The sequence below is a fragment of the Variovorax frigidus genome, from assembly GCF_051216515.1.
GTDB lineage: Bacteria > Pseudomonadota > Gammaproteobacteria > Burkholderiales > Burkholderiaceae_C > Variovorax.
Genome location: NZ_JBPJZF010000001.1, coordinates 281,056 through 334,552, shown reverse-complemented (window position 1 = coordinate 334,552; position 53,497 = coordinate 281,056). Strand labels below are relative to the sequence as shown.

59 protein-coding genes and 2 tRNA genes (2 of these 61 running past the window's edge) are annotated in these 53,497 nt (G+C 64.8%); 35 read left to right on the top strand and 26 right to left on the bottom strand.

Going from position 1 to position 53,497, the window contains the following annotated elements:
• Positions 1–1,679: the 5' portion of a lipid A export permease/ATP-binding protein MsbA gene (msbA, locus tag ACSFBC_RS01580; RefSeq protein ID WP_435508550.1), read on the bottom strand. The gene continues 106 nt to the left of window position 1, outside the view; the window shows 1,679 of its 1,785 coding nt (coding positions 1–1,679); the start codon lies at positions 1,677–1,679; the stop codon falls past the left edge of the window.
• On the bottom strand, positions 1,657–1,926 hold the full coding sequence (locus ACSFBC_RS01575; RefSeq protein WP_435509272.1) for a hypothetical protein: 270 nt from the start codon (positions 1,924–1,926) through the stop codon (positions 1,657–1,659). The genes msbA and ACSFBC_RS01575 overlap by 23 nt, the downstream gene beginning before the upstream one ends.
• On the opposite strand from ACSFBC_RS01575, the gene tolB reads away from it, so the two are divergent.
• The 6 genes from tolB (at position 1,925) to ACSFBC_RS01545 (ending at position 6,594) form a co-directional block, all read left to right on the top strand.
• Positions 1,925–3,166 carry a Tol-Pal system beta propeller repeat protein TolB gene (gene tolB / locus ACSFBC_RS01570; protein ID WP_435508549.1) on the top strand — a complete coding sequence of 414 codons (1,242 nt, stop codon included), beginning with the start codon at positions 1,925–1,927 and terminating at the stop codon, positions 3,164–3,166. The genes ACSFBC_RS01575 and tolB overlap by 2 nt on opposite strands.
• Positions 3,167–3,185: 19 nt before the next feature.
• Positions 3,186–3,710 carry a peptidoglycan-associated lipoprotein Pal gene (pal, locus tag ACSFBC_RS01565; RefSeq protein ID WP_435508548.1) on the top strand — a complete coding sequence of 175 codons (525 nt, stop codon included), beginning with the start codon at positions 3,186–3,188 and terminating at the stop codon, positions 3,708–3,710.
• A complete protein-coding gene (gene ybgF, locus ACSFBC_RS01560; protein ID WP_435508547.1) occupies positions 3,710–4,465 on the top strand; it encodes a tol-pal system protein YbgF in 756 nt (251 codons plus the stop codon). The genes pal and ybgF overlap by 1 nt, the downstream gene beginning before the upstream one ends.
• 14 nt (positions 4,466–4,479) lie before the next feature.
• Positions 4,480–5,295 carry a tRNA threonylcarbamoyladenosine dehydratase gene (locus tag ACSFBC_RS01555; protein ID WP_435508546.1) on the top strand — a complete coding sequence of 272 codons (816 nt, stop codon included), beginning with the start codon at positions 4,480–4,482 and terminating at the stop codon, positions 5,293–5,295.
• Between the two features lie 58 nt (positions 5,296–5,353).
• Positions 5,354–5,429 (top strand) — tRNA-Lys (locus ACSFBC_RS01550).
• A gap of 160 nt (positions 5,430–5,589) precedes the next feature.
• Entirely contained in the window at positions 5,590–6,594 is a 1,005-nt protein-coding gene (locus ACSFBC_RS01545) for a tyrosine-type recombinase/integrase (protein ID WP_435508545.1), read from the top strand.
• A gap of 3 nt (positions 6,595–6,597) precedes the next feature.
• Here the strand turns inward: ACSFBC_RS01545 and ACSFBC_RS01540 are convergent, their stop codons facing one another.
• Positions 6,598–6,792, bottom strand: a complete 195-nt coding sequence (locus ACSFBC_RS01540; RefSeq protein ID WP_435508544.1) for a hypothetical protein — start codon at positions 6,790–6,792, stop codon at positions 6,598–6,600.
• 2 nt (positions 6,793–6,794) lie between these two features.
• A complete protein-coding gene (locus ACSFBC_RS01535; RefSeq protein ID WP_435508543.1) occupies positions 6,795–7,193 on the bottom strand; it encodes a hypothetical protein in 399 nt (132 codons plus the stop codon).
• A gap of 107 nt (positions 7,194–7,300) precedes the next feature.
• Between ACSFBC_RS01535 and ACSFBC_RS01530 the strand changes: the two genes are divergently transcribed.
• From ACSFBC_RS01530 to ACSFBC_RS01520, 3 genes are read left to right on the top strand one after another with little or no spacing between them, the layout of a single operon-like run.
• Positions 7,301–8,518: a hypothetical protein gene (locus ACSFBC_RS01530; protein WP_435508542.1), complete on the top strand. Its 1,218-nt coding sequence runs from the start codon at positions 7,301–7,303 to the stop codon at positions 8,516–8,518.
• 36 nt (positions 8,519–8,554) lie between these two features.
• Positions 8,555–9,691 carry a hypothetical protein gene (locus tag ACSFBC_RS01525; RefSeq protein WP_435508541.1) on the top strand — a complete coding sequence of 379 codons (1,137 nt, stop codon included), beginning with the start codon at positions 8,555–8,557 and terminating at the stop codon, positions 9,689–9,691.
• 36 nt (positions 9,692–9,727) lie between these two features.
• Positions 9,728–10,225, top strand: a complete 498-nt coding sequence (locus ACSFBC_RS01520) for a hypothetical protein (RefSeq protein ID WP_435508540.1) — start codon at positions 9,728–9,730, stop codon at positions 10,223–10,225.
• 7 nt (positions 10,226–10,232) lie between these two features.
• On the opposite strand, the gene ACSFBC_RS01515 is transcribed toward ACSFBC_RS01520, so the two are convergent.
• From ACSFBC_RS01515 to ACSFBC_RS01505, 3 genes are read right to left on the bottom strand one after another with little or no spacing between them, the layout of a single operon-like run.
• On the bottom strand, positions 10,233–10,715 hold the full coding sequence (locus ACSFBC_RS01515) for a hypothetical protein (RefSeq protein ID WP_435508539.1): 483 nt from the start codon (positions 10,713–10,715) through the stop codon (positions 10,233–10,235).
• Entirely contained in the window at positions 10,712–11,125 is a 414-nt protein-coding gene (locus tag ACSFBC_RS01510; RefSeq protein ID WP_435508538.1) for a hypothetical protein, read from the bottom strand. The genes ACSFBC_RS01515 and ACSFBC_RS01510 overlap by 4 nt, the downstream gene beginning before the upstream one ends.
• Before the next feature lie 7 nt (positions 11,126–11,132).
• On the bottom strand, positions 11,133–11,534 hold the full coding sequence (locus ACSFBC_RS01505) for a hypothetical protein (protein ID WP_435508537.1): 402 nt from the start codon (positions 11,532–11,534) through the stop codon (positions 11,133–11,135).
• 45 nt (positions 11,535–11,579) lie between these two features.
• On the opposite strand from ACSFBC_RS01505, the gene ACSFBC_RS01500 reads away from it, so the two are divergent.
• Both ACSFBC_RS01500 and ACSFBC_RS01495 read left to right on the top strand, forming a co-directional pair.
• A complete protein-coding gene (locus tag ACSFBC_RS01500) occupies positions 11,580–12,023 on the top strand; it encodes a GNAT family N-acetyltransferase (RefSeq protein WP_435508536.1) in 444 nt (147 codons plus the stop codon).
• Between the two features lie 518 nt (positions 12,024–12,541).
• Positions 12,542–13,033, top strand: a complete 492-nt coding sequence (locus ACSFBC_RS01495) for a hypothetical protein (protein WP_435508535.1) — start codon at positions 12,542–12,544, stop codon at positions 13,031–13,033.
• A 1-nt stretch (position 13,034) separates the two neighbouring features.
• Here ACSFBC_RS01495 and ACSFBC_RS01490 read toward each other — a convergent pair whose 3' ends face one another.
• Positions 13,035–13,334, bottom strand: coding sequence for a hypothetical protein (locus ACSFBC_RS01490; protein ID WP_435508534.1), 300 nt, complete (start codon positions 13,332–13,334; stop codon positions 13,035–13,037).
• A 562-nt stretch (positions 13,335–13,896) separates the two neighbouring features.
• Between ACSFBC_RS01490 and ACSFBC_RS01485 the strand changes: the two genes are divergently transcribed.
• From ACSFBC_RS01485 to ACSFBC_RS01470, 4 genes are all read left to right on the top strand, one after another.
• A complete protein-coding gene (locus ACSFBC_RS01485; RefSeq protein ID WP_435508533.1) occupies positions 13,897–14,094 on the top strand; it encodes a hypothetical protein in 198 nt (65 codons plus the stop codon).
• A 71-nt stretch (positions 14,095–14,165) separates the two neighbouring features.
• Entirely contained in the window at positions 14,166–14,612 is a 447-nt protein-coding gene (locus ACSFBC_RS01480) for a hypothetical protein (RefSeq protein ID WP_435508532.1), read from the top strand.
• Positions 14,613–14,967: 355 nt separating this feature from the next.
• A complete protein-coding gene (locus ACSFBC_RS01475; protein ID WP_435508531.1) occupies positions 14,968–15,135 on the top strand; it encodes a hypothetical protein in 168 nt (55 codons plus the stop codon).
• Positions 15,135–15,329 (top strand): hypothetical protein, encoded by a 195-nt coding sequence (locus ACSFBC_RS01470; protein WP_435508530.1) that lies wholly within the window; start codon positions 15,135–15,137, stop codon positions 15,327–15,329. The genes ACSFBC_RS01475 and ACSFBC_RS01470 overlap by 1 nt, the downstream gene beginning before the upstream one ends.
• On the opposite strand, the gene ACSFBC_RS01465 is transcribed toward ACSFBC_RS01470, so the two are convergent.
• Entirely contained in the window at positions 15,326–15,499 is a 174-nt protein-coding gene (locus tag ACSFBC_RS01465) for a hypothetical protein (protein WP_435508529.1), read from the bottom strand. The genes ACSFBC_RS01470 and ACSFBC_RS01465 overlap by 4 nt on opposite strands.
• Positions 15,500–15,652: 153 nt before the next feature.
• Between ACSFBC_RS01465 and ACSFBC_RS01460 the strand changes: the two genes are divergently transcribed.
• Complete coding sequence (locus ACSFBC_RS01460; RefSeq protein WP_435508528.1) at positions 15,653–16,123, top strand: DUF1810 domain-containing protein; 471 nt, start codon at positions 15,653–15,655, stop codon at positions 16,121–16,123.
• Positions 16,124–16,145: 22 nt separating this feature from the next.
• On the opposite strand, the gene ACSFBC_RS01455 is transcribed toward ACSFBC_RS01460, so the two are convergent.
• The 4 genes from ACSFBC_RS01455 to ACSFBC_RS01440 form a co-directional block, all read right to left on the bottom strand.
• Complete coding sequence (locus ACSFBC_RS01455; RefSeq protein WP_435508527.1) at positions 16,146–16,427, bottom strand: hypothetical protein; 282 nt, start codon at positions 16,425–16,427, stop codon at positions 16,146–16,148.
• A 129-nt stretch (positions 16,428–16,556) separates the two neighbouring features.
• Positions 16,557–16,646, bottom strand: a tRNA-Ser gene (locus tag ACSFBC_RS01450).
• A 36-nt stretch (positions 16,647–16,682) separates the two neighbouring features.
• A complete protein-coding gene (locus tag ACSFBC_RS01445; RefSeq protein WP_183026839.1) occupies positions 16,683–17,612 on the bottom strand; it encodes an SPFH domain-containing protein in 930 nt (309 codons plus the stop codon).
• A 29-nt stretch (positions 17,613–17,641) separates the two neighbouring features.
• A complete protein-coding gene (locus ACSFBC_RS01440; protein WP_435508526.1) occupies positions 17,642–18,067 on the bottom strand; it encodes an NfeD family protein in 426 nt (141 codons plus the stop codon).
• Positions 18,068–18,175: 108 nt separating this feature from the next.
• Here ACSFBC_RS01440 and ACSFBC_RS01435 point away from each other — a divergent pair, with 108 nt between their 5' ends.
• Positions 18,176–20,473, top strand: coding sequence for an Orn/Lys/Arg family decarboxylase (locus ACSFBC_RS01435; RefSeq protein ID WP_435508525.1), 2,298 nt, complete (start codon positions 18,176–18,178; stop codon positions 20,471–20,473).
• A 9-nt stretch (positions 20,474–20,482) separates the two neighbouring features.
• Here ACSFBC_RS01435 and ACSFBC_RS01430 read toward each other — a convergent pair whose 3' ends face one another.
• Together ACSFBC_RS01430 and fabI are read right to left on the bottom strand one after the other, a co-directional pair.
• The gene (locus ACSFBC_RS01430) at positions 20,483–21,334 is read right to left on the bottom strand and encodes a DNA ligase (protein WP_435508524.1); all 852 of its coding nucleotides are present in this window, start codon (positions 21,332–21,334) and stop codon (positions 20,483–20,485) included.
• Positions 21,335–21,360: 26 nt separating this feature from the next.
• On the bottom strand, positions 21,361–22,143 hold the full coding sequence (gene fabI, locus ACSFBC_RS01425; protein ID WP_183026843.1) for an enoyl-ACP reductase FabI: 783 nt from the start codon (positions 22,141–22,143) through the stop codon (positions 21,361–21,363).
• A gap of 37 nt (positions 22,144–22,180) precedes the next feature.
• Between fabI and ACSFBC_RS01420 the strand changes: the two genes are divergently transcribed.
• The 12 genes from ACSFBC_RS01420 (at position 22,181) to ACSFBC_RS01365 (ending at position 38,461) form a co-directional block, all read left to right on the top strand.
• On the top strand, positions 22,181–24,016 hold the full coding sequence (locus ACSFBC_RS01420) for an extracellular solute-binding protein (RefSeq protein WP_435508523.1): 1,836 nt from the start codon (positions 22,181–22,183) through the stop codon (positions 24,014–24,016).
• Between the two features lie 22 nt (positions 24,017–24,038).
• Positions 24,039–25,052: a microcin C ABC transporter permease YejB gene (locus tag ACSFBC_RS01415; RefSeq protein ID WP_435508522.1), complete on the top strand. Its 1,014-nt coding sequence runs from the start codon at positions 24,039–24,041 to the stop codon at positions 25,050–25,052.
• A 16-nt stretch (positions 25,053–25,068) separates the two neighbouring features.
• Positions 25,069–26,124, top strand: a complete 1,056-nt coding sequence (locus ACSFBC_RS01410; RefSeq protein WP_435509245.1) for an ABC transporter permease — start codon at positions 25,069–25,071, stop codon at positions 26,122–26,124.
• Positions 26,121–27,728: an ABC transporter ATP-binding protein gene (locus ACSFBC_RS01405; protein WP_435508521.1), complete on the top strand. Its 1,608-nt coding sequence runs from the start codon at positions 26,121–26,123 to the stop codon at positions 27,726–27,728. The genes ACSFBC_RS01410 and ACSFBC_RS01405 overlap by 4 nt, the downstream gene beginning before the upstream one ends.
• A 20-nt stretch (positions 27,729–27,748) precedes the next feature.
• The gene (locus tag ACSFBC_RS01400) at positions 27,749–28,954 is read left to right on the top strand and encodes a YbfB/YjiJ family MFS transporter (RefSeq protein WP_435508520.1); all 1,206 of its coding nucleotides are present in this window, start codon (positions 27,749–27,751) and stop codon (positions 28,952–28,954) included.
• 196 nt (positions 28,955–29,150) lie between these two features.
• The gene (rimP, locus tag ACSFBC_RS01395) at positions 29,151–29,798 is read left to right on the top strand and encodes a ribosome maturation factor RimP (protein WP_435509244.1); all 648 of its coding nucleotides are present in this window, start codon (positions 29,151–29,153) and stop codon (positions 29,796–29,798) included.
• Between the two features lie 18 nt (positions 29,799–29,816).
• A complete protein-coding gene (gene nusA, locus ACSFBC_RS01390; protein ID WP_435508519.1) occupies positions 29,817–31,301 on the top strand; it encodes a transcription termination factor NusA in 1,485 nt (494 codons plus the stop codon).
• Between the two features lie 24 nt (positions 31,302–31,325).
• Positions 31,326–34,232, top strand: coding sequence for a translation initiation factor IF-2 (infB, locus tag ACSFBC_RS01385; RefSeq protein ID WP_435508518.1), 2,907 nt, complete (start codon positions 31,326–31,328; stop codon positions 34,230–34,232).
• A gap of 151 nt (positions 34,233–34,383) precedes the next feature.
• The gene (gene rbfA / locus ACSFBC_RS01380) at positions 34,384–34,755 is read left to right on the top strand and encodes a 30S ribosome-binding factor RbfA (RefSeq protein WP_435508517.1); all 372 of its coding nucleotides are present in this window, start codon (positions 34,384–34,386) and stop codon (positions 34,753–34,755) included.
• A 2-nt stretch (positions 34,756–34,757) separates the two neighbouring features.
• Positions 34,758–35,714 (top strand): tRNA pseudouridine(55) synthase TruB, encoded by a 957-nt coding sequence (gene truB / locus ACSFBC_RS01375; protein WP_435508516.1) that lies wholly within the window; start codon positions 34,758–34,760, stop codon positions 35,712–35,714.
• Positions 35,711–37,537, top strand: coding sequence for a translational GTPase TypA (typA, locus tag ACSFBC_RS01370; protein WP_435508515.1), 1,827 nt, complete (start codon positions 35,711–35,713; stop codon positions 37,535–37,537). The genes truB and typA overlap by 4 nt, the downstream gene beginning before the upstream one ends.
• A 27-nt stretch (positions 37,538–37,564) precedes the next feature.
• On the top strand, positions 37,565–38,461 hold the full coding sequence (locus ACSFBC_RS01365) for a DMT family transporter (protein ID WP_435508514.1): 897 nt from the start codon (positions 37,565–37,567) through the stop codon (positions 38,459–38,461).
• A 46-nt stretch (positions 38,462–38,507) separates the two neighbouring features.
• Here ACSFBC_RS01365 and ACSFBC_RS01360 read toward each other — a convergent pair whose 3' ends face one another.
• The 3 genes from ACSFBC_RS01360 to smpB are packed head-to-tail and all read right to left on the bottom strand — an operon-like array spanning position 38,508 to position 39,609.
• The gene (locus ACSFBC_RS01360) at positions 38,508–38,894 is read right to left on the bottom strand and encodes a COG4315 family predicted lipoprotein (RefSeq protein WP_435508513.1); all 387 of its coding nucleotides are present in this window, start codon (positions 38,892–38,894) and stop codon (positions 38,508–38,510) included.
• A gap of 53 nt (positions 38,895–38,947) precedes the next feature.
• On the bottom strand, positions 38,948–39,103 hold the full coding sequence (locus ACSFBC_RS01355; protein WP_435508512.1) for a hypothetical protein: 156 nt from the start codon (positions 39,101–39,103) through the stop codon (positions 38,948–38,950).
• A gap of 29 nt (positions 39,104–39,132) precedes the next feature.
• Positions 39,133–39,609 carry an SsrA-binding protein SmpB gene (gene smpB / locus ACSFBC_RS01350; protein ID WP_219217489.1) on the bottom strand — a complete coding sequence of 159 codons (477 nt, stop codon included), beginning with the start codon at positions 39,607–39,609 and terminating at the stop codon, positions 39,133–39,135.
• Between the two features lie 61 nt (positions 39,610–39,670).
• On the opposite strand from smpB, the gene ACSFBC_RS01345 reads away from it, so the two are divergent.
• The gene (locus ACSFBC_RS01345; RefSeq protein ID WP_435508511.1) at positions 39,671–40,117 is read left to right on the top strand and encodes a type II toxin-antitoxin system RatA family toxin; all 447 of its coding nucleotides are present in this window, start codon (positions 39,671–39,673) and stop codon (positions 40,115–40,117) included.
• 2 nt (positions 40,118–40,119) lie between these two features.
• Complete coding sequence (locus ACSFBC_RS01340; protein WP_435508510.1) at positions 40,120–40,437, top strand: RnfH family protein; 318 nt, start codon at positions 40,120–40,122, stop codon at positions 40,435–40,437.
• A 54-nt stretch (positions 40,438–40,491) separates the two neighbouring features.
• Here the strand turns inward: ACSFBC_RS01340 and ACSFBC_RS01335 are convergent, their stop codons facing one another.
• The 4 genes from ACSFBC_RS01335 to ACSFBC_RS01320 all read right to left on the bottom strand — a co-directional run bounded on the left by ACSFBC_RS01335 (position 40,492) and on the right by ACSFBC_RS01320 (position 42,637).
• On the bottom strand, positions 40,492–41,007 hold the full coding sequence (locus ACSFBC_RS01335; protein WP_435508509.1) for a DUF4124 domain-containing protein: 516 nt from the start codon (positions 41,005–41,007) through the stop codon (positions 40,492–40,494).
• A gap of 88 nt (positions 41,008–41,095) precedes the next feature.
• Positions 41,096–41,359, bottom strand: coding sequence for a hypothetical protein (locus tag ACSFBC_RS01330; RefSeq protein ID WP_435508508.1), 264 nt, complete (start codon positions 41,357–41,359; stop codon positions 41,096–41,098).
• Positions 41,360–41,471: 112 nt separating this feature from the next.
• Positions 41,472–41,963, bottom strand: a complete 492-nt coding sequence (locus ACSFBC_RS01325) for a cupin domain-containing protein (RefSeq protein WP_435508507.1) — start codon at positions 41,961–41,963, stop codon at positions 41,472–41,474.
• Positions 41,964–42,022: 59 nt separating this feature from the next.
• The gene (locus ACSFBC_RS01320) at positions 42,023–42,637 is read right to left on the bottom strand and encodes a cysteine hydrolase family protein (protein ID WP_435508506.1); all 615 of its coding nucleotides are present in this window, start codon (positions 42,635–42,637) and stop codon (positions 42,023–42,025) included.
• A gap of 214 nt (positions 42,638–42,851) precedes the next feature.
• On the opposite strand from ACSFBC_RS01320, the gene guaB reads away from it, so the two are divergent.
• The 4 genes from guaB (at position 42,852) to guaA (ending at position 46,762) form a co-directional block, all read left to right on the top strand.
• On the top strand, positions 42,852–44,321 hold the full coding sequence (gene guaB / locus ACSFBC_RS01315; protein ID WP_435508505.1) for an IMP dehydrogenase: 1,470 nt from the start codon (positions 42,852–42,854) through the stop codon (positions 44,319–44,321).
• Positions 44,322–44,455: 134 nt separating this feature from the next.
• Positions 44,456–44,704 (top strand): type II toxin-antitoxin system Phd/YefM family antitoxin, encoded by a 249-nt coding sequence (locus ACSFBC_RS01310; protein WP_435508504.1) that lies wholly within the window; start codon positions 44,456–44,458, stop codon positions 44,702–44,704.
• An 11-nt stretch (positions 44,705–44,715) separates the two neighbouring features.
• The gene (locus ACSFBC_RS01305) at positions 44,716–45,135 is read left to right on the top strand and encodes a type II toxin-antitoxin system VapC family toxin (RefSeq protein ID WP_435509243.1); all 420 of its coding nucleotides are present in this window, start codon (positions 44,716–44,718) and stop codon (positions 45,133–45,135) included.
• Between the two features lie 10 nt (positions 45,136–45,145).
• Positions 45,146–46,762, top strand: coding sequence for a glutamine-hydrolyzing GMP synthase (gene guaA, locus ACSFBC_RS01300; RefSeq protein ID WP_435508503.1), 1,617 nt, complete (start codon positions 45,146–45,148; stop codon positions 46,760–46,762).
• A 46-nt stretch (positions 46,763–46,808) separates the two neighbouring features.
• Here guaA and ACSFBC_RS01295 read toward each other — a convergent pair whose 3' ends face one another.
• The 4 genes in view from ACSFBC_RS01295 to ACSFBC_RS01280 are tightly spaced (at most 11 nt apart) and all read right to left on the bottom strand, a layout consistent with a single transcriptional unit that may run on beyond the window.
• Positions 46,809–47,486, bottom strand: coding sequence for a hypothetical protein (locus ACSFBC_RS01295; RefSeq protein ID WP_435508502.1), 678 nt, complete (start codon positions 47,484–47,486; stop codon positions 46,809–46,811).
• Between the two features lie 11 nt (positions 47,487–47,497).
• A complete protein-coding gene (locus ACSFBC_RS01290) occupies positions 47,498–48,814 on the bottom strand; it encodes a TIGR02679 family protein (RefSeq protein ID WP_435508501.1) in 1,317 nt (438 codons plus the stop codon).
• A complete protein-coding gene (locus ACSFBC_RS01285) occupies positions 48,811–52,935 on the bottom strand; it encodes a TIGR02680 family protein (RefSeq protein ID WP_435508500.1) in 4,125 nt (1,374 codons plus the stop codon). The genes ACSFBC_RS01290 and ACSFBC_RS01285 overlap by 4 nt, the downstream gene beginning before the upstream one ends.
• Positions 52,932–53,497, bottom strand: partial view of a TIGR02678 family protein gene (locus ACSFBC_RS01280; protein WP_435508499.1) — the 3' end only. It continues 700 nt past the right edge of the window; the window shows 566 of its 1,266 coding nt (coding positions 701–1,266); its start codon lies off the right edge, out of view — the gene reads right to left on this strand; it ends in the stop codon at positions 52,932–52,934. The genes ACSFBC_RS01285 and ACSFBC_RS01280 overlap by 4 nt, the downstream gene beginning before the upstream one ends.

Genomic DNA, 53,497 nt, shown 5'->3' with positions numbered 1-53,497 from the left:
GCGATGCGGCCGTGTTCCATCACGACGATGCGGTCGGCGTGCTGGATGGTCGAGAGGCGATGCGCGACGATCAGCGTGGTGCGGCCCTGCATGAGGCGCTGCAAGGCCTCCTGCACCAGGCGCTCGGAGCCGGTGTCGAGCGCGGAGGTGGCTTCGTCCAGCAGCAGGATGGGCGCGTCCTTGTAGAGCGCGCGGGCGATGGCCAGGCGCTGGCGCTGGCCGCCCGAGAGCTGCGTCGCGTTGTGGCCCAGTACGGTGTCGATGCCGTTGGGCAGGCCGGCGACGTGTTCGCTCAAGTTGGCCGCAGCCACGCAATGGGCCACGCGTTCACGGTCGACTTCGGCGCCCAGTGCCACGTTCGCGGCCAGCGTGTCGTTGAACATCACCACGTCCTGGCTCACCATCGCGAACTGCGTGCGCAGGCTGCCCAGCTGCCAGGCGCCGAGCTCCTGGCCATCCAGCAGCACCTGCCCGCTGGTGGGCAGCACGAAGCGCGGCAGCAGGTTGACCAGCGTGGTCTTGCCCGAGCCCGAGGGGCCGACGAAGGCCACGATCTCGCCGGGCGCGATCGACAGGTCGATGCCGTCGAGCGCGGCCGCGTCGTCCTCGCCGCGGTAGCGCACCTGCACCTTGCGCAGCTCGATCCGGCCTTCGGCGCGCGGCATGGCGAAGCTGCCGCCGGTTTCGGAGGCCACCTCGTCGATCAGGGTCACGCCGCGCTCCAGCGCCGCCAGGCCGCGCGTGATCGGATTGGCCATGTCGGCGAGCCGGCGGATCGGCGCGATCAGCATCAGCATGGCCGTGATGTAGGCCACGAAGCCGCCCACGGTCAGGGCCTGCTCGTTGCTCTGCCACAGCGCGATCATCACCACCACCGACAGCGCCACCGACGCCAGCAGCTGGGTCAGCGGCGTCATCGCGGCCGAGGCGATGGTCGATTTCACGGCCAGACGGTTGAGCGTGCGGCTCAGGTGCTCGAAGCGCGTGGTCTGGTCGGTCTGGGCGCCATGCAGCCGCACCATGCGGTGCGCCAGCACGTTTTCTTCCACCACGTAGGCCAGGTCGTCGGTGGCGGTCTGGCCCAGGCGCGTGAGGTGGTAGAGCCGTTTCGACAGCACCTTCATGATCCACGCCACGCCGGGCACCAGCACGCCCACGATCAGCGTCAGCTTCCAGTTGAGGTAGACCAGGTAGAAGAGCAGGGCGATCAGGGTGAAGCCGTCCCGCGTGAGGCCCAGCAGTGCCTGCACCAGCAGCATCGAGCCGGTCTGGACTTCGTAGACCACGGTATTCGACAGCGCGCTCGCCGACTGCCGCGAGAACAGTGCGAGCTCGGCCGTGAGCAATCGCTCGAACAGCACGCGGCGCAGGCGCTGCATGCCGTCGTTGGCGATGCGCGCCAGCGCGTATTGCGAGACGAACTGGGCCAGGCCGCGCACCGCGAACAGCAGGATGATCGCGGCCGGCACCGTCCACAGCGCCAGCTGGCCGCGGCTGAAGCCCCGGTCGAGCAGGGGCTTGAGAAGGGCGGGCATCAGGGGTTCGGTGAGGGCGGCCAGGATGGCGGCACCGATGGCCAGCGACCACCAGCGGCGCGAGCCCCCGAACCAGCTCATCAATCGGGCGAGGCGTCGCGTCAAAGGAGGACGGACGGTGTCACCGGTAGGGGAAGGCTGCATGGCGGCGGATTCTACGGGCGCGGTCCATGGCAACTTTTTTGTAGGAGCAAGCAGATGGCTTCGCGCGATTCCCGAGGAATGGCCGCGCAATGTGTACCATCGCGGTTTGCCGACGCCCGGTAGAAACCCTCGGTGAAACTTTGTTGCCGAAAACCTCTCCGAACTGCATGAAAAAGCTGTTGCCCGTTCCTGCCTTGCCTCTTTCTTCTTCTTCATTCAATGCCCGTCGCGCCCTGGTTGCGGCCATGGCGGCTTCCCCCCTGATCCCTGCATTGGCCCAGTTCCGGGTCGAGGTGTCGGGTGTGGGCCTGACGCAATTGCCGATCGCGCTGGTGCCCTTCAAGGGCCAGGACGCCTCGCCGCAGAAGATTTCCGCCATCGTGCAGGCCGACCTGGAACGCAGCGGCCAGTTCCGTGGCGTCGATGCCTCTGGCCAGGCGCTCGACGAAGCCTCGCGCCCCGACCTGACGCTCTGGCGCCAGCGCACCGCCGATTCGCTGGTGGTGGGCAGCGTGAGCAAGCTGGCCGACGGCCGCTTCGACGTGCGCTTCCGCCTCTGGGACGTGGTGCGCGGCCAGGACCTGGGCGGCCAGAGCTACACGGTGCCGCAGGGCGACCTGCGCCTCGCATCGCACCGCATCGCCGACTTCGTCTACGAAAAACTCACCGGCGAAAAGGGCATCTTCTCGACCCGCATCGCCTACGTGACCAAGAGCGGCAGCCGCTACAACTTGTGGGTGGCCGATGCCGACGGCGAGAACTCCCAGGCCGCACTGGCCAGCCCGGAACCCATCATCTCGCCCGTCTGGTCGTCCAACGGCACGCAGTTGGCGTACGTTTCCTTCGAGTCGCGCAAGCCGGTGGTCTATGTGCACAACGTCTCGACCGGCCAACGCCGCCTGCTGGCCAATTTCCGCGGCTCCAACAGCGCACCGGCGTGGGCGCCCGACGGCAACTCGCTGGCCGTCACGCTCAGCCGCGACGGCGGTTCGCAGCTCTACACGATCCCTGCCAGCGGCGGCGAACCGCGCCGGCTCACGCAGAGCAACAGCATCGACACCGAACCGGTGTTCTCGGCCGACGGCAGCACGATCTACTTCGTGAGCGACCGAGGCGGTGCGCCGCAGATCTACAAGATGGGCGCCAGCGGAGGCACGCCGACGCGCGTCACCTTCAGCGGCACTTACAACATTTCACCTTCTGTCAGCGGGGATGGCCGGTGGTTGGCCTACATTTCCCGCGTAGGCGGCGCCTTCAAACTCCACGTGATGGAGTTGGCGACCGGCAATGTGACCGCCATCACCGATACCTCGGCCGACGAAAACCCGAGCTTTGCCCCCAACAGCAAACTTCTCGTCTATGCAACGCAGCTGCAAGGCCGCGAAGCATTGATGACGACCACGCTGGACGGGAAGATCAAGGCGCGGCTCGCAGGACAGGCCGGCGACATCCGGGAACCGGACTGGGGTCCGTTCCAAAAGCAATGATTAACTTGAGGAGTTCGAAATGTTGAAACGTACGCTTTATTCGCTGGCCATCGTGGCCTTGATCGCTGGTTGCTCGTCGGGCACGAAGCTGAACGACACCCCCGTGGTGGACAGCACGGGTGGCGCAGGCCAGGGCTCGGGCAGCAGCGGCGCCGCCAGCGGTGTCGCGCCCGTCACCATCGATCCCAACGCGCAAAACGCGGCCGGCCCGGTGGGTGTCGCACGCATTGTGTTCTTCGACTACGACAGCTACACGGTCAAGCCCGCGTACCAGGCGCTGATCGACGGCCATGCGCGCTTCCTGAAGGCCAACGCCCAGCGCCGCATCTCGATCGAAGGTCACACCGACGAACGCGGCGGCCGCGAGTACAACCTGGCTCTGGGTCAGAAGCGCTCGGAAGCCGTGCGTCGCGCGCTCAACCTGCTGGGTGTCAACGACAACCAGGTCGAGGCCGTGAGCTTCGGCAAGGAAAAGCCTGCTGCGCAAGGTGGCGGTGAGTCGGTGTGGGCGCAAAACCGCCGCGCCGAGATCACTTACCGTTGATGATGCGCAGTCGTCTTGGCTTGCGCAGCGCCGCGTTGGCGGCTGCGCTGGTCTGCATGTCCCTTGGCGCCAACGCCGCGTTGTTCGAAGATGACGAGGCGCGCCGCGCCATCCTCGATCTGCGTCAGCGCGTGGAAGCCATGCGCACGCAGACCGATCAGCGGCTCACCGAGGACAATGCACAACTGCGTCGCAGCCTGCTCGACCTGCAGAACCAGATCGAGACCCTGCGCGGCGACATGCAGCGCATGACCGGGCAGAACGAGCAGCTGGCGCGCACCGTGTCCGAGCTCCAGCAGCGCCAGACCGACATCGACGACCGCATCAAGAAGAGCGAACCGTCGAAGGTTGCGATGGACGGCCGCGAGTTCACGGCCGATCCGCGCGAGAAGGCGGACTTCGACGCCGCACTGGGTGTGTTCCGCGGCGGCCAGTTCGCGCAAGCGCAGACGGCCTTCGCCGAGTTCGTGAAGCGCTATCCGCAGAGCGGCTACAACCCGTCGGCCCTGTTCTGGCTGGGCAACGCCCAGTATGCGACCCGCAACTACACCGAAGCGATCGCCAATTTCCGTTCGATGCTGTCGCTGGCGCCCGATCACGCGAAAGCCCCCGAGGCCGTGCTGTCGATCGCCAATTGCCAGATCGAGCTGAAGGACACGCGCGCTGCACGGCGCACGCTGGAAGACCTGGCCAAGGCCTATCCCCAGTCCGAAGCCGCTCAGGCAGGCCGCGAGCGGCTGTCGCGCCTCAAGTAGGACAGGCATCGCGCATGGAGGACACAGGGCCTGTGCTCGCCCCGGTCGATGAGGTCGATGCGGCACGCCGCTTCGGCGGGCTCGAGCGCCTCTATGGCGTGCAGGGCGCGCGCCGCATCCGCGAGGCGCATGTCCTGGTGGCCGGCATCGGCGGCGTGGGGTCCTGGACCGTCGAGGCTCTGGCCCGCAGCGGTGTCGGCCGGCTGACGCTGGTCGATCTGGACCACATCGCCGAATCCAACATCAATCGCCAGATCCATGCACTGGCATCGACCGTGGGCCAGGCGAAAGTGACGGCAATGCGCGAACGCATCGCGCAGATCAATCCGGCCTGCGAGGTGTTGGCGATCGATGACTTCGTCGAACCCGACAACTGGCTCGCGCTGGTGGCTGCCGCCGAGCAGGCCAGCGGGCCCTTGAGCGCCGTCATCGACGCCTGCGACCAGGTGCGCGCCAAGGTGGCGATGGCCGCCTGGGCGCGCGTCACGCGCACGCCTTTCGTCTCGGTGGGTGCAGCCGGCGGCAAGCGGCATGCGCACCGTGTCGAGATCGAAGACCTGTCGCTGACCACGCACGATCCCTTGCTGGCCCAGTTGCGCAATCGCCTCCGCAAGGAGCACGGCGCGCCGCGGGAAGGCAAGAAGATCGGCGTGGCCTGCGTCTTCAGTCGCGAGAGCGTGGCACCGCCCGATGCCTCCTGCGCGATCGCCGATGGCGACGGTTCGCTCAACTGCCATGGCTACGGCTCGGTGGTCAGCGTGACCGCGACTTTCGGCCAATGTGCAGCCGGTTGGGTGATGGACAAAATAGCCTCGAAGCTCGCGCTATAATCGCAGGCTTTGCTGGATACGACGCCAGCAAAATACCAAGGTCGGTGCGAATCGATCCGGGACGTTAGCTCAGTTGGTAGAGCAGCGGACTTTTAATCCGTTTGTCGTGGGTTCGACCCCCGCACGTCCCACCATATCGAAACCCGCACCAGTGCGTGGTTTCACGCTACTAAAACAGTAGCAAACACCGTCTCCCGACGGTTTCAATCGGGCCCAATCGGGCTCGCCGCTGCCCCAAAAAGGTAGCACTGCTACCCCTACGGGATAGCCTGCCGCAGGTACCATCCGCGGCCTATGACGATCCAAGAAAGAAACGGCCGACATCAGCTGCGCGTGAAGAGCAAGCTGCTGCCCGGTGGTATGGTCTTCTACACCTTCGACACTCACGAAGAGGCCGACGCATACGGTCAGCACCTGCGCAAGATGCTGAAGAAGGGCGTGGTGCCGGCTGCGATTCTCGAGAAGGTGGCCAGGGTCGACGACCCCCTCGTCCTCGAGGTGATTCGCGAATACAGCAAGTCCAACGCGATCCCCGACAGCGACGAGAAGCTGCTCGATGTGATCGTGCACCACGTGCCCGGCGTGCGGATGTCCGCCATCACCACGCGCTGGGTCGATGAGTACGTCAGAGCGCGCAAGCTAGTCGACAACAACGCGCCCAGCACCATCCGCAAGAAGGTGGGGCTGATGGCCCGGATTGTCGACTGGCACCTGCGCCTGGTCACACCCAAGGACAAGCCGATCCCGATCAACCCGCTGCGCACGCTGCCGCGGGGCTACGCGGTCTACAACCGCGAGGACGTGAAGAACCTGGGAGAGGGCCTTGTCGCGAAGCGCGACGTCGAGCGCAACAGGCGGCTTGAGGAGAGCGAGGCGGCGGCAATCCGCGCGGTGCTGGGTGGCCTGCCGCGCACCGAGCGCCACGGCGCTCTGCAGGCGCGGCCCGACCACCTGATGCTTTTCAACCTGATCGTCGACACTGGCCTGCGGCTGCTTGAGGCCTACAGCCTGCGTTCCGACCAGCTTGAGCTCGAGCGCGGGTTCATTCACGTTGACGGGTCGAAGGGCCGCAACGGCGTGCTCAAGCCTCGCACGGTGCCGCTGAAGCGCGAGCAGCTCAAGGTCTACAGCGAAGGGAAAGTAGGGCGCCTCTTCCCGTTCTGGGATGGCACCAAGGAGGGGAAGAAGATCGCCACGCGCGACCTGGTGCAGGTCTTCGGCCGCGCCTTCGCGTTCGCCGGCGTGGAGGATCTCAAGGAGCACGACCTGCGCCATGAGGCGTGCTGCCGCCCTCGTTGAGCTTCAGGTCCGGCCTTTCATCAGGTCCAGGCCGATATGGTCGTGGCCGCGCGCGTCGCGCACCAGGTACCAGTAGTGGTTACCGACCCGCCGGCTCATTAGCAGCGTCCAGCCCTCGCTGAAGCGCTTGGGGTCGCTGAGCTCGGCGACCAGGTCGTTAATCGTCTTGCCGGTGTCGTAGGAGAAGAGCCAGCCCATGGTCAGGCTCCAGGCATCAGCGTGTCGCTGAAGGCGTCGGTCGCCTCCAGGTGGACGGCGAGCGAGACGCTGTTGTCGGTGATCACGTCGTAGCCGTCGTTGCCGTAGACCAGGTAGACGGAACCGTGGAATTTGCCGCCGGGCGCGTACGCATATAGGCGCTCCTCGTCGGTGGCCATCAGCTCGGCCATGATGCGGTCGACGCTGGTGGTTCGCTCGGTGGCGTAGTCCTCGCCATCGTGCAGGCGCAGCTCGAAGCCGGCGGCGATCAGGGCGGTGGCCGCGTGGCGTACGACGGCGCGCTCGATGACGATCCGGTCACGCACGGCGGCGTCGACGCGGCCCGAGCTGAAGAAGGTGACGTCGTCGGGGGTGGGGGCGTTGGGCAGATTTTTGATCACATTGTTTCTAGCGCCTGGTACGGCTGTTAAAAGTATCAAGGTGGTTTACATTTGGGCCTTTGTTGTCGCGCCGCGGGTGACAGCCAACGTGCATCTCCATCAATAAAATGTCCGACACTCAAACTTGCAATACGGTTTTTATTCTCGGTGCTGGTTTTTCTTTCGACGCCGGCATTCCGTTGATGGGCGGATTTGTCGACACGATGTGGGATCTGGCAATCCGAGGATCTTGGAAAAGCGTACCCTTGGGTGCGGAGGATAGAGATCTATTTGGTGAGGCAAATAAAATTAGGGCCGAACTAAACGAGTACCATGGTCGCGCTGCGTTTGATGATCGAAATATTGAGGATATATTGTCAATTCTTTCGTTCAATTCGTACGCCAATAAGCGCCGAAGCCCCGACCCCATGGCAACAATCGTCAAGGCGATCGGTAGGACAATTGAAATTACGTGTTCAGTAGAGCACCCGGGCCTGCCTCCGAATCTTCGCTACACCGCGAATCAGACCGGGCCAAACCTTTATCGAGCATTCTGGGCGCATCTTTTTGCTGCAAAGCGCGGCGGCGTAAGCTTCCCCAGCATCATTACGTTTAACTATGACCTAGTGCTCGAGCGGTCTCTTTTCCAAGTACTCATCGGAACGCACTTGGCATTCAATGGTGACGTACCGCCACCTTCGCGTCATGTTCGCATTCGCCATCATTTTCCGACAATCAAAGAGCCTATCTACGCCATTGAAAGCGCTCGGTACGGAAACAGTCAAGCTAAACCTGGGACGATTCTCAAGGCGGTAAAGGAGGATGAGGCCTACGATACTCTTGACATTGAGATTCTGAAATTGCATGGCTCGCTGAATTTTCCCGCTCCGCGACAAAAACCGGCGCTATCAGATGGCGTGTTCAACGTTTGTGAAGCGTTGCCTTCTCCACTAATTCTGCCGCCAATTTTCAATAAGCAATCAACAGAAAGCCAGAGGAGCATCTGGAGCGCCGCGCTGAGTAGGCTTAGGAGTGTCAAGAATATCGTTATAGTCGGCTATAGCCTACCCAGAACTGATATTTATATGCAGTATTTTCTGAAGTCTGCTTTGGGCCCAAATATGGACCTAAACAGAATATTCGTATTTGATCCGGCAATCTATGCGGGCGCAGGTCAAACTAACGAGATGAAGCAGCGCTATGAAGAGTGTTTTTCCCCTCAATTGCGTAGCCGCATCCATTTTCGACCTGATGAAGTTGGGGCGTCGGCAGGTCGGGAGCGACTTGGAACAGCTGCACATTTTGTGCACGCCCTAGGGGAAACACCGAATAAACTCTTATTCTAGTTATGAGTAAGCGTTCAATAGGTGGCATGGCCGCGAATGCATGACAATGCCGCAGGTAGTCTAATTTTCCTTGCATTCAGTTGGCACTCCACAGCGCTTGGCTCACTAACATCTTCGTCTCGCAGCAAAGCACCGTTCCCGCTGCCTGTCTCATTTCTGAACTTACACTTAAAACAGAATATGACTGAGGTAATTTTAGGTCACCCCTTCTCCGGCGCGCTTTATTCATATTTTGCTGACCAATTGCAGGGAAAGCAGTCTCACACGCAGTCAACATCTCGTTACTATAAGACTCTATATGGTGCGAACTATCAGAAATACGTCGAACTCGCACTAAACTTTCTGCTTCTCTATCGAAATGCTTGGATCACCCTTGCAGATAACCCGCTTCCCCTAACTCCGCTCATGCCAAAGGACCGATCAGAGATTCCAGAACTCGGATTGCGGCTAGGCTACTTCGATCACTACGACTCCGGAGTCACATACACCGATAAGTGGGCGCATATATCTCGGCTTGCCGCGGAGCCTAAGGTCGCGAAACTTTTGGGCCGAACTCTGAAGATTCCGCGGCCTGCTTGGGATCTTATTTTGGAGTCGACCGTATACGAAGCTAGCCTTTCCGCGCATAAACGGATCCCTTTGTTGTGCTCGCTGGGTCGTCGCGCCCTAATTCAGATCCTTGTGGAAATAGACCGCCCGTCCCTGCACCCGTTACTGCCGGATTTGCATCACGTGAAATTTATTGAGTCCTATCGCAGTTTGACAGGTTTAGCTCTGGCGCCCCGCGACCTGGATGACTTGATCGCAATAAAGTTTGACCCCGGCGTCCGTCGCTACGGGGATTCGTTCATCCAAATTGCGCATTCCGATACCCAGGCAAATGGCCCCGCTACCACGCACAGGGTTGCTCAACTGATTCAAGAATCAATGGATACTGAAGCAGTGACGAGCCGTTTCGCGGGTGGGCTTGACTGGTTTGGAAAGATGCTCCGGGTGATGCAAGAGCCGCTGCTAGCCAGCGCAGCGCAGGTGGGCGCTCAGCTTGCCCTTAATGACAGCGATCGGGCGGGATGGTATGCCTTTTCGGGTGCAATCGACAAGGCTATACACCTACACGATCTACGAGTTCGTGTTGAAACAATTTTATCAACGTCCAAGCGTGGTATTGCCTGAAAAGGAAGGCGCCTGACTGCGCTCAACGAAATAAATATGGTCGCCACCAAACGCAAGCATGTCGACAATTACCTTGCCCTAATTACCCCTGATCCTTATGATCCGACGTATTCAATACTTAAGGCGCACCTCATATTTGAAGAGTTATTGCGCAGTCATTTAAAAATTAGTATGCCGAATGCAGCTGCATTGGTTGGCGCGCGTTTGAGTTTCAGTCAGAGACTGGCTGTCGTTCGGGCAATTACACCTCCCACTCAGGTCCACGCTTGGATCTGGATGGGAATTGAAAAGCTCAATGCATTGCGAAACCAATTGGCACATGGGAGTGGCGATAAAAACGTCGATTTAGAGGTGACGAAGTATGTCCAATACATCGTCAAGTCCTCTGGCACGCCGCTACCCCAACCGGCTGGTCAGTCAATCGAAGTTGTTGATTCCGAAGCAAGGCGAGCTCCAGGATATCTCGCCGTAGACATGGTCACCATATTGATGTACTACCGGTTTGCTGAGCAGCTCGGATTTAAGACAGACTGAGTATTGTCTATGGCGTTCTATTCAACCCTTGGATGTCGCTCGGCATAGTCAAAGTGCCGCCGTTGGCTACGAGCGCACGGATGCGCACAGCGACGTCGGCTGGCGTCGCGTTGTCCTGGTCGTACTCGATGTCGGAGAACAGATGGTCCGCCGTATGCTGGCCGAGGTCGAAGAATTCGCGCACGGCGAGCCAGCGAATTTGGGCGTTGAACATCGGCGCGCCGTAGGTGCTGTTCCAGGTCAGACCCTGTTTGATGAACTCCGGCATGGCGCATGCCCAGCCCACGGCGCAAGCCGTCGTGCCACAGTGATCGTCGAGCAGCTGCTCGTTCTCGTAGAGCTGCCGGTCGCTCAGCGTCTCGACGTCTTCGGAAGCGTTGTCGGGGTCGTGCAGATCGAAGTCGAAGTTGCGCCAGGCGCTCAGGTCGAATTTCGTCGCGGGTAGGCTCTCGAGCTTCTCGGCCAGCAAGATCAGGCGTTGTTGATTCATTCGAAGACTTCTCTGTCGTGGGCGATCAGCGCGCGGATTCGGTTGGCCACTTGATCGGGGGTCTGAGCTTGTTTCTCCTCCGGGTAGTAGCTGGAGCTGAAGAGGTGGCCACTCTGGACGTGGTTGAGGCCGAAGAAGACCTCGACCGCGCGCCAGTTGCCGAAGTGCAGCCCGTTGGTATTCAAGCCGGGCTCGAAGGCTCGAGCGTTCCAGTACAGGCCTTGCTCGATGAACTCCGGCATTGCGCAGGCCCAGCCGATGGCGCAGCCAGTCGTTCCGCATTCGTCGTTGAGCAACTGCGCGTCGGAGTCAGCGCCGTACGTACTACGCCAGTGCTGCAGGTTGAACTTCGCGGCCGGCACGACGGTTTCGAGCTTCTCGGCCAGCAGGAGCAGGCGGTCCTTGTTCATGCGGGGATCACTCCATTGAGGCCACGAAGGCGCGGATTCGGGCGGCGACTTCGAGCGGGCCGGTGTCGGCGCCGGGGCCCGCGCCGTTGTCGGGGTATTCGGTGGCCAGGAACAGGTGGCGGGAACCGGCGTAGCCGATCTCGAAGAAGTCGTTCACTGCGCAGAAATGAGTGGCGCCCTTGAAGTCGGGCATGGCGCCGTCATAGCTCAGGCCTTCGGCTTTGAACTCGGGTAGCGCGCAAGCCCAGCCAACGGCGCAGGCGACGGTGCCGCATTCGTGGTTGAGTAGGTCGCCATCGCTGACGTTGCGGCCGTCGTCGCCTTCGCGCCATTCGCGCAGGTCGAAGTGATCGGCCGGGATGCGCGTCTCGAGCGCGTCGGCCAGCAGAAGCAGGCGGGTTTTGTTCATGATTCGATTTCCGATCAAGGTTCGTGGTGAGGAGAAAATGCCGCGATGAACGATCAACTGACGCTGCGCGCGGCGGATCCCCGCGACGCAGGAACCATCGCAAGGCACCGTTACTACGCCGACGCAACCCCTGCAGACATGGCCGCCTACGCCGCATGGCTCGATTCGCGAATCGAGGCCGGGGTCTACATCGGGTCCTTGGCGGAAAGGGCTGGCGTCGTCGTTGCGGGGGCGGGTGCGGTCTTGTTGGACGGGGGCCCGTCGCGTGGATCGCCATCCGGTACGCGCGCCAGGGTCGTGAATGTGTTCACCGAAAGTGCGTGGCGCAGGCAAGGTCTCGCCCGCGCGCTTGTCGGGCGTGTGCTTGCCGCGTGCTCGGACCTCGACGTGCAGGTCTTCAGCGTGGCTGCGTCCGCAGACGGCGCTGAGCTCTACAGGTCGCTCGGCTTCAAGCCGTATCCAAACGAGATGATCCTGCGACCGGGGTAGCAGCCGCAGGTATTGGGAAGAAGAGGCCCGGCCGCAAGGGCAAGCCGGGCGTTGGCCGCATGTGACTTCCTGGGCGGCCGCCAGGTGAAAGGTGGACGTCGGTCGCGGTCAGCTCGAGGAGGGGCACCGACGCCCAACAGGGAACCGGAGGCACCCGGTGTGAACCCCTGCGTTACTCATGCGCCCCTCAATTTGGGCGCCCGCAGCGCGGCCGTTGCGGCGGTGCTGCGGGTCTGAATTGGTGCCGGGCGTAGCCCGGACTTGGGTTCGGCCCGTGAGGTGGGCCAAGCCAGGAAAAGCGATCAGGTCTCGGGCGGCATCACGTCTTCGTGCCAGCCTCCTTTCTCGTGTTGGGTGGACGGGGCCCCCGCCGGGTTCTGTGGCGGCGCTGAGGCCTCGATGGGTGACAGCAGTGATGGGTGTGGCAGCGCGCGAGGCGCAGCCGGCGTCGTAGTCGGTGCAGGTAAAGTTCGACTGCTTTGGCAGCGACCTTCAAACCTGACTAGGAAGAACTTTCAATGAGCAACGACTTCAACGATGCATTCATTGCGCGGAACGCCCAGCTTGCAGCGCAGCAGCGTCTGGCTCGCGTTACTCAAGAAGCAGCCGCCGAACATAGGGGAATGACTACCAAGTTGGTCGAAGAGGGGCGTCTCGCTACAGACGCCAACGCGCGCGCTGACCGGCTCCGTAAAGAGCGTGACGATCTGAAGGCACAGATGGCCAGACCAATGTCTGAGGTGTTCGACGAACTCGCTCAGACGAAAGCAGCGCTAGTCGAGGCGAGATCGCTTTCGGCGGTCTGGCAGATGCGGCAGCGTGCAATGAAGAAGGTGGCGATAGAGGTCGGGGCTCAGGCCGGAAAATCGGTCGAAGACATCCGCGCCGCCGCGATCGCATATTCGCAAGCAATCGCAAACGGCAGCGACTTGGATGGAGTCATCACCGCAGAGCAAAAAACCTACTTCGCGCATTTCCGCGGATTTCTGAAGCAGCACGCAGACAAGTAGATCAGTCCGGCAGGTATGTCGCGATGCGCGGCATCCAGGTGTGATCGGGTTCGCGGGTGAACCAGTCGTCTGGGGCCGGCGCCATTGCAACGCGGATGCCGCGGCGCTCGGTGCCGGTGTGGGCCAGGCCGGCGGCGCTGACCTTGTCGGGGTTGGCGGTTGCCCACGCCTTGATGAGGGAGGTCAAGCGTTCGTTGTGCGCGGGGGTGCAGCGGAACAGCCCCACCTCGCCGGCCTGGAGCCGGGCGACGCGGCGCTGGTAGTTGTAGGCCAGGAGCCAGTTGAATCTCGGGTCAGCCATCAGGCCTCCAACAGGGACTCATAAAAGGACCACCTACCTACGCCGAAACCCGCATGGATGCTCGGTTTCGGGGGTCGAGTTTTCCTTTTATGAGCGATTTCGGCGCGGATTGAGTACCGGGGTGGGGGCGCTTGCTGTGAAGGCAGTTGAAGTTCAGCACTTTTTGCAAAACAGCCAGCCCTATTGCCACTCACAGAAATTTAGAAAGTACGTATAAAAGGAAAAGAACTCAGGTAAGTGCTTGATCCCCTTGAGGAATCAGAATCTGGACCTGTCTTTTATGAGTCCCTCTTCTAGCCCGCTCCGGCTTGATTCCGGGCTCAGATCCAGCCGTTGATGGTCGTCCGAAGGGCCCGAACGATGCGGCCGAGGGTAGATCTCGGCGTTGTCGGGGCTAGTCGCGGGCTGAACGCTTGCCGATAGGCGATCCGGCTGGGCAGCTGGGGATCGCGATCGGGGGCAGCTGTCCGGCACCGCGCTTTTCGAGGGTCGGCTCCACGCGCGAGACCCCCGATTCGCTTCCAGCGCGGAAGATGCGGGGGATGAGATTGGGGACCCGCTGATGAGCCGCATGCACAAGCCCGACCCGAAGCTGGCGGTCGACAAGCAGGACAAGCGCAGCGTGATCCCGCTGGACCCCAGCGACTTCGACCAGTGGCTGGAGGGGACGGTCGAGCAGGCGAGGGCGTTGATGCGCCTGGCGCCGACCGAGGTGTATGACGCTGAACCGATAGAGCCCGAGCAGAAGGCGCTGGTGTAGCAGGCGGGGCGGAGCGCCGCGTTACGTCAGCTACGATAACGCCCGCTGCCCCCTAACTGTCATCACTCAAAATGCCCGCAGACACCGCGCTCACTCTAAAAGACGCCATCGGGCTGGCCGCGGACGTCATGACTCTTTTCGGCGTTTCCGGCTTTTTTACTTGGTCGTTCATACAAAAGTCGATGGAAGCGAGAAGCCCTGCAGATGTGGGTGTGACTGTCTTTGCCCTGTCGGTGAAGGTGTTCATTTCCTTCTTCGCTGTGCTGCTGTTGGCGGTGCCCGCGGGCGCTCTTCAGGTCTTTGTCATCATGCTTTACTCTGGATATTTCGGCCCTGGAGACGGGTTTTGGAATCAGCAGAAAGCGACTGCCTATCTGTTCGGATATGTCCTCAACGCACTTTGGTTTTTGCCTGCCGCCGTGCTGACGGTGGCCTCGATCGTTACCTGGTCTACCGAACCTTTTCGCCGCTTTGCGCGCAGTTTCGTTGGTGCGCGACGGACAGGTCAGCTGAACTAAGTCAGCAGCGCTTAACCCTCTTTAGGGTAGCCAAAAAAGGTAACATGCTTATAAGTTGTTGATTTTAAAAGGATCGGGCCGCCTTTTAATCCGTTTGTCGTGGGTTCGACCCCCGCACGTCCCACCAACAACCCGGAAAATCCCCATGTGTCTCAGGCACCTGGGGATTTTTTTTCGGCCCGCTCGAACGAATCCCGTTGCTATCGGCATACCCCTCCATCGCCGAAAGACGCAAAAGGAGGGCCGCTGTGCCATGACAGGTCAAAGCACGCCGCGACGCAGCAGGCGCGCGCAACTCCTACAGGGTGGCGCATGGAGCCGATGTAGCCTGAGTTTTGACAAGGAGACGCAGGCCATGCCATCGACAACACAGAAAGACGTGATTGCCGTCACCGAGGACCCGGTGGCGCAGGCGCGCACGGTGTCGGAGCTTCGCTTGATACAGATCGATGTCGAAGAAGCGCGCGCCGTCGGCAAGACGGACTCGGTCGCCTCCACCCTCGCAGCCGCGGAGGTCCATTGATGCCCAGTACCGACAAGCTGACCGAGGCCTATGAGGCCTGGAAGCGGATGAACGACGAACACGCCGAGATGATGCGTAACGTGACTTCGGGCGCCAAGCTCGACGCCGAAGCGATGACGCAAAAGGTCGGCGAGTTGGACGTGCTGCATGCCACCTGGATGGACATGGTGATGCGGCGCGAGGGGAGATCCTAGTGGCATCCCCTGACGTAGTAGGCCACCCCTTCGACGCGATGGACGAGTTCCGGCACGAAGGCTGGGTTTTCCTGTGCAGCGCCGAACAGTTGCCGGATGGCAGCTTTCACGCCACGGTGCGCTACCGGGTTCAGCCCACGAACGAGATCCGGACGCTCCAGCTCGATCACCTGAGATTTGCAGTGGCTGCGGAGGCCGCGCTTCGGGCCAGGGAGATGGCTGTGCGGTGGGTCGCTGATCGCTCCGGTGATGGGCGTGGCGAAGGGTAGGCGAACGATGGACTCCCCGGCCAGGGTCGCCCCGAAAGCAGAGGAGGGCAACCCATGCCCTTTGATCTCGAACGTTTCGTGACTGCGCAAGCGCCGGTGCATGCCGCCGTGCTCGAAGAACTGGCGGCCGGCCGCAAGACCAGCCACTGGATGTGGTTCGTCTTCCCGCAGTTGCGTGCGTTGGGCCGCAGTGCCACGGCGAAGTTCTACGGCATCGAAAGTCTGGAAGAGGCCCGGGCCTATGGAGCGCATCCGGTATTGGGCGAGCGGCTGCGCGCATGCGGCGAGCTGGTTCTCGCAGCGCTGGGCCGCCAGGGGCTCAGCGTGCACCGGATCTTCGGCTCGCCCGACGACCTGAAGCTGTGTTCCTGCATGACGCTGTTCGAGGTCGCATGGCCTGGCGAAGCGACGTTCGCTCAGGTGCTGGAAGAGGGCTTCGGCGGCCTGCGTGACAGCGCCACCCTTGAACTGCTGCGCGCCGGCTCTCAGGCCATTGCGTCCCCTGTGCGATCCCCGTCCCGGTAATGGCGCCGGGACTGCTGGCGATTCAGCTTGCGCGCTTCTCGACCTCGTGCGCCAGGGCCTCATTGACCTTGGCCAGCTCCTGCGCCGACTGCGCCAATTGCTTCTCGAGCTGGTTCGCGTGTTCGATGGCTTGTGCGACGTCCCCGACCTGGACGCTGCCGGGCAGTTCCTGCTCGAGCACCGTCGCCACCACGGCCAAATCCTCCGACGCGCTCTGCACCTCGGCGGCGATCGCCTGGTTCTTCTTGAGCGTGCGGTCGAGCTGCGCGCTGTCCGTGGACTGGGCGTGGGATGGGGAGGACATGGGTGCCATGGTAGCAATTCGGCCGCCCGCAGGGGAAGGCCGCTTTTCGTGAGGGGCAAAAAAAAGGCCCCGTGAGGGGCCTTCCTGAACTTGCTGTGTCGAGATGGAAGGTCTGGACATTATTTCTTTTGGCGGAGCAGGCGGGATTCGAACCCGCGGAGGGTTTTACCCCTCACACGCTTTCCAGGCGTGCGACTTAAACCGCTCATCCACCGCTCCGCGAAGCCTCAGATTGTAGCAGTTTGAAAGAGGGCTTCAGCTCGACGCAGCCGGCTTGCCGGCCTGCACCATGCGCATCGCCGACGCGATCAACGCCGCGGTCTCGCTCATGTTGCTCGGCACGATCAGCGTGGTGGTCGCGTCGGCCGCCACCTTGCCGTAAGCATCGACGGCGCGTTCAGCCACCTTGAGCTGCACCGCCTGCTCGCCGCCGGGCTGGCGGATGGCAGCCGCCACGCGTTCGATGGCGCCGGCCGTGGCTTCGGCCACCGCGGTGATGGCCGCGGCCTCACCCTGGGCGTTGTTGATCTGGGCCTGCTTCTCGCCTTCGGAGCGGGCGATGAAGGCCTCGCGTTCGCCGGTCGCGATGTTGATCTGTTCCTGGCGGCGGCCTTCGGAGGCAGCGATCAGGGCGCGCTTGCCACGCTCGGCGGTGATCTGCGCCTGCATGGCCAGCAGGATTTCCTTCGGCGGCGTCAGATCCTTGATTTCATAGCGCAGCACCTTCACACCCCAGTTCAGGGCGGCTTCGTCGATGGCGGCCACGACCTGCGCATTGATGATGTCGCGTTCCTCGAAGGTCTTGTCGAGTTCGAGCTTGCCCACCACGCTGCGCAGCGAGGTCTGCGCCAGCTGCGTCACGGCCACGATGTAGTTCGACGAACCGTAGCTGGCGCGCATCGGGTCGGTCACCTGGAAGTACAGGATGCCGTCGACCTGCAGTTGCGTGTTGTCACGCGTGATACAGATCTGGCTGGGCACGTCGAGCGGGATTTCCTTCAAGCTGTGCTTGTAGGCCACCTTGTCGATGAAGGGGATGAGGAAGTTGGCACCGGGCGTCATGGTGCTGTGGTACTTGCCGAGGCGCTCGCGCACCCAGGCGTTCTGCTGCGGCACGAATTTGACCGATTGGCTGATGAACAGAATGGCGATGACCAGAATGACCAGAGGTACTGCGAAATCCATAGGGATGCTCCTTTTTTGGGGGGTTCTTGCTAAATCTTGGTGACGACGAGGCGGCTTCCCACCACTTCGACCACATGGTGTTCGCCGGATTGCAGGTCGGCGCCGGCCTTTGCCACCGCCGTCCACTGCGTGCCACGGTAGCGCACGGAAGTGGTGCCGTCCGGGTTCCAGGTCTCGACGTGGACGCTCTGGCCGATATCGAGATTGCCCCCGCGATGGGCCTGTGCAGGGAATCGTGCAGCGCGACGACGCTTGATCAGGTACCAGCCGAGGACCGCGCCCACGCCGACCACCGAAGCCACGATGAGCTGCGTGATCACGCCTGCACCCAGGTGCCCCGAAATGGCCGCGGCCGCGAAGCCGGCGGCCAACAGCAACAGGTAGACGGTGCCTGACAACAACTCGACCACGACGGTCGCCCCCGCGATCAACCACCAGATGGTGGAACTCTCCATACAGCCTCCTTTGTGTCGTATCCACCCCATTTTGCGACACCTGTATCAGCACTTGTCTTTTGAATTCCTTACACTTCGCGCCTCTTCTCCCTGTCCGAGCCCCTGCACATGAAATTTCGCTTCCCGATCGTCATCATCGACGAGGACTTCCGCGCCGAGAACACCTCGGGTCTGGGCATTCGCGCGCTGGCGCAGGCCATCGAGAGCGAGGGCTTCGAGGTGCTGGGCGTCACCAGCTACGGCGACCTGTCGCAATTCGCGCAGCAGCAAAGCCGCGCCAGCGCCTTCATCCTGTCGATCGACGACGAGGAGTTCACGCCCGGCCCCGACCTCGATCCGGCGGTGCTGGGCCTGCGCAGCTTCATCGAGCACGTGCGCCGCAAGAACGCCGAGGTGCCGATCTACATCTACGGCGAGACGCGCACCTCGCGCCACATCCCGAACGACATCCTGCGCGAGCTGCACGGCTTCATCCACATGTTCGAGGACACCCCCGAATTCGTGGCGCGCCACATCATCCGCGAGGCCAAGAGCTACCTCGAGGGCGTTCAGCCGCCGTTCTTCAAGGCGCTGATCGACTACGCGGAAGACGGCTCCTACTCTTGGCACTGCCCGGGCCACTCCGGCGGCGTGGCGTTTCTGAAGAGCCCGGTCGGACAGATGTTCCACCAGTTCTTCGGCGAGAACATGCTGCGCGCCGACGTCTGCAACGCCGTGGAAGAACTCGGCCAACTGCTCGACCACACCGGCCCGGTGGCGGCCAGCGAACGCAACGCGGCGCGTATCTTCAATGCCGACCATTGCTTCTTCGTGACCAACGGCACCAGCACCAGCAACAAGATGGTCTGGCACCACACGGTGGCGCCCGACGACGTGGTGGTGGTGGACCGCAACTGCCACAAGTCGATCCTGCACGCGATCATCATGACCGGCGCCATTCCCGTCTTCATGAAGCCCACGCGCAATCATTTCGGCATCATCGGCCCGATTCCCCAGAGCGAGTTCGAGCAGAGCGCCATCAAGGCGAAGATCAAGGCTAATCCCTTGCTCGCGCATGTCGATCCCGAGACGGTCAAGCCGCGTGTGATGACGCTCACGCAGTCGACCTACGACGGCGTGATCTACAACACCGAGACCATCAAGAACATGCTCGACGGCTACGTCGACACGCTGCATTTCGACGAGGCCTGGCTGCCGCATGCTGCCTTCCATCCGTTCTATGGCGCCTACCACGCGATGGGCAAGAACCGGGTGCGGCCCAAGGAATCGCTGGTGTTTTCCACCCAGTCGACGCACAAGCTGCTGGCCGGCATCAGCCAGGCCAGCCACGTGCTGGTGCAGGACTCGCAGAACCGCGCGCTCGACCGCGACCTGTTCAACGAGGCCTACCTGATGCACTCGTCGACCAGCCCGCAGTACGCGATCATCGCCAGCTGCGACGTGGCCGCCGCCATGATGGAGCCGCCCGGCGGCACCGCGCTGGTGGAGGAAAGCATCCTGGAGGCGCTCGACTTCCGCCGCGCCATGCGCAAGGTCGAGGCTGAATTCGGCAAGGACGAGTGGTGGTTCAAGGTCTGGGGCCCCGAGAAGCTCGTCGACGAAGGCATCGGCCGCGCCGAAGACTGGATCATGAAGGGCGAGGGCAGCACCGACAGCAAGGCCAAGAGCGCGAAGCGCAACTGGCACGGCTTCGGCAAGCTGGCCGACGGCTTCAACATGCTCGACCCGATCAAGTCGACCATCGTGACGCCGGGCCTGGACCTGCAGGGCAAGTTCGCCGAGACCGGCATCCCGGCCAGCGTGGTGACCAAGTTCCTGGCCGAGCACGGCGTGATCGTGGAGAAGACCGGCCTGTACAGCTTCTTCATCATGTTCACCATCGGCATCACCAAGGGCCGCTGGAACACGCTGCTCACGGCGCTGCAGCAGTTCAAGGACGACTACGCGCGCAACCAGCCGATGTGGCGCATCCTGCCGGAGTTTTGCCAGCAGCATCCGGGCTACGAGAAGCTCGGCCTGCGCGACCTCTGCCAGCACATCCACAAGCTGTACGCACGCTACGACGTGGCACGCCTCACGACCGAGATGTACCTGAGCGACCTGACGCCGGCCATGAAGCCCAGCGACGCCTTCGCCCACATCGCGCACCGCAAGACCGAGCGCGTGGAGATCGATCAGCTCGAAGGCCGCATCACCACCAGCCTGATCACGCCGTACCCGCCGGGCATCCCGTTGCTGATCCCGGGCGAAGTCTTCAACAAGAAGATCGTCGACTACCTCAAGTTCGCGCGCGAGTTCAACAAGGAGTGCCCGGGCTTCGAGACCGACATCCACGGGCTGGTGGCGCGCTTCGACGAGTCGGGCAAGAAGCGCTACTACGCGGATTGCGTGCGCCAGCAGGCCTGAGGCACGAACTCAGGGCGTCAGGTCGCCGCGCACGCGCAGGAAACGCGCGAAGCGCGGCAGGCCCTTGGCGGTGGTGCCATTGAAGCGATAGCTGACCCAGCTGCCGATGGCCGGCGGATCGTCGCGCTGCGCATCGCTGAAGCCGCCGCCCAGCTTGAAGCGGCGGCCGTCGGGCATCTGGACCCACAAGGCGCCCATGCGGCCCTCGTGGCGCCCTTTGCCGGGCAGGTGCGCAACCACCCGCGCATCGGCGTCCTCGTAGGGCTTGAGCTTGAGCAGGTCGGTGTTGCGCTCGGCACGGTAGAGCGAGGCGCCGCGGTGCAGCACCAGGCCTTCGCCGCCCATTCTCACCACCTCATTCATCTGCGCCGTCAACGCGGCATGGGTGGTGGCGCGCTGCTGGGCCACCGGCACCACCCAGGGCGCCGCGGCCAGCGGCAGCAGGCGGCGCAGCGCGGCGAGGCGCGTGGTGAAGTCGCCCGGCTGCGCAGGCAGGTCGAAGACCATGAAGCGCATCTCGCGCCAGGCGGCGTCGACCGGCGCCTGGCTGCGCACGGTCGAGGTGGCGAATTCGAAGCGGCCGCGACCGGCCCAGAGTTCGCCGTCCATCGGCACGGTCGGCAGCGGGGCGGCGAACCAGTCCGGCGCCGCCACGCGTTCGCCGCCGCGGGTCCAGAACTGACGGCCGTCCCAGTAGCCGCGCAGGCCGTCGTATTTCTCGCTGACCCAGTAGTCGTCGAGCGCGATGCCTTGCCGGTAGACCTCGGCCAGCATCAGCGCTGGCGGTGCTGCGAACACCGGCGAAGCGCAGCCGGCCCAGGCCAGCAGGCCCGTCAGCAGGAGGCTTCGGCGACTCGGCATCGCGCCATCCGCGTCGTTGTCGAACGCTATTCCTGGATGCCGCCGACGACCTGGCTGAAACCTCCGTCGACATAGGTGATCTCGGCCGAGACACCGCTGGCCAGGTCGCTCAGCAGGAAGGCCGCGACGTTGCCGACCTCTTCGATGGTCACGTTGCGACCGATCGGCGACACCTCGGCGACCGCCGAGAGGATCTTGCTGAAGCCCTTGATGCCGCTGGCCGCAAGGGTCTTGATCGGACCGGCGCTGATGCCGTTCACGCGCATGCCCTTGGTGCCCAGCGACTGCGCCAGGTAGCGCACCGAGGCTTCGAGGCTGGCCTTGGCCAGGCCCATGGTGTTGTAGTTGGGCATCGCGCGCTCGGAGCCCAGGTAGGTCAGCGTCAGCAGGGCCGACTTCTCGCGCAGGAAGGGCAGGGCGGCCTTGGCCATCGCGGGGAAGCTGTAGGCGCTGATGTCGTGCGCGATGCGGAAGCCCTCGCGCGACAGGCCTTCGAGGAAATCGCCGGCAATGGCTTCACGCGGGGCGAAGCCGATGCTGTGGACGAAGCCGTCGAACTGCGGCCAGGTCTGCGACAGGTCGGCGAAGAGCTTCTCGATCTGCGCGTCGTCGCCCACATCGCAATCGAAAATCAGCTTCGAGTCGAAATCCGCGGCGAATTCGGTGATACGGTCCTTGAATCGCTCGCCGACATAGCTGAAGGCGAGTTCGGCGCCTTGCTCGTGACAGGCCTTGGCGATGCCATAGGCAATCGAGCGATTGCTCAATACGCCGGTGATCAACAGTTTTTTGCCGGAAAGAAAGCCCATGAAGTTGCCTTGTGAAAATCTTGGGCAGAATTCTCGCATGCGAGGTTGGCTGCTCCTGATATTGGCTTTCCTGACGCTGCCCGCGTGGGCGGCGCACGGATTGGGCATGGGCTATGAACCCAAGTACCCGGCCTCGTTCACGCACTTCGATTACGTCAACCCCGAGGCGCCCAAGGGCGGCGACCTCACGCTCTCGGCCAGCGGCAGTTTCGACAAGCTCAACCCCTTCACGCTGCGCGGCCGGCCGCCGGTCGGCATGGGCTACAGCTCGAACGGCTTCGTGTTCTCGGAATACGGCCTGGTCTTCGACTCGCTGATGACGCCCAGCGAGGACGAACCCTTTTCGAACTACGGCCTGCTCGCACAGGATGCGGCACTCGCGGCCGACCGTCTGAGCATCACCTTCAAGCTGAACCCCAAGGCCCGCTTCTCCGACGGCAGCCCGGTGCTGGCGCAGGACGTGAAGCACTCCTTCGACACGCTGATGAGCAAGCAGGCCGGGCCGACCTTCCGCTCGTACTGGGTCGACATCAAGGACGCGGTGGTGGTCGACGACCGCACGGTGCGCTTCGACTTCAAGCGCCGCAATTCGGAGCTGCACATGATCGTCGGCCAGCTGCCGGTGTTCTCGCGGGCCTGGGGCAAGGGCAAGCCCTTCGACCAGATCGTGACCGAGCCGCCGATCGCCAGCGGCCCCTACGTGATCGACAAGGTCGATTTCGGCAAGTCCATCACCTACCGCCGGCGCGCCGATTACTGGGCCGCCGACCTGCCGGTGCGCAAGGGCATGTTCAACTACGGCAGCGTCAACTACCAGTACTTCAAGGACCGGCTGGGCGAAGAGGAGTCGCTCAAAGCCGGCTCGCTCGACGCGCTGGAAGAGAGCTCGATCATCGCCTGGGTGCGCCGCTACAAGGGCCGGCGCTTCGATTCGGGCGAGCTCATGAAGGAAGAGATCTCGCACCGGCGCTTCACCGGCATGCAGGGCCTGGCGGTCAACCTGCGGCAACCCCGCTTCGCCGATGCCCGCGTGCGCCAGGCGCTCGCGCTCGCCTTCGATTTCGACTGGCTCAACGCGCACCTGTTCTATGGTCGCCGGGGCCGCACCCAGAGCTACTTCCAGAACAGCGACGACCTGATGGCGCAGCCCGAGATCAGCCCGCAGGAGCAGGCGTTGATCGACGGGCTGAAGACACGGCAGCGCTTCCTCGACAACACCAGGGGCGAACTTCCACGCCCGGCCACCACGGGCGACACCGCCGAGGGCCTGCGACGCAATCTGGTGCGTGCCCAGGCGCTGCTGCGCGAGGCCGGCTGGACCTACCGCGACGGTGCGCTGCGCGACGCCGCCGGCACGCCGCTGACGATCGACATCGACATCGCCGACCGGAGTTCCGAGACCGTGCTCGCACCCTATGCGCGCAACCTCGGCAAGCTGGGCATCACGTTGCAGTACAGGTTGCGCGATGCCAGCCTGATCAAGAAGAAGCTCGACGATTTCGATTTCGACATGGCGATCAGCCTGCAGGGCGGCTCTTCGAGTCCTGGCAACGAACTGTTCGACGACTTCGGCTCGAAGTCCGCCGCGGAAAAGGGCAGCCAGAACCTGAGCGGCATCAGCGACCCGGTGATCGACGAGATCCTCGAGATCATCGTCGACAGCCCGACTCGCGCCTCGCTCGCGGCAGCCGCGCGGATGCTCGACCGCTACCTGCTGCACCAGCACTACGTGACGCCCATGTACTACGGCAAGCAGTATTTCATGGCCCACAAGCAGTACCTGCGCCATCCGGAGGCCGCGCTGCCGCAGCGTCTGCTGGCCGGCTCGGCGCTGCTGACGATGTGGTGGATCGACCCCTCGTACAAGAAGTAGACCGAGACCCCGACCCCACCGCATGGCCGCCTACATCCTCCGACGCCTTCTCCTCATCATTCCCACCTTGCTGGGCGTGCTGATCCTCAATTTCGTGGTGGTGCAGTTCGTGCCCGGCGGGCCGGCCGAGCAGTTGCTCTCGCAACTCACCGACAAGGAAAGCCGCATCTCCGGCGGCCCCGCGGGCCGCACGCTGGACCCGAAGCAGGTGGCCGAGATCAAGGCCCTCTATGGCTTCGACAAGCCCGCGCCCGAGCGCTTCTGGCAGATGCTGACCCAGTTCGCGCGCTTCGATCTGGGCAAGAGCTTCTTCCAGAGCAAGGACGTCTGGGAACTGATCAAGGAGAAGCTGCCGGTCTCGATCAGCCTGGGCCTGTGGACCTTCTTCATCAGCTACCTGATCGCGGTGCCGCTGGGCGTGGCGAAAGCCGTGCGGGCCGGCTCGAGCTTCGACTTCTTCACCACGCTGATCGTGCTGATCGGCTACGCGATCCCGGGCTTCGTGCTGGGCGTGGCGCTGCTCGTGATCTTCGGCGGACAGCTGCAGTGGTTTCCGCTGCGCGGGCTGACCTCGCCGAACTGGGAGTCGCTCGGCTGGGGCGCGCGCATCACCGACTACCTCTGGCACATCACGCTGCCGGTCACGGCGATGGTGCTCGGCAGCTTCGCCGTCACGGCCATGCTGACCAAGAACTCTTTCCTCGAGGAGATCCGCAAGCAGTACGTGCTGACCGCGCGCGCCAAGGGGCTGTCGGAGCGGGCCGTGCTCTGGAAGCATGTGTTCCGCAATGCGCTGATCCCGATCATCACCGGCTTCCCGGCGGCCTTCATCGGCGCCTTCTTCACCGGCGCTTTGCTGATCGAGACCCTGTTCTCGCTCGACGGCCTGGGCCTGCTGAGCTACGAGAGCGTGATCCGGCGCGACTACCCGGTGTTCCTCGGCACCCTCTACATCTTCACGCTCATCGGCCTGCTGACCAAGCTGATTTCCGATCTCTGCTACGTATGGGTGGACCCGCGTGTCAAGTTTGATTGAGACCCCCGTGACGCCTGTGGCGCCTGTCGTGGCGAGCGCACCCACCACCTCGCTGAGCCCGGGCCGGCGCGCCTGGCTGCGCTTCAAGCGCAACCGGCTGGGCTTCTGGAGCTTGATGGTGTTCAGCGTGCTGGTGGTGCTGAGCCTGTTCGCCGAGGTGCTGTCGACCGACCGCCCCTTGCTGCTGCGCTACGAGGGGCAGACCTATTTCCCCGTGGTGCGCGACTACCCCGAAACCACCTTCGGCGGCAACTTCGAGACGCCGACCGACTTCCTCGACCCCTTCATCCAGGAGCGCATCACCCGCGGCGACAACTGGGCGATCTACGCGCCCAACCGCTACGGCCCGCGCACGCTCAACTATTTCGCCAAGCAGCCGAACCCGGCACCGCCGTCCAGCGAAAACGTATTCGGCACAGACGACCGTGGCCGCGACCTGCTGGCCCAGCTGATCTACGGCTTTCGCGTGAGCGTGCTGTTCGCGCTGGCGCTGACCTTCATCGGCGTGCTGCTGGGCGTGGTCACCGGGGCGCTGCAGGGCTTCTTCGGTGGCAAGACCGACCTGGCTTTCCAGCGCTTCATCGAAATCTGGGGAGCGATGCCGGAGCTCTACCTGCTGATCATCTTCAGCGCGATCTTCAACCCCAGCGTGGCGCTGCTGCTGATCCTGCTGAGCCTGTTCGGCTGGATGGGCCTGTCGGACTATGTGCGCGCCGAGTTCCTGCGCAACCGCCAGATGGACTACGTGCGTGCCGCGCGCGCGCTGGGCGTGTCGAACCTGCAGATCATGCGGCGCCACATCCTGCCCAACAGCATGACGCCGGTCGTGACCTTCCTGCCGTTCCGCATGAGCGCGGCGATCCTGGCGCTGACCTCACTCGACTTCCTGGGCCTGGGCGTGCCGCCGGGCACGCCCTCGCTCGGCGAATTGCTGAGCCAGGGCAAGGGCAACATCGATGCCTGGTGGATCTCGCTGTCGACCTTCATGGTGCTGGTCGTGACCCTGATGCTCCTGACCTTCATGGGCGACGCGCTGCGCGATGCCCTCGACCCCCGAAAGCTGGACCGATGAGCACACTGCTGGATGTTCAGGGCCTCGGCGTGGCCTTCGGCGGCAAGGCCGTGGTGCACGGCATCGATTTCTCGATCGCGCCCGGCGAGAAGCTCGCGCTGGTGGGGGAGTCCGGCTCGGGCAAGACCGTGACCGCGCTCAGTCTGCTGCGCCTGGTGCAGAACGCCGACATCACCGGCGTCGCGCGCTTCGCCGGTACGGGGGAGGGCGGCACGCGCGACCTGCTCTCCATGCCCGAGCAGGCACTGCGCGGCGTGCGCGGCAAGGAGATCGCGATGATCTTCCAGGAGCCCATGACCGCGTTGAATGCGCTCTACACCGTGGGCGACCAGGTGGCCGAGGTGCTCGAACTGCACGAAGGCCTGTCGAAGCACGCGGCGCAGGAAGCCGCGGTGCAGTTGCTGGCCGACACCGGCATCGCCGAGCCGGCCCGGCGCGCCCGCGCCTTCCCGCACCAGCTCTCGGGTGGCCAACGCCAGCGCGCCATGATCGCCATGGCGCTGGCCTGCAAGCCGCGGCTGCTGCTGGCCGACGAGCCGACCACGGCGCTGGACGTCACGGTGCGCGCGCAGATTCTCGAACTTCTCAGCGACCTGCAGCGCAAGCACGGCATGGCGGTGCTGCTGATCACGCACGACCTGAACCTGGTGCGGCGTTTCGCCGACCGCGTGGCCGTGATGGAGCGTGGCCGCATCGTGGAGCAGGGCGTCGTGGCCGAGGTCTTCGGCGCGCCGCGGCATGCCTACACGCGCCGGCTGATCGACAGCCGCCCGGTGCGCGACGTTGCCCCAAGCCGGACGGGCGCGGCACCCGTGCTGTCGGCCCAGGCGCTGCGCGTGAGCTATCCGGTGCCGATCCCGGGCGTGCGCGGCTGGTTTCGCAAGGGCGCATTCGTGGCGGTGCAGGGGGCCGACTTCAGCATCGCGCCGGGTGAAACGCTGGGCGTGGTCGGCGAGTCGGGCTCCGGCAAGTCGACGCTGGCGCTGGCCGCCCTGGGCCTGCTGCCGCACGGCGGCACCGTGGCCGTGGCAGGACAGCGCTGGGGCCGGGGCAATACCGAAGACCGGGCGCTGCGGCGCACGATGCAGGTGGTGTTCCAGGACCCGTTTTCCTCGCTCTCGCCGCGCATGACCGTCGAGCAGATCGTCGGCGAGGGGCTCACGGTCCATGCGCCCGAACTCGACGCGGCCGAACGGCGCGTGCGGGTGCTGGCGGCGCTGGCCGACGTCGGCCTGACCGAAACGCAGTTTCCGGCGCTGCTCGACCGCTATCCGCACGAGTTCTCGGGCGGGCAGCGCCAACGGCTGGCGGTGGCGCGCGCGCTGGTCGTCGACCCGCAGCTGCTGGTGCTCGACGAGCCGACCAGCGCGCTCGACGTCACGATCCAGAAACAGGTGCTGGGCCTGCTGCAGCGGCTGCAGCGCGAGCGCGGTCTGGGCTATTTGCTGATCACCCACGACGTCGAGGTGATCCGGGCCATGGCGCACCAGGTGATCGTGATGAAGGACGGCGCCATCCTCGAGCATGGCCCGGTCGACCAAGTGCTCGATCGGCCCGAACACCCCTATACGCGCAAGCTGGTCGCGGCCGCCCTGGCCGACTGACGACATTTTTCCGGCACGTCATGTCGAACACCGGATACGAGCGCCGCGGCGCCTGGCGCGCCGCACTCGCGTGCATGGTCACGCTGGCGGTGGCCATGGGCCTCGGGCGCTTCGCCTTCACGCCCTTGCTGCCGATCATGCTGCACGAGGGCAAGCTCGACCTGCAGAGCGGCGGCCTGCTGGCTTCGCTCAACTATCTGGGCTATTTCGGGGGCGCGGTGTCCTGCGCCGCGATCCGGCTGCGGCCCGCGTTCATGGTCCGCAGCGGCCTCGTCGCGACCGCCGTGCTGCTGCTGGGCATGGGCCTGCTGAACGGCTTCACGTGGTGGGGCGCGCTGCGCGGTGCCGCCGGCGTGGTCAGCGCCTGGACCTTCGTCTTCGCCTCGGGCTGGGGCCTGCGCCGGCTGGCCGAGACCGGCGCGCCGGCCCTGGCCGGCGTGATCTACAGCGGCCCGGGCCTGGGCATCGCGGCGACCGGCTTGCTGGGGGGCCTGACCGGTCGCTGGGGTTCGGACTGGGCCTGGCTCGGCTATGGGCTGGTGGCGGTCGTGCTGATTGCGGTGATCTGGCGGGTGTTCGACGACGGTGCGCCGGTTGCCACGGCAGCGGGCGATACGCCGCCTGTGCCCCCGCCGGCCCTCGTGTCGCCCGAGGACCGCACCGATGCGCGCTGGCTGATCGCGCTGTACGGCCTGGCCGGCTTCGGCTACATCATCACCGCCACCTTTCTGCCGGTGATCGCGCGCCAGGCGCTGCCGGGTTCGCCCTGGCCGGATTTCTTCTGGCCGCTGTTCGGTCTGGCGATCGTTCCCGGCGCGCTGATTGGCGCTCGTGCGCCGCCCGAATGGGACAACCGGCTGCTGCTGGCCATCGCCTATGCGCTCCAGGCCCTCGGCGTGGTCCTGTCGGTGGCCTGGCCGACCATCGCCGGCTTTGCGCTCGGCAGCCTGCTGCTGGGGATGCCCTTCACGGCCATCACGCTGTTCGCGGTGCGCGACGCACGCCGGTTGCGCGGCAATGCGGCGGCCGGATTGATCGGCTACGCCACGGCTTCCTACGGCGTGGGCCAGATCCTGGGGCCGCTTTTTGCGGCCCCGCTGGCGCAACGCACCGGCTCGTTTGCCGTGCCGTTGCTGGGGGCAGCGGCGGTGCTGGCGCTCGGCTCGGTGCTTTTTGCAATGGTTTGGTGGCGTGCCCGAGCGAGAACAGGTGATTTGGCCCTTTAAAGCCCCATGCTTTTGAGCACTTTTAGGCATATAATCCGAGGCTCACGACCAAACGGGCGGGTACCAACCGCCCGTTTTTTATTGGGCGAAGCATTTCTCTCGGTGATTTGCAGGTGCAGGACGGAATTCAGCAGGCCAGACGGGCCTGGGTCGGCACCGGAATCGAGTGGACAACATCAAGGGCGCATTCAGACACGTGGCATTGCAGCAAACAGTGGAACAAACCGTAGCCGGACTTGGCTACGACCTGGTCGAGATCGAGCGGTCGGCCGGCGGACTGCTGCGCGTCACGATTGATTTGCCCTGGACGGCCCCCACCTCGGAAGACATCGCAGCGGGCGTGCCCGAGCCCTATGTGACGGTGGAAGACTGCGAGAAGGTGACGCGCCAATTGCAGTTTGCGCTCGAGGTCGAAGGTGCGGAATACAAGCGGCTCGAGGTGTCCTCGCCGGGTATTGACCGTCCCTTGCGCAATGAACAGGATTTCGAGCGTTTCGTCGGCGATGTGATCGACGTGACGCTCAAGGCGCCCATGGGCGCCGCGGCAGCCGGCCAGGTGTCGGCCAGCCGCAAGAAATTTCGCGGCACGCTGGAGCGTGCCGACAGTGGCGGCTGGCAGATCGTCTGGAGCGATGCCCCCGAAACCAAGCCTGGACACAGAGTGAGCAAGAAGCGCGCGCCTGCACCGTTGCATGCGCTGGGCTTCACGCTGGACGAATTGCGCGAAGCGCGGCTGGCGCCGATCGTGGATTTCAAGGGGCGCAGGCCCAGAACCCAAGAGGGTTCGCTGGACAAGGCCCCCGAGGGCCTTTCGGACATTGGCGGCACGGAAGTGTCGGACTGACAAGAGGAGCGTAGTGGCATGAATCGCGAAATGTTGATGTTGGTGGATGCGATATCGCGGGAGAAGAACGTCGAGCGCGACGTCGTCTTCGGCGCGGTCGAGTCCGCACTGGCGCAGGCCACCAAGAAGCTCCATCAGGGCGACGTGGACATCCGCGTCGCCGTCGACCGCGACAGCGGCGACTACGAAACCTTCCGCCGTTGGCACGTGGTCCCGGATGAAGCCGGCCTGCAACTGCCGGACCAGGAAATCCTGCTGTTCGAAGCCAAGGAAGAGATGCCCGACATCGAGGTCGACGAGTACATCGAAGAAGCGGTGGATTCGGTCCCGATCGGTCGCATCGGCGCCATGGCGGCCAAGCAGGTGATCCTGCAGAAGATCCGCGACGCCGAGCGCGAGATGCTGCTCAACGACTTCATGTCGCGCGGCGACAAGATCTTCGTGGGCACCGTCAAGCGCCTGGACAAGGGCGACATCATCGTGGAAGCCGGGCGCGTCGAAGGCCGCCTGCGCCGCAGCGAGATGATCGCCAAGGAAAACCTGCGCAATGGCGACCGCGTGCGGGCCATGATCATGGAGGTCGACCTGACGCTGCGCGGCGCGCCGATCATCCTGTCGCGTTCGGCCCCCGAATTCATGATCGAGCTGTTCCGCCAGGAAGTGCCCGAGATCGAACAAGGCCTGCTTGAGATCAAGAGCTGCGCCCGTGACCCGGGTTCGCGCGCCAAGATCGCCGTGCTCTCGCACGACAAGCGTGTCGATCCGATCGGCACCTGCGTCGGCGTGCGTGGCACGCGTGTCAACGCCGTGACCAACGAGCTGGCCGGCGAGCGCGTCGACATCGTGCTGTGGAGCGAGGATCCGGCCCAGTTCGTGATCGGCGCCCTGGCACCGGCCAACGTGTCGTCGATCGTGGTCGACGAAGAGAAGCACGCCATGGACGTGGTGGTCGACGAGGAAAACCTCGCGATCGCCATCGGCCGCGGCGGGCAGAACGTGCGGCTGGCTTCCGACCTCACCGGTTGGAAGATCAACATCATGGATGCCAGCGAGTCGGCTCAGAAGCAGGCGCTCGAGACCGACTCGAGCCGCAAGCTGTTCATCGAGAAGCTCGATGTCGACGAGGAAATCGCCGACATCCTGATCAACGAAGGTTTCACCAGCCTGGAAGAAGTGGCCTATGTGCCGATCTCCGAGCTGCTGGAAATCGAGAGCTTCGACGAAGACACGATCAACGAGCTGCGCACGCGTGCCAAGGATGCGCTGCTCACGATGGAAATCGCCAAGGAAGAAAGCGCCGAAGGCGTCTCGCAGAATCTGCGCGACCTCGAAGGCCTCGACGCCGAACTCATTCCGAAATTGGCCGAGGCGGGTGTTCACACCCGTGACGACCTGGCCGACCTCGCGGTCGACGAACTCACCGAGATCACCGGCCACAGCGCCGATGACGCCAAAGCCCTCATCTTGAAAGCCCGTGAACATTGGTTCTCGGGCCAAGAGTGACGGTCATGGGAGCACGAAGCACATATGTCCAGCACCACAGTCGCCGAGTTCGCGAACGAACTCAAGAAGACCCCCGAAACCTTGCTTGATCAGCTCAAGAGCGCAGGCGTGGCGAAGGCCTCGCCAACCGATGCACTCACGGAGACCGACAAGCAACGCCTGCTCGGCTTTCTGAAGGCCAGCCACGGCACGGCCGAAACCGAGCGCAAGAAGATCACCCTGGTCAAGAAATCGACCAGCGAGATCAAGCAGGCCGACGCCACCGGGCGTGCCCGCACGATCCAAGTGGAAGTGCGCAAGAAGCGCACCTTCATCCAGCGCGATGAAGGTCCCGCCGAACCGGTGCAGGCCCAAGCGCCCGCGATCGAGCCGTCCGCACCCAAGATCGACGAAGCCGAACTGGCCCGTCGCGAGGAAGACGCGCGTCGCCAGGCCGAGCTGATCCGCCGCCAGGAAGAAGAGTTGGCCGAGAAGCGTCGTCAGCGCGAGGCCGCCGAAGCCGCCGACCGCGAGAAGGCCGAGCGTGCCGAACAGGCCGAACAGCAGGCCAAGGCTGCTGCGCTCCAGAAGGAAAAGGAAGCTGCGGCTGCCCGCCCCGCGGCGCCCGCAGCGCCCAAGGCACCGGTGGTCGAGACCCAGGCCGCGACCGAGGCTGCCACCGGCAAGGCTGCGGCCGAAGCCGCTGCCAACCAGGCCAAGGAAGACGCCAAGGCCAAGGCCGCTGCCGAATCGAAGGCCCGTGCCGACGAGGAAGCCGCACGCGCCAAGGATCTGGACGAGCGTCGTCGCAAGGCCCTGGCCGAAGCCGAAGCCATCCGCGCCATGATGAACGCACCAGCCCGCGTGCTGGTGCCGCACAAGGCGCCCGAGAAGGAAGTGCCGAAGCCGGCCGTCAAGGGCACGCTGCACAAGCCGGTCGCTCCCGCGGCCCGCCCGGGTGCCCCTGCGGCTGCCGGCGCTGCTGCTGCGCCTGGCGCCACCAAGGACGTCAAGTCGGCCAAGCTCTCGTCGAGCTGGGCAGGCGATCCGGCCAAGAAGAAGGAAATCAAGACCCGTGGCGATGCCAGCGGCGGTGTCAATCGCGGCAACTGGCGCGGAGGCCCGCGTGGGCGTCGCGGCAGCAACGACCGTGGCGGCCATGAAGAACACGTGCAAGCCGCACCGGTGGAAGCGCGCGTGCTCGAAGTGCACGTGCCCGAGACCATCACCGTGGCCGAGCTGGCGCACAAGATGGCCGTCAAGGCGCAAGAGGTCATCAAGCAATTGATGAAGCTCGGCATGATGGCGACCATCAACCAGTCGCTCGACCAGGACACCGCGATGATCATCGTGGAAGACATGGGCCACACGGCCATGGTCGCCGCGCTGGACGATCCGGAAGCCTTCACCGACGAAGACGTCGCCGGTCAAACGGCCGAGTCGTTGCCGCGCGCTCCTGTGGTCACCGTCATGGGTCACGTCGACCACGGCAAGACCTCGCTGCTGGACTACATCCGCCGCGCCAAGGTCGCGTCGGGCGAAGCCGGTGGCATCACGCAGCACATCGGCGCCTACCACGTCGAAACCGAACGCGGCATGGTGTCCTTCCTCGACACCCCAGGTCATGAGGCGTTCACCGCCATGCGGGCCCGCGGCGCGCAGGCCACCGACATCGTCATCCTCGTGGTGGCGGCCGACGACGGCGTCATGCCGCAGACCAAGGAAGCCATCAAGCACGCGAAAGCGGCCGGTGTGCCGATCGTGGTCGCGATCAACAAGATCGACAAGCCCGATGCCAATCTGGACCGCGTGAAGCAGGAACTGGTGGCCGAAGAGGTCGTGCCTGAAGAGTACGGCGGCGAAGTGCCTTTCGTCTCCGTATCGGCCAAAACCGGCCAGGGCGTGGACGACCTGCTCGAACAGGTGCTGCTGCAAGCCGAAGTGCTGGAACTCAAGGCGCCGGTCGATGCCGCTGCCAAGGGCCTGGTGATCGAAGCCCGGCTCGACAAGGGCCGCGGCCCGGTCGCCACCGTGCTGGTGCAGTCCGGTACCCTCAAGACGGGCGACGTGGTGCTGGCCGGTTCGACCTTTGGCCGCGTGCGCGCCATGCTGGACGAAGACGGCAAGTCGATCAAGACGGCAGGTCCGTCGATCCCGGTGGAAATCCAGGGTCTGACCGAAGTCCCGCAGGCCGGCGACGAGTTCATGGTGATGGCCGACGAGCGCCGTGCGCGTGAAATCGCCACCTACCGTGCAGGCAAGTTCCGCAACACCAAGCTGGCACGCCAGCAGGCGTCGAACCTGCAGAGCATGTTCACCGACCTTTCGGCCGGCGAAGTGCAGACGCTGCGACTCATCATCAAGGCCGACGTGCAAGGCTCGCAGGAAGCCCTGGCCCAGTCGCTGCTCAAGCTGGCGACCGAAGAGGTCAAGGTGCAGATCGTGTACGCCGGTGTCGGCGGCATCAGCGAGAACGACATCAACCTCGCGATCGCTTCGAAGGCAGTGGTCATCGGTTTCAACGTGCGTGCCGATTCGGGTGCTCGCAAGCTGGCCGAAGGCAATGGCGTGACGCTGAACTACTACAGCATCATCTACGACGCCGTGGATGAGGTGAAGGTGGCGATGTCCGGCATGCTGGCCCCCGAGCGGCGCGAAGAGATCATCGGCCAGGCCGAGATCCGCACGGTGTTCGTGGCTTCGAAGATCGGTACGGTCGCCGGTTCGTACATCACCGCAGGTTCGGTCAACCGCAGCGCGCATTTCCGCCTGCTGCGCGACAACGTGGTGGTCTACACGGGCGAGGTCGACTCGATCAAGCGCATGAAGGACGACGTTCGCGAAGTCCGCGAAGGCTTCGAGTGCGGTATCAAGCTCAAGAACTACAACGACATCAAAGAAGGCGATCAGCTCGAATTCTTCGAGATCAAGGAGATTGCGCGGACATTGTGATCACCCTCAGTCTTCGCGCACTTCGTGTCGCTTCGTCAACCCCCTTCCGGGGGCAACACCAGCGGCCCGGCAAAGCCGGTTCCGCGGTGTTTCGCGAAGGAACCACGGTGTGCCGTGAAGTCTGAGTTCTGACAAGTCCTAGCCTACGTCCATGCCAAAAAGAAAAGCCGCAGCCCCCAACCGCGCCTTCAAGGTCGCCGATCAGATCCAGCGGGATCTGACGGAACTGATCGCGCGCGAGCTGAAGGACCCGCGGGTGGGCATGGTCACGATCCAGGCGGTCGAAGTCACACCCGACTACGCACACGCCAAGATCTATTTCAGCCTGTTGATCGGCGACCCGGCCGTCACGACCGAGGCGCTCAACCAGGCCGCAGGCTTCCTGCGCAACGGCCTGTTCAAGCGCCTGCAGATCCATACCGTGCCGACGCTGCACTTCCTGTTCGACCGCACCACCGAGCGTGCAGCCGACATGAATGCGCTGATCGCTCAGGCCGTCGCTTCCCGTTCGAAAGACGAGTAAGGATGAATGCGCCACGCACCAGGGTGCAACGGCGCCCTGTGCATGGGGTGTTGTTGCTCGACAAGCCGCTGGGTCTCTCCAGCAACCAGGCCTTGCAGAAGGCCAAGTGGTTGCTGCGCGCCGAAAAAGCGGGCCATACCGGCACGCTCGATCCGCTGGCGACCGGCGTGCTTCCTCTGTGTTTTGGCGCGGCCACCAAGTTCAGCCAGTTGCATCTGGACGCCGACAAGACCTATGTCGCGACCGCGCGCCTGGGCGTGAAGACCTCGACCGGCGATGCCGAGGGCGAGGTGATCGCCGAGCGGGCCGTGCAGGTCACGCCGGAAGACCTGGCACGGGTCACCGCGCAGTTCACCGGGCCGATCCGCCAGGTGCCGCCGATGCACAGCGCGCTCAAGAAGGACGGCAAGGCGCTGTATGAATACGCCCGCGAAGGCATCGAGGTCGAGCGCGCTCCGCGCGACGTCGTGATTCACGAGCTCACGCTGACCGCGATCGAGCCGGACCTGGTCCGGATCGTGGCGCGGGTCAGCAAGGGCACCTACATCCGCACGCTGGGCGAAGACATCGGCGAAGCGCTGGGCTGCGGCGCGCACCTGCGCTCGCTGCGACGCACCGCGACCGGCGATTTCGGCGAGGCGCAGTGCGTCACGCTCGAAGCGCTCGAAGCCCTGGGCGAGGCAGAGCGCCTGGCCCGACTGCTGCCGGCGGAATCGCTGGTGGCCGGCCACGAACGCGTCATGCTCGACACCGAAGATGCGGCACGCTTTCTTTCGGGCCTGCGCCGACGCGGCGACTGGGCCGATGCGGAGGAGGTGGCCGTGTTCGGCCGCGATCCCCCCGCCTTCCTGGGCTCGGCCCACGTCAAGGCCAACGAACTGATCCCGGGGCGCTTGCTGAACCCCATCGAAATCCAGCAAATCCTTTTGAACGCATCCATCTGCGAAACGACACCATGAGTACCCAAAAGCAAATCCGCAATATCGCCATCATTGCCCACGTGGACCATGGCAAGACCACCATGGTGGACCAGCTGCTGCGCCAGTCCGGCACCTTCGCCGACCACGAGAAGGTCGTCGACACGGTGATGGACAACAACGCCATCGAAAAAGAACGTGGCATCACGATTCTGGCCAAGAACTGCGCCGTGACCTGGGAAGGCACGCACATCAACATCGTCGACACCCCCGGTCACGCGGACTTCGGCGGTGAAGTGGAACGTGCGCTGTCGATGGTCGACGGCGTGGTGCTGCTGATCGACGCGCAGGAAGGCCCGATGCCGCAAACGCGTTTCGTGACCAAGAAGGCGCTGGCCCTCGGCCTCAAGCCCATCCTGGTCGTGAACAAGGTCGACAAGCCGGGCGCACGCCCCGATTTCGTGGTCAACGCGGCCTTCGACCTGTTCGACAAGCTCGGCGCGACCGACGAACAGCTCGACTTCCCGGTGGTCTACGCTTCGGGCATCAACGGCTGGTCGTCGCTCGAAGAGGGCGCTGCCGGCGAGCAGTGGGGTCCCGACATGTCGGCCCTGTTCAACACCGTGCTCAAGCACGTGCCGGCGCAAAAGGGCGACCCGGCCGCGCCGCTGCAGCTGCAGATCTCCGCACTGGACTTCTCGACCTTCGTCGGCCGCATCGGCGTGGGCCGCATCAGCCAGGGCACCATCAAGCCCATGATGGACGTGGTGGTCATGGAAGGTCCGGACGGCAAGGCCATCAAGGGCCGCGTCAACCAGGTGCTGACCTTCCAGGGCCTGGAACGCGTGCAGACGAACGAAGCCGGCCCGGGTGAGATCGTGCTGATCAACGGCATCGCCGACCTCAACATCGGCGTGACCGTGACCGACAAGGACACGCCCGCACCGCTGCCGATGCTCAAGGTCGACGAGCCGACGCTGACCATGAACTTCTGCGTGAACACCAGCCCGCTGGCCGGCCGCGAAGGCAAGTTCGTCACCAGCCGTCAGATCTGGGATCGCCTGCAGAAAGAGCTGCAACACAACGTGGCACTGCGCGTCAAGGAAACCGACGAAGAAGGCATCTTCGAAGTCATGGGCCGCGGCGAACTGCACCTGACCATCCTGCTGGAAAACATGCGCCGCGAAGGCTTCGAAATGGCCGTGAGCAAGCCGCGCGTGGTGATGAAGGACGTCGACGGCGAGAAGCACGAACCCATCGAACTGGTGACGGCCGACATCGAAGAGCAGCACCAGGGCGGCGTGATGCAGGCACTGGGCGAGCGCAAGGGCGAGCTGGTCAACATGGAACCGGACGGCCGCGGTCGCGTGCGTCTGGAGTACCGCATTCCGGCGCGGGGCCTGATCGGCTTCACCAACGAATTCCTGAACCTGACGCGCGGCTCGGGCCTGATCTCCAACATCTTCGACAGCTACGAAGCGCACAAGGGCGACATCGGCGGCCGCAAGCAGGGCGTGCTGATCTCCATGGACGACGGTGAAATCTTCACCTACGCCCTGGGCAAGCTGGACGACCGCGGCCGCATGTTCGTGAAGGCGAACGATCCGGTGTACGAAGGCATGATCGTCGGCATCCACAGCCGCGACAACGATCTGGTGGTCAACGCCACGCGGACCAAGCAACTGACCAACTTCCGCGTGTCTGGCAAGGAAGACGCGATCAAGATCACGCCGCCGATCGAACTCACGCTGGAATACGGTGTGGAATTCATCGAGGACGACGAGCTGGTCGAAATCACGCCCAAGAGCGTGCGTCTGCGCAAGCGCCACCTCAAGGAAAGCGACCGCAAGCGCGCCAGCCGCTGATCGGCACCCGCGTCACCGGAGTCCACTGTGCGGCTGACCCACGGGTTTGCAGTCTGGCTCATGGTCGGCGTGACCCTGATGTGGGCCACCGCCGGCGTGGTGACGCGCCACCTCGAGCATGCGCGAAGCTTCGAGGTGACTTTCTGGCGCAGCGCCTTCACGGCGCTCGCCTTGCTGGTGATCCTGCCGCTCTGGCGCGGGCGCGCCGTGCTCACCACGGTCCGCCGCGGTGGGCGCGCGCTCTGGGCCTCGGGCCTGTGCTGGAGCATCATGTTCACCGCGTTCATGATGGCGCTGACGCTCACCAGCACGGCCGACGTGCTGGTCACCATGGCGGTCGGCCCGCTGCTCACCGCACTGGCCGCGCGGATCTTCATCGGACATCGCCTGCCTGCACGCACCTGGTCCGCGATCGCGGTCGCCGGCTTGGGCATCGCCTGGATGTACGGCAGCCAGATGGGCGCAGGCCAATGGCTCGGAACGCTGGTCGCGCTGTGCGTGCCGGTGGCCGCCGCCGCCAACTGGACCGTGGTGCAGCATGCGCACGCCCAGGGCCACGACGTCGACCTGGTGCCCGCGGTGCTGATCGGCGCGGTGATCTCTGCGCTGGTCACGCTGCCGCTGGCCTGGCCCCTGCAGGCTTCGCCGCACGATCTCGGCCTGCTAGCCTTCCTGGGCCTGTTCCAGCTCGCGATTCCCTGTGTGCTGTCGCTGGCCTGCGCCCGTGCCTTGAAGGCCCCCGAGATGGCCCTGCTGGGCCTGCTCGAAGTGATCTTCGGCATCGCGCTGGCCTGGCTCGGCGCGGGGGAGGTGCCCGCCGCCAGCGTGCTGGGCGGCGGCCTGCTCGTGATCGGCGCGCTGATGGCCAACGAGCTGCTCGGACTGCGCGAACGACAGGCATTGTTGCGCCCCTCGCGCCCATGAAAAAAGCCGGCGGATGCCGGCTTCTTCATAAGTTATCGCGCAGCGCTCAGGGGCGTGCGAGTTTCCAGACGCCACCGACGCCGTCGCCCGTACGGTCGCCGGCCTTGCTGTCCTTGGCCCAGTAGTAGAGCGGTGCGCCCTTGTAGGCCCATTGCTTCTTGCCGTCGTCGCGCACCACGACGCTGTAGTCGCCCATGGGGCGGGCCGATGCCGGTGCATCCAGCGCGGGCCAGTTGGTGATGCAGGGACCATTGCAGGCCGACTTGCCGCTGCCGACGCTGTCGCGAGCGAAGGTGTAGAGGCTCATGCCGTTCGGTCCGACCAGCACGCCATCCGCGGTGCGCGTGGGCGTGTCTGCCGCCATCTTGGGGGCCATGCCGCCGCAGCCGGCGAGCAGGGCCGCAGCCAGAAGGGATGCGCTGAACAGTTTCATGGAGTGTTCTCCTTGGGTTAAAAAAACGTGTGAGGGATCGGACAAAGTCGGACTCACAGCTGACGGTACACCACCGTCGCCAGCCTCAGCAAGGATTCGCGCGGCAACGGGCCCGTCGGGGGGACGGTGAACTGTGCACGTGCGCCGGTGTCGCCGGGCAGCAGCCGACCGCCTACCAGCGTGTAGCCCTCGGCCGACAGATCAGGCACTGGAGCGGACGGTCGAGCCGGCGCGGCCCTCAACGGTTGTGCGTTTTCATCGCGCGCTCGACTTCGCGCTTGCCTTCGCGATCCTTGATGGTGTCGCGCTTGTCGTGCTCGGCCTTGCCCTTGGCCAGCGCGACCTCGCACTTCACCTTGCCGGCCTTCCAGTGGAGGTTGATCGGCACCAGGGTGTAGCCCTTCTGCTCGATCTTGCCGGTCAGGCGGCGGATCTGTTCCTTGTGCAGCAGCAGCTTCTTGGTGCGCACAGAATCCGGTGTGGTGTGGGTCGAGGCGCTGCGCAGCGGGTTGATCTGCAGGCCGACGATGAACATCTCGCCCTCGCGGATCACCACGTAGCCGTCGGTCAGCTGGACCTTGCCTTCGCGCAGCGACTTGACCTCCCAGCCTTCGAGCACGAGGCCGGCTTCGAAGCGCTCTTCGAAGAAATAGTTGTAGGCTGCCTTCTTGTTGTCGGCGATGCGGGAGGAGGTGTCTTGTTTCTTGGTGGCCATGGCGGTCTCATTTGGGGTCGCATGGCCTCAATACAATCGAAACGCACACACCGTCGATTCTATGAAAACCGTTCACAAGTCCGTCCTCATCTGGTACAGCGCCGAGGAGATGTATGCCTTGGTCACCGATGTGGCGAAATATCCCGAGTTTTTGCCCTGGTGCGACCGCTCGCGGATTGTCGATCAGGACGACACCGGCATGACCGCCGAAGTCGGCCTGGCCTTCGGCGGCATGCACCAGCACTTCACCACACGCAACACCCATGTTCCCGGCCGCGAGGTCCGGCTCAAGCTGGTCGACGGCCCTTTCTCCAACCTCGACGGCACCTGGAAATTCAACCCCGTGGGGGAGCAGGGCGAACGCGCCTGCCGCGTCGAGCTCGACCTGAGCTACGGCTTCAGCAACTTCGCACTGCAGGCGCTGGTCGGCCCGGTGTTCGACAAGGTCGCCTCGACGCTGGTCGAGGCCTTCGTGAAGCGCGCCGAACAGGTCTACGGCAAGGTCTGACGATGCAGATCACGCTGGTGTGCGCCATCGCGCCGCGCGAGGTGATCGAGCAGGTGCTGACGCTGCCCGAGGGGGCGACGGTGGACGAGGCCATGGCCGCCAGTACCGGACCGGATTTCGATCGAAGCCGCTTCACGCCAGGCATCTGGGGGCGCGCCGTGGAGGGAGGGCATGTGTTGAAGAACGGCGACCGGCTCGAGTGGTGCCGTGCCCTGACCGTCGACCCCAAGGTGGCGCGGCGCGAGCGCTTCCAGCAGCAGGGCGCCCGCGGCACGGGGCTGTTCGCACGTCGCCGCGAGGGCGGCAAGCAAGGCTACTGAACGCATCGTGCAGCGGCATGCCGCACGCGCGAGAGATGTCCGAGATGGCCCCGGCTACTTGCAGTCGCTGTCGATGACCGACTGCAGGCGCTGCTGCTCCGTGGCGCGCGCCTTGTCGTCCATGATCTCGCGCTCGCCCTGGGCGTTGACACGTGCCACGCGAATGCCGCTGTCCATGGTCGCCTTGCCCTGACGCGCTCGGCCGCAGTTGTCGGCCTTGGCCTTGGCGACCTTCTGCGCTTCGGCCGCCCGCTTGGCCTTCTCGGCATCTTCGGCCTTGCGGGCTTTCTCCTCGAGTTCCTTGTCGACGCCCGACGGCTTGGGGCTGCTGGCCGTCGGTGCCGGCGCTTCGGAGGGCGTGGCATCGGCCACCGCAGGCGCCGGTGACGCCCCGTGGCGTGCAACCGGTGCGCCGGCGCGCCGCACGATGTTCTTGTCGGGGACATCGGGCGGCGGGGCCTGGTCGCTGAAGACCTTCCGGCCGTCCTTGTCGATCCATTGCCATTGCGCGGACGCCGCCAGCGGCACGGCACACAGACAACCCAGAACCAGCCAATGCGCGATTTTCATGAGCGGCAGTTTAGCGCCGCCTTACGTTTTGCAATACCTTCGCGTGGCGGTGCGGCAGCCATGCGCTGCCGTACGCACAACCCCCACGTCAATGGCCCTTGGTTCGGCCGAAGAGGAAGTCAAGAAATGCCAGCCCGAGCGCAGCCACGAGCAGCAGCAGACTGAGGTGAAAGGTGCCGAACGGGTGTGCGTGCGGGAGCCCCTCGGCATTCGGTCCGCTCATGTCGAGCAGCCCGAAGATCGCCAGGAAGCCCAGCCCGAGCGCCAGGGCGAACGCCCATCCCCAATGGAATTGCCACTCCATTGCCGCGGGGCCCGTCGGACGCCGTGAAGTCGGTTCCTGCTTCTTCATGATGATTCCATCCCTGTACTGATCGATGCTGCGGGGCCATGGCCGGCCGGGCCCGGCGCTTCTTCCAGCCGCCGAAGCGGCAGGTCTGACGCACCGGGCACCAGCGTTGGGCTCACTTGGCGGCGACGGGTGTGGGGACCAGGTCGAAGTGGTCGTTCTGGTACTGGAACAGCACGCAGTTGGCGCCTGGCTCGCAGCCGCTGAAATGCGGCAGCTTGCCCGGGATGTAGTAGTACGAACCGGCCGGGTATTGCACCTTCTTGCCGTCTTCGAAGATCGCGTAGAACACGCCGCTCAGCACCACCGTGGGCAGCGCCTGGGTGTGGATGTGATGCGGGTTGTTCTTGCCGGCCGGGAACTCGACGAAGGCTTCGTAGGGGCCTTTGCCGATGATGTCGCCGCGCACGTTCGCGGCGCGGATGCCGCCGGTGCCCGGGACCTCACGCCACTGAAGATCCTTGGCGGGAAGGGACACGAGCGCCTCGGATGCGGCGGTCTTGCGGGCATCCTTCTTCACGGGCGTGGTGGCCCAGGCCGATGCGGTGATGCCGGCAATCGCGGCGACGGTCAGGGCGCCGATCAGGCGATGGACGTTGTTTTTCATGGTTTTTCCTTGTGTGACAGCAAAAAAGAGAAGGGCGACGCGGGGCCGCACTCGCGGGCTCAGGCCTCGATGGGCAGGCCCAGGATGTCGGCGGTGGTGCGGATCTCGGCGACCACGTCCGACACGCCGCGCAGCGCGGCACGGTGCAGGTCCTGGTGCTTGAGCACGCCGCCGTCTTCGAGGTCCAGGTCGCGGGTCGCGCAGGCATCGCTGACGATGATGCTGTGGTAGCCGCGCGGCGCCGCGTCGAAGGCAGTAGCAGACACGCACATGTGCGTCATGAGGCCGGTGATGAGCAGGGTCTTGATGCCGCGGGCTTCCAGGTGCGCCTGCAGATCGGTGTCCGCGAACGCGCTGGGCGTGGGCTTGTGCAGCACCACGTGGTGCGGGGCAGGGCGGATGTGCGGGTGGATCTCGAAGCCCAGGCTGCCCTCGGCAAAGATCGGGCTGTCCGACGGCGCGATGTGCTGCGCATGGAGCACGGGAATACCGTGTTCGTCGGCCAGGTCCACCAGCCGCCTGGCCTGGCGCATGGCGGCCATGCCGTCGGGAATCGGCATCCGGCCCTCGAAGTACTCGTTCTGGAAATCGATGGCGATCAGTGCCGTCGTGGTGGGATCGAGCCGCGTGGTGGCGGCGGCGCCAGTGATCTGGCGGATGCTGGGGTGCTTCATGAGCGGGTGCCTTGTGTGCTGAATGTGTGACGGTCTGAAGCGTAAAAGAGTGCGGCGCCGCGCGATAGCCGTCCGGCAGCACAAGATTTGTGCAGATCGCGCACCGCAGTGACGTTTGGCGCGATCCGCAGGGTTCGCTGTTGCAGGGACACTCGAACAAGGCGCGCGGTGTCGGACAAGGCCTCGCTACAATTCGTCTTTTGGAGCCTTCCCCATGCGCCTTCTCGGCAAAGCGCTCACCTTCGACGACGTGTTGTTGGTGCCAGCGTTCTCCCAGGTCCTGCCCAAGGACACCTCCCTCGCCACCCGACTCTCCCGCAACATCACGTTGAACCTGCCCCTGGTTTCCGCGGCGATGGACACCGTGACCGAGGCCCGTCTGGCCATCGCGATCGCGCAGGAAGGCGGCATGGGCATCGTGCACAAGAACCTCACGGCGCAGCAGCAAGCGGCCGAAGTGGCGCGTGTGAAACGCTATGAATCGGGCGTGCTGCGCGACCCGGTGGTGATCACGCCCACGCACTCGGTGCGGCAGGTGATGGCACTGTCCGATCAGCTCGGCATCTCCGGCTTCCCGGTGATCGACGGCGGCAAGGTGGTGGGCATCGTGACCGGCCGCGACCTGCGCTTCGAAACGCGCTACGACGTGCCGGTCAGCGAGATCATGACCCAGCGCGACAAGCTCATCACGGTGCCCGACGGCACCACGCTGGCGGATGCCAAGGCGCTGCTCAACAAGTACAAGCTCGAGCGCCTGCTGGTCATCAACAGCGACTGGGAACTCAAGGGCCTGATCACCGTCAAGGACATCACCAAGCAGACCACGTTCCCGAACGCCGCACGCGACGCCACCGGCCGCCTGCGCGTGGGCGCCGCGGTGGGCGTGGGTGACGGCACCGAAGAGCGCGTCGAAGCGCTGGTCGCGGCCGGCGTCGATGCCATCGTGGTCGACACCGCGCACGGCCACAGCGCCGGCGTGATCGAGCGCGTGCGCTGGGTCAAGCGCAACTATCCACAGGTCGACGTGATCGGCGGCAACATCGCCACCGGCGACGCCGCGCGCGCGCTGGCCGACGTCGGCGCCGACGCGGTCAAGGTCGGCATCGGCCCCGGTTCGATCTGCACCACCCGCATCGTGGCCGGCGTGGGTGTGCCGCAGATCATGGCGGTCGATAGCGTCGCCACCGCGCTGCAGGGCACGGGCGTGCCGCTGATCTCCGACGGCGGCGTGCGCTACTCGGGCGACATCGCCAAGGCGATTGCCGCCGGTGCCAGCACCGTGATGATGGGCAGCATGTTCGCCGGCACCGAAGAGGCCCCCGGCGAGATCGTGCTGTACCAGGGCCGCAGCTACAAGAGCTACCGCGGCATGGGCTCCATCGGCGCGATGCAGCAGGGCAGCGCCGACCGGTATTTCCAGGAGTCGAGCACCGGCAATCCCAACACCGACAAGCTGGTGCCCGAAGGCATCGAAGGCCGCGTGCCCTACAAGGGCTCGATCGTCTCGATCGTCTACCAGATGGCCGGCGGCGTGCGCGCCAGCATGGGCTACTGCGGTTGCGCGACCATCGCCGACATGCAGAACAAGGCCGAGTTCGTCGAGATCACCACGGCCGGCATTCGCGAAAGCCACGTGCACGACGTGCAGATCACGAAGGAAGCGCCCAACTATCGGGCGGAGTAGGCGGGCCCCCACGCTCCCCACTGCGTGTGGTTCGCTGCCCCCCGAAGGCGGCGGCCTGAATCCCAATCTGGCCAGACCTTCAAAGTCTGGCCAGTTTTGCTAGAATTCGGGCCAGATTCCATTTTCTGGTCCCCATGCAATCCATCGGCATCGCTGAAGCCAAGAACAACTTCTCGGCCCTGATCGACTCGGTCGAAAAGGGCGAAGAGGTTCGCATCACCCGGCACGGCAAGGAAGTCGTGCGCATGCTGCCCGTGCGGCGCAAGCCCGTCATCACCGACGAGCAGATCACCCGCGAACTTGGGCAGATCGACGCCCTGCACGCCGCCATCGGGCCCGGGATGTCTTTGCGCGCCTTGCTCGACGAGGGGCGTCAATCGTGACCGCCTTCGTCATGGACGCTTCCGTCACCGCCGCCTGGCTGCTGCCCGACCAGGCCAGCGAACACACCCGCAAGCTCTACGCCGCCATTCGTCGCGATGAGGTCGAACCGCAGGCGCCCAACGCCTGGCAATGGGAGTGCGCCAACATCCTCGCCAACGGCGTGCGCAGCGGCCGCATTCCCATGTCCGCGGTCGAGGGGCTGTGGAGCGTGCTCGACGCGATCCGTCACCGGGTCGAACTGCACGAACTCGCGCCCGCGCAGCACAAGGCCGTGCTCGCGGTGGCCATCGATGCCGGCGTGTCGCAATACGACGCGGGCTATCTCTGGCTCGCCAAGTCGCTCAATCTTCCGCTCGCCACCTTCGACGAGCACCTCATCCAGGCCGCGCCCAAGGCGGGCGTCAAGCTGTTCGACATTTCAACGCTCTGAGTCCAACGCCATGCAACACGACAAGATCCTCATCCTCGACTTCGGCTCGCAAGTCACCCAGTTGATCGCCCGCCGCGTGCGCGACGCGCATGTGCTGAGCGAAGTACACCCCTGCGACGTGACCGACGAATGGGTGCGCGCCTACGCCGCCGACGGCCACCTCAAGGGCGTGATCCTCTCTGGCAGCCACGCCAGCGTGTACGAAGACACCACCGACAAGTGCCCGCAGGCCGTGTTCGACCTCGGCGTGCCGGTGCTCGGCATCTGCTACGGCATGCAGACCATGGCGCACCAGTTGGGCGGCAAGGTCGAAGGCGGCCACAAGCGCGAGTTCGGCTTCGCGGCCGTGCGCGCCCATGGCCACACCGCGCTGCTCAAGGACATCGCCGATCGCACCACCGCCGAAGGCCACGGCATGCTCGACGTCTGGATGAGCCACGGCGACAAGGTCACCGAACTCCCGCCGGGCTTCAAGCTGATGGCCAGCACCGACAGCTGCCCGATCGCCGGCATGGCCGACGAGTCGCGCCGCTATTACGGCGTGCAGTTCCATCCCGAAGTCACGCACACCGTGCAGGGCCAGGCGCTGCTCAATCGCTTCGTGCTCGACATCTGCCAGGCCAAGCCCGACTGGGTCATGCGCGACCACATCGCCGAAGCCGTCGCGAAGATCCGCGAACAGGTGGGCGACGAGGAGGTCATCCTGGGCCTGTCGGGTGGCGTCGATTCGAGCGTGGCCGCCGCGCTGATCCATCGCGCCATCGGCGACCAGCTGACCTGCGTGTTCGTCGACCACGGCCTGCTGCGCCTGAACGAAGGCGACCTGGTGATGGAGATGTTCGAAGGCAAGCTCAACGCGAAAGTGATTCGCGTCGATGCCAGCGAGCTGTTCCTTGGCAAGCTCGCCGGCGTGAGCGACCCCGAAGCCAAGCGCAAGATCATCGGCGGCGAGTTCGTCACGGTGTTCAAGCAAGAGGCCGCGAAGTTGAAGGCCGGCGATGGTGGCCACAAGGGCGCCACGTTCCTCGCACAAGGCACGATCTATCCCGACGTCATCGAGTCCGGCGGCGCCAAGAGCAAGAAGGCCGTGACCATCAAAAGCCACCACAACGTGGGTGGGCTGCCAGAACAGCTGGGCCTGAAGCTGCTCGAACCGCTGCGCGACCTGTTCAAGGACGAAGTGCGCGAACTCGGCGTGGCCTTGGGCCTGCCGCCCGAGATGGTGTACCGCCATCCGTTCCCGGGCCCGGGCCTGGGCGTGCGCATCCTCGGCGAAGTGAAGAAGGAATACGCCGACCTGCTGCGCCGCGCCGACGCGATCTTCATCGAGGAGCTGCGCAACTTCAAGGATGAGACCGGCAAGACCTGGTACGACCTCACGAGCCAGGCCTTCACCGTGTTCCTGCCGGTGAAGAGTGTGGGCGTGATGGGCGACGGCCGGACCTACGACTACGTGGTTGCGCTGCGCGCCGTACAGACCAGCGACTTCATGACGGCGGACTGGGCAGAGCTGCCGTACGCGCTGCTGAAGAAGGTGTCGGGGCGGATCATCAACGAGGTACGCGGCATCAACCGCGTGACCTACGACGTCTCGAGCAAGCCGCCGGCGACGATCGAGTGGGAGTGATGCATCATTGGCGCGCCTCTGCGTGCCGGTACGCCAGGCCGAGAACTTAGCGTTCGGGTAGCAAAGGCAGCTCATCGTCGAAATCGAACTCCAGCTGAACTTGCGACCGGCGCAGTCTGAAACGCCGCCAGGGCCCGGGGACCAGGCGCCCACGGGTCGTCGGAACCGGTATGTACGCCATGTGCACCGCAAGCCAGCGCGCCTGCGCACAGCAACGGTAGGCATAGGACGTCGATATCAACAGGTGATCGGCGACGGCCGACATCCTGTTGTCGAAGTGCTGCAGCAGGCGCACATAGGCTGCTGCCAGCGACCCATGTGCATCGAGCGCGGCGTCCAACGCCAAGGTCGCTTCTTGCTCGAGCATTTCACCGAGGGCGTCGCGGCCCTCGTTGCTAGCCAGCAGATACGTCAGTGGATGCGCGTCGTCGTCCTGCCCGCTCCCCTTGGGTGCATGGTCAAGACGGACTGCGCGGCGCACATTCTGCTCGGTGTAGCGGACCAGGTGCTGATAGAGGTGGCTCAGCAGCTTTTCCTGACAGGCGGTTTTCGCGAGGTTCAACGCAGAGCCATCGGGCAGACGCAGGCTATAGGCCATGATCCACGCCTCGTGCACAACGTCACCCAACTGGTGTTCGCCGCCTGTGTGTCGCGCGATGCGTTGCAAGTCCTTTTTTCGCTGAGCGGCAAATCGTTCGAATGCGTCATCAGGTACTTGGTGCATGGAGCCTCCTGTCAGGTGAGTTGAAGATCCTCGATCAAGGCGTCCGCCACCGCTTCCTCGGCGATGGACAAGCCATGGCGACGCATGGCCGGTGCGAGCAGCGGGTCCCATGCGGCGTCAATGTTGGTTTCAGCCAGGTCACGACGAAGGTGCGGCGCGCCTCGCACTGCGGCCTCGTAATCATTCGTGGCCAAGCGCCACGGCTTGGCATGCCAGGTGCGCATCACGTGGTTGGCGATTTGCAGGCCAGGCCAGTCGAAGTCGCCGTGGTAGCGCAGTTGCGCACCCGCATGCAGCAACTGGTTCAACAGCGTTCGCTGGGCAGCGGCAGGCATGCCGTCGATGCAGACCATGGGGGCACAGCGTGCGCCCAGGCGGTCCGCGGCAATCGCCAGCAGATTGGGGTTTTCGCAGACGAAAACCAAGCGGCCTTCGACGGCCCAGGCCGGCGGCGTTCGCAAGAGCTGGCGCAACGACAGATAGGCCGGCTCGCCGGGTGTCCAGCCCGCCATCGCGCCGTCGTCCAGCGGCAAATTCAGCATCAGCGCCGGTCGCGCCAGTTCGTTGACGAGGATGCCTGCACGCGCCCAAGTATCGCGCGCGCGTTCAGTGGCCAGGCGTGTGTCCTCGGCGGGTTGCTCGGGCTCTTCTCCTTGATTTTCTTCAGGGTCCTTTTCCAGCTCGGGCGGCTCATCGCGTGGGAGCTTCGCGGCAGCGGCTTCGGCGAAGCGCCACGCGGCCAGCACGAGGGTCGAGACGGGCTGGCCGGCATCCAGCGCGTGCGCATTGCCGAGCATTTGCGCGGCAAGCTGAGCGCGTGGGAGTCCGGCGGCGGGCAAGCAACGTATGACGGCGTCGGCCTTCACCAACAGCGTTTCGGCGACGGCCGTGTCCTGCCGTGCCAGGCGCTTGAGCAGGGTGCCCGCGGCCAGCGTCTGCAACCAAGCTTGCAGCCGCGCGTCTCGGTCTCGTTGTGACCCCTGGCTCAGCGCGGCCCATGCCAGCCGGCTTGCGTCGCGCTCTGCGGCGGGATTGCTGATGGGACCATCCAACCGCTCCAGCGCCTCGCGCAAGGAGCCGCAGAGGCCGGCCGCCTGCAACGAGGCATCGACCACGGCGACGTCGATCCGCCTGGAGCGGACATTGCGCGCGGGGCGCCCGGTCAACAGCGCCAAGGCTTCGTGTTCGGTCGCGTTGAGTTGGGTGAGTTGCAAGCTCGCTCGGGCGTTGCCGTTGTCATTGCGCTCGAAGTAGCGGCGCAGGCGCTGGCGCAAAGGCGCGAGCGCAGGGCCGCCGAGCAAGCGCTGGAGTTTGGCTTCCGGCGTCATTCGGGGGGAAACCTGCGGTCAGGGTCGTCTTGGCGCTGTCTGGCGCGGCCGTCCCAGGTCCAGCGCGAAACATGCACGGCATTGATGCCTTCGCGGCGCTGCAACTGTGCGATGGCCACGCCGGGTAGCTCGGCGGAACAAGCCCATTCGCGTTCGCTGGTCACGACGAAGTCGAGGTCGAACTCGCGTATCAAAGCCCAGCAGTGGCCACGCGCCGCATCGTCGATGCCGGCGAAAACTTCGTCCAGCAAAACGAGGCGCGGCGCATGGGCATAGCTCTCTTGCGTGTAGTAGCTGGAAACCGCGGCAAACAGCGGCACCGTCAGGCCCAGCGCGCGCTCGCCGCTGGATGCCGGCCCCGACAGCGGGCGCCACTGGCCGTCCCAGCGCTGCACGCGAAAGCGATGCCAGCGGCGATAGTCCAGCGCGCGTGCCAGTTGTTCCAGCAGGCTGCCGCCCTGGTCCGCATCGGCGCGGCTGCGTTCAGCGGCGATGCGCTGTTGAAGCATTTCGCCGACCACGCGGCGGTCTTCTGCGCTCCACAGGTCGGTGCTTTTGTTGAACAGGCAGCGTGCGGATTCCAGCCCCACGGGCGCGCCTTCCGCGCCTTCCGGCAGGGTCTCCCATCGCAACCGAAAGCGCACGCCGGTCGACGTGGGGCGCTTTTCCAGTTCGGCATTGATAGCCTCGACCTGGCGGTCGGCGTCGCGCAACAGCTTTTGCACGGCGCTCGCGATCTCGGCTTGCAGGTGGTTTTCCAGCACCTGCCGCTCGCCGGCGGTCAGCAGTTCACGGCGCTGCGCGATCTCGCCGATCAGGCGCGCCTCCAGCGCGGTGGGGCGCTCGGGCCTGTTCTGATAGACGATGCTGACAACCAGGCCGAAATCGCTGGTCTCGGCCTGGGCCTGGTGGCTCAGTGCCGCGAGAGCGCGGCCGAGTTCGGTGTAGTCCTGCGAGATCTGGCTTTGCACGCGGGTCCACGCGTCGTCGTCGTCCTTGACGCTCAACAGCGCCTGTTCGGTGCGGCGTGCCAGCGCCAGTGCCGGCTCGATGGTCCAGGGCAAATGCGGCGCGGGCAGTTCGGCGTCCGGCAGGGCCGTGGCCAGCAGGCCTGTGGCGGCAAAGCCCTGCAAATGAGCCACGGCGAGCTGGCGCGCCGCAGTGCGCTCACTCAGTGTCGTTTCGGCGTCCTCGGCTTTCTGTTCGGCCTTGGCGCGGGCCTCGCCAGCCACGCGCAAGGCTTCGGTCAGACGCTTCAATGCGAGCTCCGCAGTACCCACGGCGTCGCGGCTCTCCCCAAGACGTCGCTGCAATTCTTCCACCTGGGCGCCGACGGACTCGCGCAGCGTTTCATGGCGAATGCGGGCCTCTTCGGCCAGCACGTTGCGCTCGGCGAATTGCTCCGACGCGTGTTTGGAATCCTCCTCGGCCTGCTCGGTTCGAAGTACCTGCTGGTCATGTTCGGCCAAGGCGTCGCGCAGTTCGCGTGCGGCGGTGGCGAGCGTGTTGAGGATGTCGCCGAAGGCCTGCAGGGCCTGCTTGATGCCGCGCAAGGCATCGCGCGCGGGCGGCAGGGTCAGATCTTCGGCATCGCGGGCCAGGGCATTGCGAGCGGCCGCCAGGTGCAGGGCAGCGTCGCGCAGTTGCAGTTCGACCTGTCCCAGGCGCTGGCGGGCCTCGTCGAACTCGCGGGCCCGCGAGACTGCGTCCACATGCGCCGCGCGCAGTGCATCGTCCGACGGGGCTGCCTGCCATTCGTTGGCGGCCTGGCGCTGATCAGCTTGGAGTTGTTCAAAGGCCCCTTTCAGCCGCACGAGGAGCCGGTTGAGATCATTCCAGCGTTCAGCGATTTCAGCCAGTCGGCGCATGCGGGCGGCAGCGCGTGCGGCGTAGCCGATGAACTCGGCTTCTGGTTTGTGCCAGGCGCCGGCCAGTGCACCAAGCCGAAAGCGGCCATCGGTGCCAATCCAGGCTTCGACGGCGGGGTCGTCCTCCGTGCTGCAGGCCACGCCTTCGAGCAAACCCTGCAGCACATCCGCAGCGATCTGGGTCGGATTGCCAAGGGCCTCGGTCGCGGAGTGCAGCCAAGCGGCCAGCGAATGCGGTTGGCACGGCCGGGCGAGCCATTGCGCATCGTGCGGCAAGGGCGTGCCGTCGGCACCCATCAAAGCGCCATCGGACGTGACCCAGGCGTCCAGCAAGCCGGATGCTTGCAGCGCGGCCTCGATGCCGGCGCGTGAATCGGCGGGCGTGCCCGGGTGGAAGTCCACCAGTTGCCACAGTGGTGCACCGCTGCGGCCTGCGCGCACATCGGGCGCACGCCATTCGGGCGGCGCTGGCGCGGTGTCTTCCCCTTGCTCGAGGCGCGTTCGCTCGGCGAGCAGGTCCGCTTGCGCCTGTTCAAGCACTTGCCGCTCGGCCTGCAACGCGGCCTCGCGCTGCGCATGGCGGAGGCTGGCGGATTGCTGGGCACTGTGTAATGCGGCACGTGCCGGGTTGTCGCCCTGCAGGCCGAGCGTCCAGACGCCCAGCGCGGCCATGGTTTCGACGCTGTCCGGCAGCTCGAGTTGCTGCAGGCCTTCGAGGTGGCGTTGCCAGGCATCCAGCAGCGCCTGAGCCCGCCGGTCGACCATGGCGTCCGCTGCTTCGCGGCGCTCTGCCGCAGCTTCGGCTTCATCCGAGCGTTCGTCGCGTCGTTCCTGGGCGTGGCCGTGGGCTTGTGCCGCGACATCGGCTTCCTCGCAGCGGTGCAGCAGCAAAGCAACCTGTTCGCGGCGCCCGGCGATGGCGCGGCGCAGGTCCTGGCGTGCGGTGTCCAGCGCCAGCGGCTCCAGCATGCGAACGTCGCCGCTGGCCAAGGGGTTGGCCGCATAGCTGGGCGAGAGGCCGGCATGCCCGGCGGCCTGCGCGGCGTCTTGCCGCGACTCGTTCAGCGCGTGGTCTGCCTGTTCGGCGCGTTGTGCGCGCTTGGCTGCAATCTGTTGCTCCTGCTTGAGACGCGCCTGCATCAGTTGGCGCGTCTGCAGCGCTGCATCGGCGTCCTTGCGGCGCTGGCCCGCATCCGTCCTGGCCTTTTCCAGCGTCTTGGCATCGGCCATCGCCGGGTCGTTCTGCAGTTCATCGAGCCGGGTGCGGCTGGCGGCCAGGGTGGCTTCGGCCTGTTGGTGCGCCTCGAGTGCGCGGGCTTCTTCGGCGTGCGCGGCCTGCAGCACCTCGCGCCCTTCGTTCAATTCGCGACTGGCGTTGTCGAAACCTGTCTGCGCGCTGCGCAGGTTGCGCGCCTGGCGTCGGGCTTGCGTGGCGGCATAGCGCTGGTAGCGCTGATTGAACTGGCCAACGGCATGCTCCAGCGCCTCGTACTCCTCCAGTTCGCGGCGGTATTGCTCCAGTTGGTTCAGCGCCTCGGCCACATCGGACAGAAGCTCGACGGACATCGGCTGCAAGGCTTCGGTCAGCGCGTTCGACAGGTTGGCTTCGTCGGGCTTCTTCGACAACTGCGGCTGGCGCAACTGGATCAAGGTGTCCATCAGGGCGGCGTAGCGTGCCGGGCCCAGGTGGAACAGGCGCTCGTCCACGGCGCGGCGATAGGCGGTGGCGGTGTCGAAGACCTGGCCGGCACGGTCCTGCAGCGCCTCGCGCAAGCGCTCGCGTGTGAGCACGACACGGGCCGGGCTCATAAGCCAGATGTCCTGACCGACGCGCTGCTCGTCCAGCACGAAGAACCAACTGTCGACCTGCGCCCGCGCGGCCACGGCAGAGAGCCCACAGCCGAGCGTAACGTAGCACGGCTGCCCGTCGTCCCCGATACGGCCGAACTCCACCCACGTATAGCCCATGCGCCGCTCGTGGCGTCCGAGCAGAAGGTTCCACGCCATTTTTTTGCCGGCATCGCCGTCGGGCTCGATGCGGGAAGACTTGAGCTGCGCGTCGAAGAGAAAGGGCAGGGTGAGCGACAGCACCTTCGACTTTCCCGTGCCGTTGTTGCCGCGCAGCAGCAGGTGGCCGTCGCGGAACCAGAACTCTTCGCTGTCGTAGTGAAAAAGCTCGAGCAGGCCCAGGCGCAGCGGTTGCCAGCGGGTGAGGGTGGGTACGGGAAGTGCTTGGGGAACGATGTCGGTCATTCGAACAAAGGTGGTTGGATGGCGCGGACCGGTTGAACGACATTGGCCGCGCCGAGCGCAAAGCGGACCAGGGCCGGCAGCGAACGAACCTCGCCCGCCGTGCAAGAGACAAGGTGCAGTTTCTGCAGTCTTTCGAGTGCCACGAGCGCCAGCTCGTGCTCGGCACCGGCTTCGCGCGCCGACTTGCGCCAGTAGCTTCCGAAGCGCGTTCGCGCCTCGGCCAGGAACGCGACCACATCGGCGACAGCAACCGGGTCTGCGGTGCCAGGGCCGCTGCGGCTACCGAGAAATTCGGCCACCAGCAACGTGGCATGTGCCTCGGTGCCTTCGGCGGGCATGGCGATGTCGGTCAGCTCCCCATCTTCGTCCACCAGCGCCAGACCTTCGGCACGCTGTTCGGGCACCAACCCCGCAGCTTCGCACAGGCGGCCGGCCATGGCACCGCGCTGGTTGACGAAGTAAGCGCGCAGCTCGGGGTCCAAGGTGTCGAGGTAGACGACGGGGTCGTCCAGCAGCCGGCGCGCGAGGTGGTGGCGCAGCGCCGTGCGCTGGCCTTCGTCGC

What these genes read in the sequence shown, in the direction of transcription:
- tolB (WP_435508549.1), top strand. Translation starts at nt 1,925, where the DNA reads ATGGCGGCTTCCCCCCTGATCCCTGCATTGGCCCAGTTCCGGGTCGAG.
- ACSFBC_RS01575 (WP_435509272.1), bottom strand. Translation starts at nt 1,926, where the DNA reads ATGGCCGCAACCAGGGCGCGACGGGCATTGAATGAAGAAGAAGAAAGA.
- pal (WP_435508548.1), top strand. Translation starts at nt 3,186, where the DNA reads ATGTTGAAACGTACGCTTTATTCGCTGGCCATCGTGGCCTTGATCGCT.
- ybgF (WP_435508547.1), top strand. Translation starts at nt 3,710, where the DNA reads ATGATGCGCAGTCGTCTTGGCTTGCGCAGCGCCGCGTTGGCGGCTGCG.
- ACSFBC_RS01555 (WP_435508546.1), top strand. Translation starts at nt 4,480, where the DNA reads ATGGAGGACACAGGGCCTGTGCTCGCCCCGGTCGATGAGGTCGATGCG.
- ACSFBC_RS01545 (WP_435508545.1), top strand. Translation starts at nt 5,590, where the DNA reads ATGACGATCCAAGAAAGAAACGGCCGACATCAGCTGCGCGTGAAGAGC.
- ACSFBC_RS01540 (WP_435508544.1), bottom strand. Translation starts at nt 6,792, where the DNA reads ATGGGCTGGCTCTTCTCCTACGACACCGGCAAGACGATTAACGACCTG.
- ACSFBC_RS01530 (WP_435508542.1), top strand. Translation starts at nt 7,301, where the DNA reads ATGTCCGACACTCAAACTTGCAATACGGTTTTTATTCTCGGTGCTGGT.
- ACSFBC_RS01525 (WP_435508541.1), top strand. Translation starts at nt 8,555, where the DNA reads ATGCATGACAATGCCGCAGGTAGTCTAATTTTCCTTGCATTCAGTTGG.
- ACSFBC_RS01520 (WP_435508540.1), top strand. Translation starts at nt 9,728, where the DNA reads ATGGTCGCCACCAAACGCAAGCATGTCGACAATTACCTTGCCCTAATT.
- ACSFBC_RS01515 (WP_435508539.1), bottom strand. Translation starts at nt 10,715, where the DNA reads ATGAATCAACAACGCCTGATCTTGCTGGCCGAGAAGCTCGAGAGCCTA.
- ACSFBC_RS01510 (WP_435508538.1), bottom strand. Translation starts at nt 11,125, where the DNA reads ATGAACAAGGACCGCCTGCTCCTGCTGGCCGAGAAGCTCGAAACCGTC.
- ACSFBC_RS01505 (WP_435508537.1), bottom strand. Translation starts at nt 11,534, where the DNA reads ATGAACAAAACCCGCCTGCTTCTGCTGGCCGACGCGCTCGAGACGCGC.
- ACSFBC_RS01500 (WP_435508536.1), top strand. Translation starts at nt 11,580, where the DNA reads ATGAACGATCAACTGACGCTGCGCGCGGCGGATCCCCGCGACGCAGGA.
- ACSFBC_RS01495 (WP_435508535.1), top strand. Translation starts at nt 12,542, where the DNA reads ATGAGCAACGACTTCAACGATGCATTCATTGCGCGGAACGCCCAGCTT.
- ACSFBC_RS01490 (WP_435508534.1), bottom strand. Translation starts at nt 13,334, where the DNA reads ATGGCTGACCCGAGATTCAACTGGCTCCTGGCCTACAACTACCAGCGC.
- ACSFBC_RS01485 (WP_435508533.1), top strand. Translation starts at nt 13,897, where the DNA reads ATGAGCCGCATGCACAAGCCCGACCCGAAGCTGGCGGTCGACAAGCAG.
- ACSFBC_RS01480 (WP_435508532.1), top strand. Translation starts at nt 14,166, where the DNA reads ATGCCCGCAGACACCGCGCTCACTCTAAAAGACGCCATCGGGCTGGCC.
- ACSFBC_RS01475 (WP_435508531.1), top strand. Translation starts at nt 14,968, where the DNA reads ATGCCATCGACAACACAGAAAGACGTGATTGCCGTCACCGAGGACCCG.
- ACSFBC_RS01470 (WP_435508530.1), top strand. Translation starts at nt 15,135, where the DNA reads ATGCCCAGTACCGACAAGCTGACCGAGGCCTATGAGGCCTGGAAGCGG.
- ACSFBC_RS01460 (WP_435508528.1), top strand. Translation starts at nt 15,653, where the DNA reads ATGCCCTTTGATCTCGAACGTTTCGTGACTGCGCAAGCGCCGGTGCAT.
- ACSFBC_RS01455 (WP_435508527.1), bottom strand. Translation starts at nt 16,427, where the DNA reads ATGTCCTCCCCATCCCACGCCCAGTCCACGGACAGCGCGCAGCTCGAC.
- ACSFBC_RS01445 (WP_183026839.1), bottom strand. Translation starts at nt 17,612, where the DNA reads ATGGATTTCGCAGTACCTCTGGTCATTCTGGTCATCGCCATTCTGTTC.
- ACSFBC_RS01440 (WP_435508526.1), bottom strand. Translation starts at nt 18,067, where the DNA reads ATGGAGAGTTCCACCATCTGGTGGTTGATCGCGGGGGCGACCGTCGTG.
- ACSFBC_RS01435 (WP_435508525.1), top strand. Translation starts at nt 18,176, where the DNA reads ATGAAATTTCGCTTCCCGATCGTCATCATCGACGAGGACTTCCGCGCC.
- ACSFBC_RS01430 (WP_435508524.1), bottom strand. Translation starts at nt 21,334, where the DNA reads ATGCCGAGTCGCCGAAGCCTCCTGCTGACGGGCCTGCTGGCCTGGGCC.
- fabI (WP_183026843.1), bottom strand. Translation starts at nt 22,143, where the DNA reads ATGGGCTTTCTTTCCGGCAAAAAACTGTTGATCACCGGCGTATTGAGC.
- ACSFBC_RS01420 (WP_435508523.1), top strand. Translation starts at nt 22,181, where the DNA reads ATGCGAGGTTGGCTGCTCCTGATATTGGCTTTCCTGACGCTGCCCGCG.
- ACSFBC_RS01415 (WP_435508522.1), top strand. Translation starts at nt 24,039, where the DNA reads ATGGCCGCCTACATCCTCCGACGCCTTCTCCTCATCATTCCCACCTTG.
- ACSFBC_RS01405 (WP_435508521.1), top strand. Translation starts at nt 26,121, where the DNA reads ATGAGCACACTGCTGGATGTTCAGGGCCTCGGCGTGGCCTTCGGCGGC.
- ACSFBC_RS01400 (WP_435508520.1), top strand. Translation starts at nt 27,749, where the DNA reads ATGTCGAACACCGGATACGAGCGCCGCGGCGCCTGGCGCGCCGCACTC.
- nusA (WP_435508519.1), top strand. Translation starts at nt 29,817, where the DNA reads ATGAATCGCGAAATGTTGATGTTGGTGGATGCGATATCGCGGGAGAAG.
- infB (WP_435508518.1), top strand. Translation starts at nt 31,326, where the DNA reads ATGTCCAGCACCACAGTCGCCGAGTTCGCGAACGAACTCAAGAAGACC.
- rbfA (WP_435508517.1), top strand. Translation starts at nt 34,384, where the DNA reads ATGCCAAAAAGAAAAGCCGCAGCCCCCAACCGCGCCTTCAAGGTCGCC.
- truB (WP_435508516.1), top strand. Translation starts at nt 34,758, where the DNA reads ATGAATGCGCCACGCACCAGGGTGCAACGGCGCCCTGTGCATGGGGTG.
- typA (WP_435508515.1), top strand. Translation starts at nt 35,711, where the DNA reads ATGAGTACCCAAAAGCAAATCCGCAATATCGCCATCATTGCCCACGTG.
- ACSFBC_RS01360 (WP_435508513.1), bottom strand. Translation starts at nt 38,894, where the DNA reads ATGAAACTGTTCAGCGCATCCCTTCTGGCTGCGGCCCTGCTCGCCGGC.
- smpB (WP_219217489.1), bottom strand. Translation starts at nt 39,609, where the DNA reads ATGGCCACCAAGAAACAAGACACCTCCTCCCGCATCGCCGACAACAAG.
- ACSFBC_RS01345 (WP_435508511.1), top strand. Translation starts at nt 39,671, where the DNA reads ATGAAAACCGTTCACAAGTCCGTCCTCATCTGGTACAGCGCCGAGGAG.
- ACSFBC_RS01340 (WP_435508510.1), top strand. Translation starts at nt 40,120, where the DNA reads ATGCAGATCACGCTGGTGTGCGCCATCGCGCCGCGCGAGGTGATCGAG.
- ACSFBC_RS01335 (WP_435508509.1), bottom strand. Translation starts at nt 41,007, where the DNA reads ATGAAAATCGCGCATTGGCTGGTTCTGGGTTGTCTGTGTGCCGTGCCG.
- ACSFBC_RS01330 (WP_435508508.1), bottom strand. Translation starts at nt 41,359, where the DNA reads ATGAAGAAGCAGGAACCGACTTCACGGCGTCCGACGGGCCCCGCGGCA.
- ACSFBC_RS01325 (WP_435508507.1), bottom strand. Translation starts at nt 41,963, where the DNA reads ATGAAAAACAACGTCCATCGCCTGATCGGCGCCCTGACCGTCGCCGCG.
- ACSFBC_RS01320 (WP_435508506.1), bottom strand. Translation starts at nt 42,637, where the DNA reads ATGAAGCACCCCAGCATCCGCCAGATCACTGGCGCCGCCGCCACCACG.
- guaB (WP_435508505.1), top strand. Translation starts at nt 42,852, where the DNA reads ATGCGCCTTCTCGGCAAAGCGCTCACCTTCGACGACGTGTTGTTGGTG.
- ACSFBC_RS01310 (WP_435508504.1), top strand. Translation starts at nt 44,456, where the DNA reads ATGCAATCCATCGGCATCGCTGAAGCCAAGAACAACTTCTCGGCCCTG.
- ACSFBC_RS01305 (WP_435509243.1), top strand. Translation starts at nt 44,716, where the DNA reads ATGGACGCTTCCGTCACCGCCGCCTGGCTGCTGCCCGACCAGGCCAGC.
- guaA (WP_435508503.1), top strand. Translation starts at nt 45,146, where the DNA reads ATGCAACACGACAAGATCCTCATCCTCGACTTCGGCTCGCAAGTCACC.
- ACSFBC_RS01295 (WP_435508502.1), bottom strand. Translation starts at nt 47,486, where the DNA reads ATGCACCAAGTACCTGATGACGCATTCGAACGATTTGCCGCTCAGCGA.
- ACSFBC_RS01290 (WP_435508501.1), bottom strand. Translation starts at nt 48,814, where the DNA reads ATGACGCCGGAAGCCAAACTCCAGCGCTTGCTCGGCGGCCCTGCGCTC.
- ACSFBC_RS01285 (WP_435508500.1), bottom strand. Translation starts at nt 52,935, where the DNA reads ATGACCGACATCGTTCCCCAAGCACTTCCCGTACCCACCCTCACCCGC.